Source organism: Brucella grignonensis, assembly GCF_002252505.1.
Taxonomy (GTDB): domain Bacteria; phylum Pseudomonadota; class Alphaproteobacteria; order Rhizobiales; family Rhizobiaceae; genus Brucella; species Brucella grignonensis.
On sequence record NZ_NNRL01000169.1, the window covers coordinates 115,344 to 173,014 of the forward strand.

Consider the following 57,671-nt stretch of genomic DNA (forward strand, 5'->3'; position numbering starts at 1 on the left):
CCGAATTTACGGAAATCGACGACGACGAAAAGAAAGCGAACTAAGTCGCAATCTGGACTTCCGAGTGGAACTCAAAATCTGAGTTCCACTCGGAATAAGTATGGTCAAGTAATGTTGTTGCAATTGCCGGAGTAAGCTGTGAAAAATCCTTATGAAGTTCTTGGAGTTGCATCGACCGCGACGGCCGCGGAGATACAAAGTGCCTACCGCAAACTCGCCAAAAAGCTTCACCCAGACCTTAATCCAGGCGACAAAAATGCCGAAGACAAGTTCAAGGAAGTCGCCGCCGCTTACGATCTGTTGAGCGATGCTGACAAACGAAAGCGTTTCGATAGCGGCGAAATTGATGCCTCCGGCATGGAGCGCCCTCAACATCAGTATTATCGTGATTTTGCCAACACAGATCAGGCAGATCACTATGCTGAGATGGGCGGCTTTGCCGATTTCATGGACCAGGATGCATTCGCCGAGTTGCTCAGGCGCGGTCAACGAGGACGGGCCAATCGCAGAGGCGAAGACATGTATTATCGACTCCCGATCGATTTCGTTGAATCGATCGCCGGTGCAAATAAGCGTCTGACATTGCCAGACGGCAGTGCTCTCAATGTCAAGATACCGGCCGGGCTTATAGATGGTCAGACGATCCGGCTAAAAGGAAAGGGTGCCCCCGGTATCGGCAAAGGCGAGCCAGGCGATGCGATGATCGAAGTCACCGTCTTACCCGATGACAGATATTCTCGAAAGGGCGATGATATTATCATCGAACTACCAATATCGCTTTCCGAAGCCGTTCTTGGTGGTAGAATCCGGGTGCCTACGCCGACGGGGGACGTCACAATGACAATACCCAAAGGTGCCAATACCGGAACGACTCTCAGGTTAAGAGGAAAAGGCGCTCCAACAAAAACAGGTGGACATGGTGATGAACTGGTTAAGCTGAAGGTTGTGTTGCCGAAGTCATCTGATCCCGAGCTTGAGGAATTCGTATCGAAGTGGAGCCACGCAAACGACTTCAACCCACGGCAAGATGAGGCATAGCCAAGATGAACATGATGACGAAGAGTGAATTTCTTGCAGTTTCTGGTTTGAAGAGTCGAACTCTTGAAGTTTGGCTTCAGCAGGAATGGATCATTCCGCAAAAATCATCGGAGGGCACTATCGCGTTCTCAGATGCTGATACGGCGCGTGCTCGGCTCATTGTCGAACTGAAAAAGGATTTTGGAGCGAACGATGCCGGTATCGATGTCATTCTTCATTTACTGGATCAAATACATGGAATGCGGCGATCACTCGAAATTCTAAACGGCGGCTTTGTTCACCATGGAACAAACAATGCAGAATAACGATTATATAGGTTCCAAATCGCTTCTGTTCATCTTTGGTACGAGGCTTTGCTCAATATCGCAGATCGCTAATATAATCGTGTGAGTATCGCCTTTCATTATCTGCTTGGCGGTTATCCTGTTCGATGAGATCGAGAAAGCACATCCTGATGTATTCAATGTGTTGCTCCAGGTTCTGGATGATGGCCGGTTGACGGACGGGCAGGGGCGCACTGTTGATTTCCATAGTGCACTCATAATCATAACCTCAAACCTTGGTGCTGAATATTTGGTCAATCAGGCGGAGGGTGAGAAAACCAGCATTGTTAGAGAAGAAGTCATGGTGGTTGTGCGGGCGTATTTTCGACCCGAGTGTCTCAATCGTGTCGACGCAATCATTCTTTTCCAGCGGTTGCAAAAAAATGAGATAGGACGCATTGTCGAGATACAATTCCAATGACTGAGCAGACTTCTTGATGACCGCAAGATTGATCTTCTATTGGATGAAAAAGGGAGGGCTGGCTGGTGGACAAGGGATGGGACCCCACTATGGCGCGAGACCTTTGAAGCGCGGCATCAAACGATATGTTCAGGATCCGTTGGCCGAGATGTTGCTGAACGGTGAAATTCACGACGGCGCATCCGTCAAGATTTCTGCAAACAAGACTGGACTTACGTTCAACGGCAAGAATGTAAAAATTCTCGATGATGAGGATGAAGAGTAAAAAACTGCAATGGGAATGCGAGGGCGCATCCCGAAAAGCGTGAAACGGTTTTCGGGATGCGCGTTAAAACAAATAGTTAGCACACCGATCTGATTCAATCAGATCGAAACACGCTCTAGCAGGGAAATTACCTGAGTTTCAATAACTGGACCATTATCATAAGCTCGAGGAGAGAAGTCATGAGCGACAATATTCGAGAGAATATGGAAGTGATCGGCGCGGACGGGGTACATGTCGGTACAGTCGATAAAGTGGTGGGCAAGAGGATCAAGTTGAAGCTTAGCGACGGCTTTGGTGAACACCGCGGCCATCATCATTACATTGAACTTGGATTTGTTGCAGGCGTTGAAGGTGATAAAGTCCGCCTGTCTGCAAATGCTGATATTGCGATCACTTTGGAAGAAGAGCCGTCAGGAAAACCAGTGGACTTGTAGTCTTGTCGTACGGGATCACCGGATCGGGTGAAGGAGCCCATTCTGACCCAGATGAATGTGATTGCTCATCGGCATTTTGACCGACCTTGGCCGAGTTGAAACGGAAAGGGCACCAACAGCAATGCCAGAATATGATCTGTACTTGAATATCAAGAAGCCCGCCATTGGCCTTTACGTCCGTCACGGTGCGGGATTACCGGATCTGGCAGACAAGAACGACTGGGATTTCGATGGCACCGAAGTGGAAAGCTTGCTGCCGAATGACCTCGTCAAGGAAATCACGGAAAACGGTCACGCATTTCGTGATATGGAATAGTTTTACTGTCGAGTAGATGCTGTCTGGCTGGAGAATTGTCATTTGGGCGAGACGGCAGTTCTCTCGTGACTATTTCGTATGTTTCCAGTTGAAATGGAATAAACATGGCCACAGACGATATTTCTGCACTCCCCGTTTCGCAATCAGTTGTTGGAAAATTGACAAGGGCTGCGATTTTTCTTGTTGTAACAATCAACAAGGGAAGCGAAGCAGAACAGGCAGTGCGTGGTTTGTGCGCTGATCTTTCTAGCCTGGTGCGTGGTGTTGGTTTTCGGCGGTTGAATGGACAACTCTCCTGCGTAACCGGTTTCGGATCAGAGGCGTGGGATCGCCTCTTCGGTGCACCGAGGCCGAAGGAGCTGCACACATTCCGTGAGATACGAGGTGTTCACACTGCTGTATCGACGCCCGGCGACATTCTGTTCCATATCCGGGCAGACAGCATGGACCAGTGTTTCGAACTGGCAACCCATATCATGTCGCGGCTTGCTGGTTATGTTTCCGTTGCGGATGAGGTGCACGGCTTCAAGTTCTTCGACGACCGCGATCTCCTCGGCTTTGTCGACGGTACGGAAAACCCGGTCGAACAGGCCGCTCTCTCAGCCACTCTTATTGGAAATGAAGATCCGGAATTCTCCGGTTGCAGTTATGTGATCGTCCAGAAATATCTCCATGATCTCGATAGATGGAACATGGTCTCAGTCGAGGAACAGGAAAATATAATAGGTCGGCACAAGCTCTCAGACATTGAACAGCTCGATGCGCAGAAGAAGCCATATGCTCATAACGTATTGACCAATATTGAAGATAATGGGGAACAGCTCCAGATTGTGCGTGACAACATGCCTTTCGGCGAGGTCGGCAAAGGAGAGTTTGGGACTTATTTTATCGGCTTTGCTCGTTCGCCGTCGCGTATCGAAAAAATGCTGGAGAATATGTTCGTCGGCAATCCACCCGGCACTTACGATCACATTCTCGATTTCAGCCGCGCCGTAACGGGTTGCCTGTTCTTTGTTCCAACAGTGACATTCCTCGATGACGTCAGCTCCGACATGATTCCGGTTGCATAGAGTTAAAAGCCTTCCACAATGGTTGCAGCCCACACAGGAACTTCTGAACGACTTGCATCGCAACGAAACGACTTGGTTAAAGCTGTCATTAGTGCTTGGTGCCTTTGTATCGGCCCGTTTAAGATCGCGCATTATTGGTTGGAAATAGTCACATTTCTAGGTCTGGTTTACGATTTTCGTTATGCCGAACCATCGTTTCCGCAAGCGTTGGGTCGGCAATATTCAAAGCATCAATTGCCGCTCTGGTGTCATAAAGCCGTTCGTCCTGCCCCATTTTGAACTTTGCTTCAATGCGAGCGGTGGGTATTTCAAAACCGATAATGTTGGGTAGTCTGCGCTGCATGCCGCCGGGGCCCAGTTCACGCATATGCCAGCGATCTTCCCTTCCGCCTTCCAGAACATCGACCAGTTCCAGCAGATGACGTGCGGTTGCATGTTCATCAATCTGTACCGGGCGGCCATGACAATGCACGACAGCAAAGTTCCACGTTGGTGCGCTGTCACGCACAGGTTTTTCGGGATACCATGACGATGAGATGTATCCGTGTGGTCCGTTGAATATCACAACGGTTTCACGGCCCTCAGCAATCAATTGGCTATGTGGGTTAGCACGCGCCAGATGCGATTCTAACCTGGTGTCTCCAGCTTCTGATCGCTTGAGCACGAATGGCAGATGGGAGACGACAAGACCAGCGTCGCCCGGTGTAACGACGGTTGCGAAGACCGTCGCCTTAATCAGATCAAACACTTCATTTTCGGAAAGTGGTGCAAATTCTGGCTTTGTGTACATCAGCTTCTCTGTACGCGCATGGCTGGGATCAATCCGTTTGGACGAATGAGCAGAATGATGATCACGCCGGAGAGCACCATAGCATCACGATAGGGGGCCAGTTCGGCTGGAAGTGTTGCTTGCAGCAACACTTCGATGAAGCCGAGAAGAAAGCCACCGGCGACTGCACCCGAGAGACTACCAAGGCCGCCGACAACTGCTGCGATGAAAGCTTTGAGAACCGGTGTGAATCCCATCAGCGGGTCCACAGAGGCACGCTGGGCAATCCACAGCATGGACGCGAGGCCAGCCAGCAGGCCCGAAAGCAGGAAGGCTGTCGCAATGATACGGCCAGCCGGAATGCCCATCAGACGCACGACGTTGAAATCCTCTGCGGCTGCACGCATTGCTGTTCCTGTGACAGTACGTCTGAGGAACAATTCCAGCGCGATCAATGCAAGAATGGAAACCGAGATCGAGATTGCCGGGCCTACGCCAATCGTCATGTCCCCGACCTGGAAAGCGCCGGTCATCCAGCTTGGCATAGGCACCGGTTGCGCACGCGCAGAGACTCCATTTTGAAAGAAGACTTTCAAGAGACTGGATACGGCGAAACTCGTTAAAAGCAGACTTGTGACACTCGCACCGCGCATGGGTCTAAATGCTATGCGCTCCATAAGCACGGCGGCAATCGCGCCGATGCAAAGAGCTATCGCGACGGCCAGTGCAAACGGAACACCCATAAACAAGGCTGCAAGCAACGCGTAACCTGAGATGGTCATCAGCTCGCCATGCGCAAAGTTGATCAGGCCCACAATAGAAAAGACAATTGCCAATCCCAGTGCCAGCAGCGCGTAGACGCCGCCAAGACTGATGGCATTGATGATCTGTTGCATAATCATCGTATTTACGCTCCAAGATAGGCTTGGCGGACAAGATCGGAATCTGCGAGTTCTTTAGCCGTTCCAGAAAGAACAGCTTCGCCGTTGGCCAGCACGGTTGCCTTGTCGGCGATCTCCAGTGCCAGAGCGACATTCTGCTCGATCAACAGGACTGTGAGGCCTTGTTCGCGCAAACTCGCGATGAGGTCGAAGACTGTATCAATGATCTGCGGTGCAAGCCCCAGCGATGGTTCATCGAGAAGGATCAGCTTGGGCTTTGACATCAGCGCCCGGCCAATGGCCAGCATTTGTTGCTCACCGCCGGAGAGATTGCCGCCCTTGATACGGTAATAGCGGCGCAGGATTGGAAACAGCTCCAGAATTTCTTCTTCGCGTGTTTTCGCTTCCACACTGGAAAGATGTACTGCGCCGCCAAGGCGTAGATTATCTGCAACCGTAAGGCTCGCGAAAATCCTGCGACCTTCTGGAACCAGCGCTATGCCGAGCCGGGAAATAGCTTCGGAGGCAAGGCCTTTCAGCTCCTTGCCTTCGAAAGTGATCTTGCCGGACGCAGCTGGTACCAGGCCAGCAATGGCGCCAAGGGTGGAGCTTTTTCCTGCACCGTTGGCACCTACGAGCGCGACGATTTCACCGCGCCCCACATTGAGATCAACGCCACGTACGGCCTCAACCTCGCCATATCGAATTCTAAGAGCGTCCAGGGTCAGCATTGCAATATCCCGATTGTGAAAGCCTTCAGTGACGTGGTTGCTCACGGAGCAGGAACGTCTTCAGCTGCCGGGATTTCTGTCTTCACATATTGTGGCACGCCGCCTTCATAGCGCATCAGGACGACGGGACGCAGCGGCATGCCCGTTGTGCCAGCATAGGTAATTTTGCCCGTGACACCGTCAAAGTCCTTTATCGCGGCGATGGCATCACGAATGGCACGCGGATCATCGGAGCCTGCTGTTTTCACCGCAGCATCGAGGATGAGTCCGATTTCGTAACCGTTTACTTCATAGGTCGATTCCGGCGCGTGTCCGGTGGTCTTGGCAAAAGATTTGTCGAAAGCCTCGAGCTTGCTGCCCGGTTCTGCATAGCCTGCGGCGGTGAAGATCACGCCATCCACCAGCTTGCCAAGGCCTTTGATGGTTGGTGTGTTGAGCGCATCGGCACCATAGACGGGTGTATCGACGCCAGCTGCACGCAACTGTTGGATGAAGGCCGGGAAATCCGGTTCGTAAGCCGCAGTCATGATGAGATCAGGTTTTTCGGCCAGATTTTTGATCTTGGTTACTTCGGCAGAAAAGTCGGGCTGGTTCATTGTGAAGGTGCCACGGCCAATCACCTTGCCGCCCTTTTTCTCAAAAACCTTGCCAAAATATTCCGGCAGATTGGCGACATAGGTCGTATCTGGAGAGGTCAGGAGGTAGACGGATTTTTTGCCTTCTGAAAGCGCGAAATCTGCAACCGCAGTGGCCTGCACATTGTCGGCCGGATAGGTGCCAAACATCACATCGCCGACAGCGACGCTGAGGATAGGTGCCGTGCCGCAGAACGTAAGTGTGGGAATGTTTAGAGGCTGAGTTAACTGGCCTGCGGCGATGGATGCATCGGCATCGCAAGGCGTGATCATGACTTTTGCGCCCGCATCGATCAGTTCTTGCGCAACAGTTGCCGTCTGAGCGGTGTCGGTGCGGGTATCCTTGATGATCAGTTTTGCCTGATACTTTCCACCCAGGCCACCCTTGGCGTTGATTTCGTCAATGGCCATGCGGAAACCAGCCAGTGAAGGCTGATCATAGGGAGCAAGGCCGCCGGTCTGGGCGGTGGCAACGCCTATGATTATCTCTTCAGCTTTAGCCGTTGATGCTGTGGCTATTGCGAGTGCACAGACTGATGCTGCGAGCATGGAGCGCTGAATATAGTTGTGTTTAGACATCTTGTTTTTCCCCTTTGTTATGATCTTAGTTTTCGCTTTGGGTGTGTCGGGTGCGAGCGCTGCGGCTACCGAGATAAGCGGCAATGACATCCGGGTTTTTCTGAACTTCGGTTGGCAGGCCATCAGCAATTACCTTGCCATGGTCGATCACCACGATCCGCTCACACAGCCCCATTACCAGCCGCATGTCATGTTCGATGAGGATAATGCCGATCTGACGTTCTTTGCGAATTTCGGCCAGGATCGCGATCAGTTCAGCGGTTTCGACCGCGTTCATGCCTGCCGCCGGTTCATCGAGAAGCAGAAAACGTGGCTTTAGAACGAGGGCGCGGGCAATCTCCAGTCGGCGGCGCAATCCATAGGCAAGTCCGGCTGCCGTACGATCGGCTACATCGGCAAGTCCCATGCGCTGCAGTTCGCGCATTGCGGTGGCTTCGGCATGGACCAGATTAGGTTCGACTTGCCTTGCTGCGACCACTACATTTTCCATCACCGTCATACGCGGAAAAATACGGATATTCTGGAATGTGCGTGCGATGCCATGCCGGGCAAAACGAAAAGCGGTATGTGGTATAGGCTCGTTGCTGATGGAAACGTGACCGGAACTGGGAACCACGTCACCGGAAATCATGTTGATGAATGTGGTCTTGCCAGCGCCGTTGGGACCTATGATACCGGTAATCATATTGGTGTGGAATTCAAGCGAGGCATCGTCCACGGCAACGACCCCCGCATATCGACGCGTCAGATGGTTTGTGATGATAGGCGTGTTATCTGGATTTCGATGCGGCTCGGCGGCGGCAGTTACTTTCGGGGATAATCCGAAGCGGCGGAGCAAATTGAGCTCCCCTTTGCCGAAAAGCCCTTCAGGACGTCGCCAGATAATGAGGATCATCGCCAGTGCCAGTGCGCCCTGCGTCAGGCCGAATACTGGCGGAATATGGAAGCCCAGAATGTCGCCGCCACCCTCAAACCGCCTTACGACCTCGATAACAATGGTGGTGGCAACAACACCGGAAAAGGCTCCTAGTGCGGAGTGCATCCCACCGACAATCAACATTGCAAGGATGGTGAAACCGAGATCGAAATAGAAGTCGCGCGGTGAGAATGCCCCAAGGAACTGTGCCAGCATGGCGCCCGCTGCCATCGCCACGACGATGCTGAGTACCCATGAAAACAACCATGCGGCACGATGATTAACACCAACGGCAGCAGCACCGCGTTCGTCATCAGATGCGGCGCGTGCGGCAAGCCCGAAGGGGGTGTCGCGGAAAATGCGTGCTACAGTCAGTGCTGCGGCAGCCACAAGCACTGTGGTCCAAAGGCCGACATCACGCGGCACTCCATAGAATGGCTGGCTGCCGCGGGTGATTTCGCGCGCTGCCACGAGAACAGTGTAAATAATGATGAGCAACGCAAGTGTCGCAATTGGTGCGCTTGATCCGGACAAGCGCAGAAGCGGTATGCCGGTGATCAGACCTACGACTACGGCTGCCACCACCACCACGAGCAGGGCTCCCAGAAAAGGTAGCTGATAGCCAGCCAGGAAAGATGGCAGATCGCGTAAGGTTGTGGCCTGCATCGCTGCCGGCATCGTCAGAATGCCGGTGAGATAAGCGCCGATGCCCATGAATCCAGCGTGACCAAACGAGACGATGCCAGTATTGCCAGAAAAAATCTGCAACCCCACAACCGCCGTCAGCATGATTGCGGCATAGGCGACCACCCGTTGTATGGCGGGCCCGCCAAAGATGAATGCGATGATTGCAACAGCAATTATCAACAAAATCATTGCGGTACTGTCGACCAGTGCACTTCGAAGCGCAGTCGAAAGAAAACCACGATGTATAACCGGTGTCGTCGTCCGTGTGCTGCGCTCGAGCGACGACGAATGCGTGCTTGTTGTCATGTTGTTCCCCGCAGAATTGGGTTCTGCTTTTCTTCAAACTAAGGCCAGTTTTTATTTTATGTCAATATCTCTTCACGATTGACGAGAATTAAAATTTCTGTAATTGAATCTGCATAACTTGCAGAACAGGCAAGATCGATTGGGGAAGGCAGAGGAAAAAATGGCGATACGGGACGTCCTGATGCGCGGCGATCTGGCGCTTACTCCATCGGAGGAGAAGATCGTCAAGCTGCTTCTGACTGACTATCCGACGTCCGGTCTCGGTACTGCCACGAGCCTGGCTCGAAGGGCGGGGGTCAGTGATCCGACAGTCATTCGTCTGGTTATGAAGCTGGGTTTTGACGGCTTTGCCGATTTTCAGGCCAGGCTTTTAGCGGAAATTGAATCCCGCCTTCACTCGCCACTGTTAATGATGGAAGCGAAGCGTGCCGATCAGGCCGCTACAAGTGCCAATCAGGCGGTGGTCATCACCTATATCCAGTCGGTTATCAATGCCCTCGACAAGGCGATGACGACCACTCCCGTTACCACCTATGATCGTGCTGCCAGAATTATCATGGAGGCCAAGGGGCAAGTCATGTTCCTGGGTGGACGTTTCAGCCGTCATGTGGCTGGAATGCTTGCCGGCTACATTTATCAGTTCCGGAGCGGTGTCGTCGATCTTGGAGCTTTGTCGGCCCAACAGTTTGATATCCTTGCCGATATGGGTAAGCGTGATGTCCTCGTTGTGTTCGATTATCGCCGTTATCAGCTCGATGTCGTCGCTTTTGCGAAACAGGCGGCGGCGCGTGGTGTGAAAATTGTGCTGTTCACCGATCCCTGGCTTTCACCTGTTTCGGAATATTCAGAGGCGAACATCGTCAGCCCGCAGGAAGTGACATCGCCTTACGATACTTTGGGGCCATCCATCGTGCAGATGGAAGCACTTGTTACCCACATTCTCTCCACGATTAGCGAGGCGACCCATAATCGTATCGAAGGGCTTGAGGAAGTGCGGCGGCAAAATGCCATTACGCTCGACAGCGTGAGGGATGATGGTCGCAACGGTTCGAATGAAGAACCGGAAATACGCGATTTTCCGGGGCCTAAATCACGATAGATCAGCCCCAACCACCACAGGTTCAAGAATAAACAGAGGGAACACCTGATATGGTACATCCAACTATAAGGCGCGACGCTCCATTCGTTGCCGGTGAAACTGCAATTCTGCTCGTCGATATGCAGCGTATATGGCTTGAGCCCGGCCTTGATCCATCGCATCCCGAACGTGATGCGGATCATTATTTCATCAAGCAGACATCTAGCGTTACGATCCCGAATAATGAAAAGTTGCTGGCTGCGGCACGCGCCAATGGTGTGGAAGTGTTGCACACGATCATCCAAAGTCTCACCGAAGATGGTCGCGATTGTTCGCTCGATCATAAGATGACGCCCATCCATGTTGCGCCAAGCCGCCCGGAAGGACTGCCTGTGCCATCATTGATGCCGGTACGCGACGAAATCATGCTGCCGAAAACATCTTCCGGCGTCTTTAATTCCACCAATATCGACTACGTTCTCAAGAACCTGAATGTCCGCTATCTCATCATTACCGGCATTATGACAGACCAGTGTGTGGACATGGCCGTTCGTGATGCTGCTGATCGCGGCTATCTGGTAACCTGTGTCAGCGATGCCTGTGCGTCTGCGACGCCTGAGCGCCACGAGGGTGCATTGAAGGCTTTCGGTGGCTATTGTTGGCAGGCCGATACCCAGACTGTTGTTGAACGCTTCAACCAGATGGGACAAAAGTAATGACAACAGCTTTTGAACCATTGGTAGCCATCGTAACGACCGATCTTTCAGGTATCACCCGTGGCCGCTCCATTACACAAAGCCGCCTCGAAAAGCAGGCGGTCACTGGAATTGGCTGGTTGCAGGCTAATCTTTCTCTGACCCCATTTAATTCCATCGTTGCCGAGAACCCATGGGGATCGTCTGGCGATCTTCGCATTTTGCCCGATCTGAACGCGCGTTATCGTACCGGGTTAACGGGCGCTACAACACCATTTGATATGGTCGCTGGTGACATCGTTGATCTTGATGGCAATCCTTGGCTCGGTTGCACACGTTCCATGCTGCGTAAAGCGCTTGCTGATCTGAAAGCGTTGACTGGTTTGTCGCTGATGTCGACATTCGAACAGGAATTTCAGATTTTCGGAGGGGATTTTCCAAAAGCCCATTCGCTATCAATGGAAGCCTTGCGTCGTACCGATCCATTCGCACCACAATTGATGGCGGCGCTGGAAGAGGCGGGCGTTGCGCCGGAAGTGATCATTGCCGAGTTTGGTGATGAGCAGTTTGAGGTCACGCATGCACCGACCGATGGCGTCAGTGCAGCTGACCGGGCTGTGGCGATCCGCGAAATTACACGTGAAGTTGCGCGTAATCTTGGATGGAAGGCAAGCTTTGCACCAAAAACCGCACCCAATGCGGTTGGCAATGGTGTGCATATTCATTTCAGCTTTGTTGATGAAAATGGTGAGCCTGCTACTTACGATCCCAAGAGGCCGGGCCGTTTGTCGAAGGCGGCTGGTGCATTTTGCGCCGGTGTTTTACGTCACTTGCCTGCAATCACGGTATTGACTGCTTCCAATCCATCTTCTTTCTTCCGGCTTAAACCCCATAGCTGGAGTTCTTCTTATACTTGGCTTGCGGACAAGGAGCGCGAGGCAAGTCTTCGCATTTGTCCGACCGTTACCATCGGTGGACGTGATCCCGCAAAACAGTTCAATATCGAATATCGCGCGGCGGATGCCACTGCCAATCCTTATCTGTCTTTAGCGGCTATCGTATGGGCAGGTCTGGAAGGTCTTAAGGCCGAACTTGATACTCCTTCGCTGGTGGCTGGTGATCCGACCTTGATGAGCGATCAGGAGCGTGCAGACCGTGGTCTTGTGCGATTGCCGGAAACGCTGACCCAGGCACTTGATGCGCTTCAAGAAGATAAAACCGTTTGTGGCTGGTTTGATCCTGCTTTTATCGAAACCTTTGTCGGCATCAAGCAGGCGGAGCTTGCCCGTGTTGCAGACCTCGATGCAGACGAAACCTGTGCTCTTTACCGGACGCTATATTGATGTCAGATCATGTCCTTGAACGTCGGTCCACCGATTGGCCGGATCCTGTCGAAATATACAATGAAGATGGCAGTTCCGATATCGTGTTGTTGTGCGAGCACGCTTCGCACCATATGCCTTCCGAATATGGCGATCTGGGTCTTTCCAGTGTTGACCGGCTGCGCCATATCGCATGGGATATCGGCGCAGCCGAAATAACACGTGGTCTGGTTAAGCGTTTGAATGCGCCTGCCTTTCTGTCGACTTACTCGCGGTTGTTGATTGATCTCAATCGCCCCCTTGATGCGGCCTCGAGTATTCCTCAGCTTTCAGAAAGCACGAATATTCCGGGTAATATCGATATCGGTGAGGAAGAAAAAGTGCGCCGCGCCGCGCGCATTTTCACTCCGTTTCATGATCGCGTTGCTGACCATATTACGGCCCGTGAAAAAGCCGGGCGTAAGGTGAAGATCGTCACGATCCACTCCTTTACTCCGGTCTTCAAAGGATATGCGCGACCATGGCACGCGGGTATTCTCTATGATCACTCACATGATTTCGCGCAAACGGTAATCGACGAACTGCGTCGCGATCCTGCGCTGAATGTCGATGGAAACGTCCCTTATACCGTGAGCCGCGAAGACGATTATGCCATTCCTGTCCATGGTCAGGATCGGGGGCACGATGCCATTCTTATTGAAATTCGTCAGGACCTTGTATCGACCCCGCAGGGCATAGCTGAATGGACAGATCGTCTGGAAAAGGCTCTACTTGCGCTGTCACATCAGGAGCAAGGATGATGCAGGCTTCGCTCTCATTAGCTGAACGCGACGCGCGGGCAATCGCAGAAATCGGGCGTTTGCGTTTTTCGCCGCTAAGCCTGATCGGTGGCAAGGGTAACAGGCTGATTGAGGAGGGCGGGCGTTCGGTACTTGATCTGTCGGGCTCCGCCGGACCGGCGGCTTTGGGCTATGGGCATCCGGCAATTGTCGAAGCTGTCGAAAAATCGGTTCGCGACATGGCGGGCGCAAGTCTTCTGCTTTATCCGAATGAGCCAGCTGTTTCGCTTGCCGAAGACTTACTGCGCATTATTCCCGGTAGCGCTGAGCGGCGCGTCTGGTTTGGTCATTCGGGTTCGGACGCCAATGATTGCGCGGTGCGTGTGTTGACTGCCGCCACCAAACGCTCACGTATCATATCCTTCATCGGCTCCTACCACGGCAATCTTACAGGTTCGATGGGGATCAGCGGTCATACGGCGATGACACATACGCTGCCGCGCCCCGGTGTACTGCTGTTGCCCTATCCCGATCCGTTCAGACCCCGTTTTTCTGCGGAGGCGGTGCTGGAACTTCTCGATTATCATTTCGCGACGAGCTGTCCACCTGAGCAGGTGGCAGCTATTTTTATCGAGCCGATCCTGTCCGATGGTGGTCTAATTGTACCACCACCGGGCTTTCTCAAAGCGCTGCAAGATCGTTGCCGCAAGCATGGGATTTTGGTGGTTGTCGACGAGGTGAAAGTCGGGCTTGGTCGTACGGGGCTGATGCACTGTTTCCAGCATGAGGGGCTTGAGCCCGATGTGGTGGTTTTCGGAAAAGGTCTGGGCGGAGGATTGCCGCTCTCCGCTGTTGTCGGACCGCAATGGGTCATGGATCATGCGCCGGCCTTTGTGCTGCAAACCACGGCGGGAAATCCTGTGGCGACCGCTGCCGGACGCGCCGTGCTTAAAACCATAGATGAAGAAGGACTTGTCGCACGTTCTGAACGAGTTGGGCATCTTTTCGCGGATGGTTTGCGCCGGTTGAGTAACAGGCATTCCATTATTGGCGATGTACGTGGCAGGGGGCTGGCAATCGGTGTTGATCTTGTCGAAGATCGCACCAAACGCGAGCCTGTTCCGGCAACGACGACCGCCAAAATTATATATCGCGGTTATCAGCTTGGCGCAGCTTTCACCTATGTCGGTCTCAATGCCAACGTTCTGGAGTTCATGCCACCATTGACGTTGACCGAAACGGAAATAGACGAAGCCATCGGTATCGTTGATCAAGCGATTGTAGATGTTATGGACGGCAAGGTGGCGGATAGCGACGTTGCACGCTTTATGATGTGGTAGCTGAACGGAAAGCGGAAATACAACTCTTCACTGCTTCCGCAACGATCTCGGATAGAAAGCGACGCTGATGGTGAAGTGAGATACGAGGTTCGTTTGTACCTCGCTATCTTTGCAGATGCCTACGCCAGAGTTAGTGCAACCGTCCCGGCAGATACTTTATAATCGCATACGATCCTGCCTTTCTGCATATGGCAAAAGCTTACTTTTGCCATATGCAGAAAGATACGCGAGATGCTTAGCCGCTGATCAGCTTCACTTCGAGGAAATCTTCAAGCCCCCAGCGGCCACCCTCCCGGCCGTTTCCCGATTGTTTATAGCCACCAAAAGGGGTTCCCGGAGCGCGGGAAGTCCCGTTGATCTGTATCATACCTGCGCGCAGTTTTCGGGATACCCGCTTGGCACGTTCCGCATCTCCTGTTTGAACATATGCCGCCAATCCATAAGGCGTGTCATTGGCGATGCTGATAGCGTCTTCTTCGGTGTCAAATGGTATCATAACGAGCACTGGCCCGAATATTTCTTCTCGGGCGATCGTCATGTTGTTGTCGACGTTGGCAAAGACTGTTGGTTTAACAAAGCTGCCAACCGAAAAGCCATCAGGCCGACCTGATCCGCCGACAATGAGCTTTGCTCCTTCAGAGATACCTGCTTCAATCATCTGCTGAACTTTGTCAAACTGCATGGATGACGCAAGGGGGCCGATATGATCGCCATCCTGAGATGGTAGGCCCACTTTTGTATTTTCGGCTGCGGTGTGAGCCAAAGTTACCGCTTGATCGTAAACTGATCGTTCGACCAGCATGCGGGTGGGTGCGTTACAGGATTGTCCGGTATTCTCAAAGCAATGAACCACACCGCGAGTGATAGCCTTTTCCAGATCACTGTCTGCAAATACGATATTGGGAGACTTTCCTCCAAGTTCCAACGAAACGCGTTTGATTGTCCCTGCTGCTGCACGGGAAACTGCAATGCCAGCACGGGTTGAACCTGTAAACGACATCATGTCGACTTGTGGATGATTGGACAGCGCTTCGCCAGTTGTAATGCCATCGCCGTTCACGAGATTGAAAACGCCTTTTGGAAAGCCTGCTTTGTCGACAAATTCTGCAAACAACAGCGCAGACATGGGGGCGATTTCAGATGGCTTTAGAACAACCGTGCAGCCGACAATAAGTGCAGGAATTACCTTGAGGGCAATCTGGTTTATCGGCCAGTTCCATGGGGTGATCAGTCCGCAAACGCCAATCGGCTCATGAACGATGTGCTGGTCTGATAGTTGAGAACTGACCAGTTCCTCAAAAGAATAGTGCTCAACAGCGTTGAGAAATGCTTTGATATGGTAAAGGCCTGCCGCTGCCTGTGCGTCTTTCGCCAGCCGGATGGGGGCTCCCATTTCATCAGAGATGACTTTGGCCATATCGTCAGCTTGCTCTTCGTAAATGGCTACAAGCTTTTTGATAAGGTCTAAACGCTGGCTGAGCGGTGTATCGCTCCATGACGGAAATGCACGGCGCGCAGCCTGAACTGCCTTATCAATATCCGCTGCCGATCCTGCGGCAATCACCGCATAGGCCATATCTGTTGCGGGGTTGACGACTTCAATAACCGCTTCACTCTCTGCGAGCTGCCATACACCATCGATATAGAACTTAGTTTTCTTAACCAAATTTCCCGCTTGCATTGCTGTTCCCTGTTTATTGCTGTGTAAGACGCTTCAGGAGTGCCTGTGCTGTGAAGAGGTCGAGATGGCCACCACCAGCATTTTTGAAGAGTGTTATCTGTTCTGCTGATAAGCGTCCGCTGACATTGCCGCTGCAGAGGTCAAACAGATCTCCTTGCAGGTCACTCCAGTTCATGGCGCCAGATTCAACGGCTTGTGTGAAATCACCACATTCGAGTGAAAATGTACGACTGTCCGTGAATAGTTTAGCGGCCCTTATCGTGTCATCGTCGCATTCGCGCATGTCTGGCCGCCAACCACCGATTAAATCGACATGTGCGCCAGATTTCAGCAGTCGACCTTTGACAAGTGGCTTGTTTGCCATAGTGGCGCAACTGATGATGTCTGCCTGAGCGATAGCATCATCAAGATCAGTGACCGCAACGATTTCTATCGACGTGTTTAGTTCGTTGAAACAGGATGCCTGATTAAGATGCTTCGCAAGTTCGAGCGCTTTATGGTGCGTTCGATTCCAGATCATGATGCGTTTCAGGGACGGACGAACGGAATATATCGCTTGCGCGACATAGGGTGCTAATCCGCCTGCGCCGATCAGGAGCAGGTTCCTGCAATCTTCTCGCGCAAGCAAACGTACACCCAGCGCGCTGTCTGCGGCAGTCTTGCGAAGGGTGAGGGCTGTACCGTCAATCAGAAGTGAAGGGGTTCCGTTGTTCCCGTCAAAAAGCACATATAATCCCTGATTGGATGGGCGTTGCGGCTCTGCGTGCGGATTGTCAGGAAAAACGGTAACAAGCTTGATGCCGATCTTCTGCCCTGCAGACCAGGCAGGCAAAGCAATGAAACTGCGTGCCTGATCCCCGCCTGGTTCCGTCATGACGATCTCATCGACCGCGGGCATGGGATCAAGATGCGCCCGCTGCAATGCTTCCACAAGATAACGAAAATCCAACAGTCGGTGCGTCTGTTCTGCATCAAGCATTTGCATACGGCTTAATCCCGAAATTGGATGTTATCGTTGTATGATAGAGTTTTACCTCAGCCTCGATGTCAGTTTTGGTCCAACCCATAATATCAGCAATCTGCTCGGCAATGGATTGCACAACATCGCGTGCCATATTGCTGGACCAGCCAAGTCGCGTTCGCCGGAACAGCAGGTCATCAAGGTGCATCACTTTTTCATCGCGCGCATGGATAAGCAGTTGCGATATTGCGATTTGTTCGCCACCTGTATCTATCCAGCCAAGATCATATTCCTGGCAATAATCCTGCGGCGCGTGACAAAGCGGTTTGGGTCGTGCAGATGGTTGAATATAGCGAGCGATTGTCCGTGTTATGTCTCGCCCCGCATTGCGATGCGTCATGATGATGCCGCCCGTATAGACAAAGTACCTTGGAGCGTATTTGCTGCTCATATCGTGCAGCAACACAGCTTCCGATCCGTCGGGCATTCCCGCACGCGCTGTTCGTGGACGAACACCAGCCCAGCTATACAATACATCTTGTCGGGTGAGAGGCAGCGCAGGAAAAACCGTTGCAAAATCAGCCAACAATTTGTCCATCGTCTTCTCATCAACGCGAAAGCCTTCAGCATCCGGCTCATGGGGTTCGTCGCTTGGGCCGAAGTAATGAATGTCTCCCCAGGGGATGAGGTAAAACGGATTTCCATCGGGCAGGCTGGTTTCGATCGCCAAGTTCTTAAATTCAGGCGGCAATCGTACAGCGAGATTACTTCCCTTAAGCCCCTGATTAAGCCTTGGAATATCACTGCGCTCGACGGGATGTAGCCCATCAACCCATGCGCCTGCCGCATTGACGATAGAGCGCGTGGTGACTTGCTGTGGCAAACCTGATCGGAGATCGGTCGTATAAACGGTCCATAAGTCATTCTGATCGCGGGCGATTTTGTCCACGCGCGTGTAATTGCAGGCAACGGCACCATTTTTCTCGGCATTGATGATGGCGTCGATGCAAATACGTTCGGGCCAGTCGAACTGATATTCTGTAAACCGCAGAACGCCGCATAATTGGGTGTGATCGCGTAAATGGTGAAGTGCTGGTATTGCGGCAATTTCGGCAGGTGTCAGCAACTGATCGTCAAGCGGGACGCCGTCGCGGTCCATGGCTTCCAGCAATCGACAGGCAAGTCTGATTTTCCACGGCGCAATACCATCTTTGCGATAGAGTGGAATATGAAATGCAACCGGTCTTACACGTTCGGGGGTTTCGCGAATGAAGCGGCTGCGATCACGCATTGCCCGGCGAGCCAGTTCGAAATGCTCAAGCGCCATCCGTGGTGAACGCAGGAAGTTCAGAAGAGAGCGGCCCGGAGAAAAATAGGTCAAGCCGCAATGTTGCAAACGGCTTGACCGGCTGGTGGTGCCGCTTGCAAAATCGCCTTGCTCGGCAAGAAAGACAGAGAAGCCGGCAGCGGAGAGATGATTGGCAGCGCTCGCTCCGATTATGCCTCCACCAATTATGCAGACGTCATAAATCATGGCCGACACTCAGAATGTTATACAAAGACGCATCGCGTCGTAGATTGCGGCATGCACATTCCGGCTTGCGACGGCATCGCCGATACGATGTAATTGAAAGCTGCCGTTGCTGTTTCCCTCTGGTTGCGCTCGCTCTTCGAGCAGAGCGCTGAGATCAGTGACACCATTGTTTTTGGATAGATCACGAAGTTCTGTGAATACTTCATCCAGTGGGTAGGTGCCTTGCTCAACCACAAAACGATCTGCTTCGATCTCAAGAATATCGCCAGTTAATTCGTGGCGAAACGTACCAATGATGCGATTGTTCTTGCGCAGCGATATAAGACGATACTCCGTCGTGAAAGCAATGTTCTGTTCTTTGAAAGCCTTGCGATATATAGCGCGGGTTGAATACTCGACCTCTTGCGACAGGCTGTCATCGGGTGTCACATAGCGCACTGTTGCTCCTTGACCGGCAAGATGGAGCGCAGTCGATGGTGCATCATGACGACCAGTGCCGTCATAAACGAGAATATCGCCGGTCTGGGTGGTTGTTGCGCCAAGGATATCCCACGGCGTTTCGCAATACTGGGCGCCTTCAAGCCATTCGGTATCCGGCATGCCGCCGGTCGCCACAATGACGACGTCAGGTTGCTCAGCCAGAACCTCTTCACTTCCGGCGTAAATTCCGCAACGAAGATCTACGCCCAATATTGCGAGTTCCGCCACCCGCCAGTCAATGATGGCAATGAGATCGCGGCGCCATATGGCACGTGTTGCAAGTAATAATTGCCCACCCGGCTTGTCGCCCGCTTCAAAAACAACCACTTTGTGGCCGCGCTCTGCACATACGCGTGCAGCTTCCAGCCCCGCAGGGCCTGCGCCCACGATGACGATTTTCTTTTGTTTGTCATTTGATGCTTGGATGACTTGTGGTAGCAGCGTTTCACGGCCTGAGGCCGGATTGTGAATACAATTGACCTTTTTGAGCATGCAATAGGAAGCGCCAACGCAAGGCCGGATGCGGTCTTCTTCTCCGCGCTTGAGTTTATTGACCAGCTGCGGATCTGCCATATGCGCCCGTGTCATGGCAACCATATCAAGCAAGCCGTCACGGATAGCGTGGCGGGCCGTTGCAATGTCGGCAATGCGGGCTGCGTGGAAAACCGGCAATCGCGTATGGGCGCGGAAGGCACCAACTTTTGCGAGGAATGGTGCAATAGGCGATGACATCCCCGGCATGTTTTGTTCAGCGAGCGCAATGACTGTGTCCATGCGGCCAAAGATGCAGTTGAAGACGTCAATCAGGCCTTCCCGCTCGAAGATCGCTGCGATTTCAAGACAGTCTTCAAATGAAAGTCCTTCATCGCTGGCTTCGTCGATCACAAAGCGCATGCTGACAATCAGGTCGTCGCCAATCTGGCGGCGAATCTCTTCATGAACCATCAGGCCGAAACGCACGCGATTTTCGACTGATCCACCAAAGCGGTCCGAGCGGAAATTTGTGCGTGGAGAAAAGAACTGTCCGATCAGGTGTCCGCCGGTTAGTGTTTCAACACCATCCAACCCACCTTCGCGACATCGGCGAGCTGCTTCGCCGTAGGCTTTCACCACCCGGCGAATATCATGCGCATCCATCTCGCGCGAAAAAGCGCGATGTTGGGTTTCTCGTGAGCGCGAAGGGGCAATTGCCGGCAACCAGTTGAGCGTTGTGGCATCAGCGCGTCTGCCCAGATGGGAAATCTGGCACATGGTGGCAGCGCCCTGCGCGTGAATACGTGTTGAAAGCGCTTGCAGATGCGGAATGATCTCGTCGGTTGCCATATTAAGCTGACCGCCGCCGCCCCAGCTTGAATCAACATCGACCATCGACGAGCCGCCAAACATGGTCAGTGCCAAACCACCTTTGGCTTTCTCTTCATGATAACGCTGGTAGCGTTCGAGCGGCAAACCGCCATCATCCAGAAAAGATGAATGGCTCGTGCTCATGATGCGGTTGCGTAACACCAAATTCTTGATGGTGAGAGGCTGCAGGAGCGGGTCTCTGGAGACTGTCTGATCTTCAGGCAGAGACCGCTCGGAGATGGTTGGTAAAACCATATACGTTCTCCACTACAGGTGGCGCTGTGACCACCTGTATGACAGTGTAATCGGAGTTGTTTGTTCGTATCAGGCGCTGAGACGGCTTTCGGCTTTCAGCTCTTCCTGAACTTTCACAATGCTTGAGCGCAGTATTTCCATCATGTCATCGATCTGATCACGCGTGATGATGAGCGCAGGCGACAGAACGCACATGCTACCGATCGGGCGGACGATCAGTCCGGACTGATAGCAATATCGGTCAATGCGCAGTGCAACTTGTGTGTCAAAAGGCGTCGCAGCAGAGGTGTCAGGACTGGTCTGGCATTCAACACAACCCAAGAGGCCAACGCCACGGGCGCTGCCAATCAGTGGCAGTTCACCGAGTTCGCGGATTTTCTCCTGGAAATAAGGCGATATTTCTCGCACATGCTCCAGAATGTCATTCTTTTCAATGATATCAATATTGGCGAGGGCTGCCGCGCAACTCACAGGATGGCCGCTATAGGTATAACCATTGGTGTAATAGCTGCCTTTGGCGTTCTCACCGGAAACGCGATTGAGAACCGCGTCCGATATGACGAAGCCGCCAAGCGGTACATAGCCGGAGGTCACGCCTTTTGCGAACGTGATAATATCTGGAACAATATCAAACACATCTTCAGATGCGAACCAGTGTCCGCAACGGCCAAAGCCCGTGACGACCTCATCCGAAATGTAGAGAATGTCGTGCTGACGGCAAATTTCGAGAATGCGGCGATGGTAGCCTTTGGGCGGAATAAGTATGCCGCCCGATGCCAGAACTGGTTCTGCCAGAAATGCACCCACATTGTCCGGGCCAAGCGTTTCAACGCGTTCGCGGAATTCATCGACAAGAAATTCAAGAAAGTCTGCTTCACTCATGCCGGCAGGGCGACGGAAAACATTTGGCGCTGAAATGAACGAGACGTTATCAAGTTCAAGATCGAAATTAGGGCGATTACCTGCACGCCCCGAACAGGCGGCGGTAAGGTGTGTGCTGCCATGATAGCCGTCGATGCGGCAGATAATGGCCTTTTTGTTCGGTCGTCCCAGCACGTTGTTGTAGAACTGCATGAAACGCAGTGCGGAATCCACCGCCGACGAGCCGCCGGTCGTAAAGAATGTATGGTTCAGATCGCCCGGTGCGAGTTCAGAAATGCGTTTTGCAAGAGCTGACGCAGGTCCATTGATCGAATACCATGGTGAGTTGTAGCAAAGGCGCAGCGCTTGTGCGGAAATGGCGTCGGCGATTTCCTTCGAGTTGTAGCCAACTTGCGTACACCACATGCCACCGGGGCCATCGATCAGACGTTTACCTTCACTGTCCCAGATGTAAATGCCATCAGCGCCGGTAAAGAGAGGGCGTCCCCCGCTGGTGCCAAGGCGAGCCATTTCCTCGGCGGGGCTGATCAAATGGCCATGTGCTGCCTGTTCGAGATTGGATTCATTCCATTCGCGCTGAATGTCGACGTACATTGTAACCTCCATTTGCTATCGTCGGCTTCCCCTGTTGGACCGATCTTTGACAGCGTTTCTGTGTTGCTCGTGCCTGCTTTTATGCGCAGGCACATGTGTTTGTGTTATGCAACCGCACCCGCTTCATCACCAGGCGGTGATGCCACTGGCACTGAAAAATCCTTCGGAAAGAATGCGGACAAATATGTGTGACAAAGCCTGCGCGAGCGCTCGCGATGCGCAGGGCTTGTTTCGCCGCTGACATGCGCGAAAAGCCAGCATCCGTCTGTCAACGCATAAAGCCCGCGTGCGACCGCTTCCGCATCGATTGTCATTGATCTGCTCTCAGCAAGCTGTGAAACCAGATCAATGATCGTTGCAAGTGATCGTGTTTTAAGTTCAAGGCACCGCTTGCGGTAGGCCGGAACGCGTGAAGCCTCTGCCCAGAATGCCATCCATACCGCCAGATAGCGGGTTTTTGCGACGCGTGGATCAAAGTCAACATCAACGAGAAGCTGCAGACGGCGCGCCGGATCTTCCGGAGCGTTACGGATCGTTTCTCGCCAAAGATCTTCATAGTGGCTGGCCAAAAAATTGAGAGCCTCGAGGAGAAGTCTTTCTTTGGTTTTAAAATGAAATGCGATCACACCATAACTGCATCCGGCCTCGTCAGCGATGTCATTGACGGTAATTCCCGACAGGCCGCGACGCGCCACAACAGTCAAGGCTGCCGCAAGCAATTGTTGCTGGCGAGCCTGACTATGGTTTGATAATTCTACATTTTTTTTTGCCATACAAAATTTGATAATCTCAGAACATATTGTAGTCAATGGACTTTCCAGAAATATTTTTTGATTGATCAATCAGAATCTTATTGACCGATCAATCTAATGATCCAATACTGCAATGGCTTTATCCCGACACGCCAGCAAAAAAAGCGGCGGGAATATCAGTCGATCATCGGGAGTTGATCAGGCAGGTGCCTCGCTGAGAGGTTTGAAGCCGAACTAGGCTTTCTCGCGCAATTGAGTGCCTGAGAGCTGAAAGCGAGCGGCCACGAATGGTCGCCGGGTAATAAGGGGAACATTGATGGCATCGGATAAAAATACAACCAAGGCACCACCATGCGTTGTTGAGCTTGAGGCGAGCGCTTCAGGTTTTGGTGCAAATGCAGTTAGCCGGCGACACTTCCTTATGGGAGCGGCATCTCTGGCTTTGATCGCAAAATTGGGTTTTTCAAGTGATGCATTTGCCGCATCTGCACCAGCCCAGGGTGGTGCCGCCCGCTTCGCTATCAATGACGGTGCGCAAACCGACAGTCTGGATCCGGCAAGCTGGCAGAGCTCGTTCACACAGGTGGTTTTTGGTGGCACACTTTGTAACGCTTTAACAGAACTGGCTACTGACGGCTCGGCCGCTCCTGATATTGCCGAAAGCTATTCAAGCTCTGATGATCTCATAGTCTGGACATTCAAACTCCGCGATGGGCTGAAGTTCCACGACGGTCGCAATGTCACAGCAAATGATGTCGTTGAATCCTATCGTCATCACATGGGGCCATCCTCTGTTTCTGCCGCGAAGGCTCTCGTTGAAACTATCAGCGACGTAAAAGCAGACGGTGATAAAACGGTCATATTCACGCTTTCAGGCGGAAATGCAGACTTTCCTTATCTTGTTTCTGATTGTCATCTGGCAATCTTCCCAGCAAAAGATGGCGGAGGAATTGACTGGGAAAGCGGTGTAGCAACTGGCCCTTATATTATGGAGGACCTTCAACCGGGCATATCGGCCTCGATGAAGCGTAATCCCAACTATCATAAGCCGGGACAGCCTTACTTCGACACGATTGAGTTCCTCAATATTGTTGATGTTGCAGCTCGCACAAATGCGCTGCTGACTGGCGAAATCGATTATATGGTCGATGCCGATATAAAAACGCTATCGATGCTCGAAGGCAAGGACGGTATCAACATATCTAAAGTCAGTGGCCTTCGCCATTTCAGCTTTGATATGAATGTTTCTGATGCCCCGTTCGACAATCCTGATGTGCGCATGGCTATCAAATATGCCATTGATCGCGATGACATCGTCAATAAGGCATTTCTTGGAAATGCGAAGGTCGCAAATGACAACCCTCTGGCACAGCAAATTCCTTTTGCGATCAATCCAGAACCAATTCACAGTTATAACATCGATAAAGCCAAGGAGCATCTGGCGAAAGCGGGGCTTGATAGCCTCAAAGTAGAGCTTTCTGTCGCTGAAACGGCTTTCCCAAATGCGATCGAAGCGGCGTTATTGTTTAAAGAGCATGCGGCAAAGGCAGGCATCGAGATTGAAGTTATCCGTGAAGCGGATGACGGATACTGGGATAATGTCTGGCAGAAAAAGCCTTTTGTGGGCGTTGACTGGCTTGGAAAGCCGACATTGGATTCATTGTTCACGACGACCTATGCAAGCGATGCACCATGGAACGATACTGCCTGGAAAAATGCACGCTTTGATGAACTGCTCATCAAAGGACGCGCAGAAAAAGACAAGGCCAAGCGTCAGGAAATCTATTCCGAAATGCAGCAATTGCTGCATGACGATGGCGGCACCATCGTGATCGCTCACGCACTCTTCATCGATGCCATGTCCAACAAAATTGCGCATGGTGAGATTGGGAATCTGTTGCAATGCGATAACTTTCGCATGGCTGAAAGATGGTGGCGCGCAGACCTCGCTTGATCGCTCACCCTGATCACTGTTCCGACAATTCCATTGTCGGAACCTCGCGGAAGTTAGAGCTTTGCCCAAGAATTTCGTTCATAAACAGCTTCTCAATATGATTGTGACCCGTCTGGGGACGGGGCTCATCACATTGTTTGCCGTATCAATTATCATTTTTGCATCCATCGCAACTCTGCCGGGCGATTTTGCGAAGACGACTCTTGGCCGGTCTGCGACGCCGGAAACGGTTGCTGCGTTCCAGCAAGCGCTTGGTTTGGATAAATCAGCACCGGTGCGTTACGTTCACTGGATTACCGGGGCTCTTCAGGGTGATCTGGGGTTGTCGTTCTCGTCGGGGCGCGGGAAACCACGCACTGTATCCAGTATTATAGAGCCGCGTTTGAAGAATACACTGTTTCTTGCAGGTATAACGGCTCTTATCGCTATCCCAGTTGCGCTGGTACTTGGCATCGTGGCGGCAGTGCGGCGTAAAAGCTGGCTCGATCGTAATCTTAACGCGTTTACGCTTGCCAGCATTTCGTTTCCCGAGTTTTTTGTAGCTTATGTGTTGATGCTGCTCTTTGCAGTAAAGTTCCCCATTTTCTATTCGTTGGCACGAATTACACCAACTATGGGCACTTTGGAAGTTATTGAACGTCTCGCGCTACCAGTGCTGACACTGAGTTTTGGTGTTATTGCCCATATGATGCGCATGAGCCGTGCGGCGATAATCAATCTGATGTCGCACGCTTATATTGAAATGGCCAACCTCAAAGGGGCGTCGCCCTGGCGTGTCGTACTGCGCCATGCACTGCCCAATGCATGGGGGCCGATTGTCACCGTTATCGCCTTCAATCTTGCCTATCTGATTGTCGGTGTTGTGGTTGTCGAAGTTGTCTTTGTTTATCCGGGAATAGGGCAGGCAATGGTTGATGCTGTCCGAACACGCGATATCCCCGTTGTTCAGGCCTGCGCGCTCATTTTTGCCGCCACTTACATCATGCTCAATCTCGTTGCTGATGTAATTGCGATGGTCACTAACCCGAGATTGGCGCATCCAAAATGAGCAAGCCTTCTCTTCAAAAGAGTCCGTACCCATTGAACGTAACAGATAGCTTCTGGCTGCTAGCCAAACAAAATTTTGCACGATTGTTAAGAAGTGCATCGTTGAGCACACGGATCGCGATGCTGTTTATTCTTCTTGTCACAGTTACCGCCTTGTTCGCGCCTGTTATCGCCCCTTATGGTGAAGCGGAGATCGTATCTTCGCAGCCATTTGCGCCCTGGAGCATCGGTTTTCCACTCGGGACGGATCAGATTGGCCGCGATGTTCTTTCACGGATGATCTATGGTGCTCGTAATTCTGTTGGCATCGCTTTTCTGACAACGTCAATCGCCTTTGTCATTGGTGCGGGGCTGGGTATTCTAGCTTCGGTGTCACCGCGCTTTCTTGATTACGTATTATGCGCCTGTGCTGATACATTGATGGCAATTCCCCAACTCATTTTTGCGCTGATACTGCTGGTGCTTTTTGGTTCGTCCATTCCAAGCCTCATTCTCATCGTTGCAGCTTTGAACGCTACACAGATTTTTCGTCTGGCTCGCTCGGCTGCGCGCAACGTTGCTGTGATGGATTATATAGAAATGGCACGTTTGCGTGGTGAGCGGACATTCTGGATCGTCAGTCGCGAAGTTTTGCCAAACATTCTGCCGACGCTTGTCGCAGAATTCGGGCTACGCTTCTGCTTCGTCTTTCTCACAGTGTCAGCGCTTTCGTTTCTGGGGCTGGGTATCCAACCACCTTCTGCTGACTGGGGCACGATGGTGCGTGAAGGCGCAACTTTCATCAGTTACGGCAATATCACACCTCTGGTTCCAGCACTGGCCATCGCGCTTCTCACGATCAGTGTCAACTTCGTTGTCGACTGGTTCCTTGAGCTAAATAGTGAGGCGGATGATGCGCGCTGACAGAAAAGACGTACCGCTTCTTGATGTGAAAAATTTGAACATTGAAGTCACGTCAAATGGGCACACTATCCCCATCGTGCAGAATATCAGTCTCACGCTGAAAAGAGGCGAGGTACTCGGTATCATCGGCGAGTCCGGAGCCGGAAAATCCACCCTTGGTCTGGCGGCTATAGGCTTCCTGAAGCCGGGATTTCGCGTTTCATCTGGTAATGTCCTTTTCAGGGGAGAGGATCTCCTGAAGAAGAGTGATAAAGAGCGGCGAAGCCTGTGGGGCGCGCAGCTTTCTTATGTTGCACAAAGTGCGACGGCTGCTTTCAATCCTGCGCACAGGCTCATGCAGCAGACAATTGAGCCATCACTGATCCATGGGATGGCGCATGATAAAAATTCCGAGATTGAACGTGCCGAAGATCTTTTCGGGCAAATGCGATTGCCTGATCCGCAGCACTTCGGAGATCGCTATCCGCATCAGGCATCCGGCGGCCAGTTACAGCGGGCCATGACTGCAATGGCAATGATGTGCCGCCCGGATATCATCGTCTTCGACGAGCCGACGACAGCTCTTGATGTTACAACACAGGTTGAGGTTCTCGCATCCATTCGACGGCTTGTGGAGGAAAATGGTACCGCCGCTCTGTATATCTCCCATGATCTTGCCGTGGTCTCACAAATGGCGCACCGCATCATGGTCATGCGACATGGGCGTCTGATCGAGGAAGCGAACACCAGTCAGATCGTATCCCAACCCGAAGAGGCTTACACACGCTCTCTATGGTCAGTCCGTTCGCTGGAAAAGGCGGAGGAACCACCGGCGCCATCACAGCTCTCGGTCCAAAATGTCAGCGTACATTTTGGCGAGTTAAAAGTTCTGGATGACATAAAACTTGATCTCCCAATCGGACGAACGGTTGCTCTGGTTGGGGAATCAGGTTCCGGAAAGTCGACACTTGCGCGCACTATTACTGGATTGTTGAAACCATCTTCGGGCCAAATCAAACTGAACGACAAAGTGTTGGAGTCGGATTTTCGCAAACGCAGCCTTGAAGATCTGCGACGCGTACAGATGGTCTATCAGTCCGCGGATACAGCACTTAACCCCCGGCTGAAAGTCATAGATCTGATTGGGCGTCCGATGTCTTTCTATTTTGGCATTAAGGGGCGTGATCTTGAGAGGCGTGTTGCTGATATTCTTGACATGGTTGAGATGTCTCGTAAGTATTTGTTTGTCCGCCCGGGTGCTCTGTCAGGAGGACAGAAACAGCGCGTCGCCATTGCGCGTGCGATCGCCGCTGATCCTGATATTTTCATCTGCGATGAAATTACTTCTGCACTTGATCAGCTGGTTCAAGAGCAGCTTATCAAGCTGCTGCTCCGGCTTCAGAAAGAGCTGAACAAGACTTATCTTTTCATCAGTCATGACATCGCCACAGTCAATGCAGTGGCTGATTTTGTCGCGGTCATGCACCGGGGAAAGATTGTTCAGCGAGGTCCTCGAAGTGACGTTCTAAGCTCTCCGGGACATCCCTATACGCAAAGACTGCTGGAATCCGTTCCACAGATCGATCCCGGCTGGCTGGATCAACTTATTGCGCAGCGCAAGGATCAGGAATTTCAGTTTTCTGCATAAACACAAACAAGCAAAAAGGGTGAACAACATGCACGCAACATATGTAAAATGGCTTTCTCTATGCGCTGGAATTGTGCTGATGGGGGGCGTTGCCAATGCCGCTGAGGAACTGAAAATTGCGACAGAAGGCGCTTACCCTCCCTTCAACTTTATGGATGCTTCCGGAAAGCTTCAAGGACTTGATGTAGATGTAGCAAATGCCGTTTGTGCAAAGATGAACGTTAAATGCACGATCGTGGCACAGGATTGGGATGGTATTATTCCGGGTCTGCAAAGTGGCAAATATGATGCTATTGTTGCTTCCATGTCGATCACGCCTGAACGCGAAAAGGAAATTGCGTTCAGCGATAAATATTACAGCTCCAAGCTTTCCATTCTAACAAAGAGTGACAGCGGAATTTCCGATGCCAGTGATAAAAGTCTGACGGGCAAGGTAATCGGCGCCCAATCGTCCACCCCTCAAGCAGATCTTGCCGAAAAGCTCTATGGTCAACATGGTGCGAGCATAAAACTTTATCCATCGCAGGACGAAGCAGATATGGATCTGTCGAACGGGCGTATCGATGCGGTTATTGCAGATAAGTTCTATCTTGCATCATGGATCAAGGACACCGGCAAAGGCTGCTGCAAGATTGCTGGCGATCTGCAGGAGGGACAGACAGAAATTGCGGTTGGTTTGCGCAAGAATGATGCTGAACTGAAGCAGAAAATCAACAAGGCGCTTGGCGAGATTATGAAAGATGGAACATATAATAAGATTGTTTCAAAATACTTTGAATTCGAAATCTACTGAAGCATTATAGTTTAAGAGTGTCATCGCTCGCATGATAGGTATAGTACGTATCGTGCGAGCGGTAGCGTTTCGGGTAGATCCAACTTCTAAGTCCCATTAATTTGAGGGATTGGCGGTGTCATCGGGACAAAGCTCATATCTGGTCGGGAAATTGTTAGGTCATAGTCGGTCTCAGGTAACGCGGCGATATGCGTATCTGGCACCAGATCCGATCCGCGATGCTCCCGGCGTCGTGTCAAATATCATCAGTGGCAACTTAAGCCGAACAAAGACTGCTCGACGCATTCAGGGAGAAAATTTGCCACGTCCTAAAGGGATATGGTGAAAATGGCCCAGCTTCGCATCGCAAAATCTCGATGAAGAACCACTCCACCTTCGGCTTTGCTCCTAAACCTGTGCTATTTTCATCCATACCACGCTTCAAAACGAATTCCCAACAGACGCTAAGTCAGAAGAAGCTCCAGAAACGAATTAGCGTAGAGCTTCTCTGCCCTTGCACTTTGTAGACTGCCTACAGGCAAACTGGGTTAGGGAGGCCAGCTTTTTTGTTTGAGGCCTGTGCAAATGGCGGTTTGTTGATTTAGATCGTAACCCTTTGTAACTTTGTCTGGTCGTCCAGAAATGGATGCCCACGCAAACAATATGATGACCTGACGCCAAAGAGCGTTCTTTCCGGCGCGCCCCAACATGCGGAAAAATCTTGCTTTTCTTGCCACATGAACTCTGATGCCTTTCCGTTAAAAAGCCAGTTTGTTGCGGTTAGTTTAAATGCTACCAAGGTCTATTTTGGCTATTAACAAATTTGTTGGGTGTTGACATCTCAGTTTAAATATCCCAATCGGATTGCGTAATTTCTGTAATGCTGATGTCTTTTGAATATGCGGCAGATTTTGTTTTAGTATTTGCTGATATTTAAAAGATTACTTGTTTCGTGATTTTAATGCTCAACTGAATACCATGTGCTGACGAGGATTTTTCTCTGAATGCTATGAGTAGTGCCTCAGGGGATTGGGGCCTTTTGAGCAGGGGGCTTTGGAATGCAATTTGTCAGGAAGATGGTGCCGTTAGGCCTCATCTCTGCAGTATCACTATTGAATGCAAGTTTTGCGCAGTCAGAAGAAACTGCCGTTCAATCGATCCGTTTTGACGACTGGTATTATCGATGCGCTGAGGTCAAAGCTGCTGACGGCAAAACCGTTTCGCAGTGCGAGGTTGCACAGATTGCCCAGGTTAAACAGGGCGAAGAGAACGTCAACGTTCTCACGCTGGCCATTGCAAAGACAGCGCCCGAAGCTGGCAAAAAGCCTTCCGGCAATGAGCTGTTATTGACCGCTCTTGTGCCGCTGAATGTTGTGCTGCCAATTGGCCTTGGTTTGGCTGCTGACAGCAGAGATGTTGTTACGATCCCTTACCGCAATTGTAATCAAGCTGGATGCTGGGCACAGCAGAAGCTCGATCAAAAAATGCTGGCCGCTTTGCAAAAAGGGTCTGCAGGAGAAGCCCGTTTGCGCCTGATGAACGGGCAGAATATCAATCTGAAGTTTTCATTGAAAGGGCTCACCAAGGCTCTCGCAGAACTACAAAAACCAACTAAAGCCTGACGGATAAGATTATGATGTATTCTGTTCGTTTGGGCAGGCGTTGGCTTGCGCTCAGTGCTGCGCTGCTTGCTTCAACAACTTCTGGTTTTACCCAGCAGCCACCCAATGTGATACCAAATGCGGCAGCATCTCCTGCCGATGATTTCATGCGGCGTCAGGCCGAACAGGATTTGGAACAGCGACTGCGTGCTTTGGGTGATGCAACACCGCGTGAAGTCGCGCCAAATGCACCCGAGCAAGTAGGTCCGACGACGGACGCTGCAAAGGGACCATGCTTTGCAATCACCCGTGTCGAGGTGGAAGGCGTCACTCTGCTTTCAAGTCAAACACTTGCACCTCAGCTGGCTTCTTATCAGAACAAGTGCATCGGCCTTGCCGACATCAATGTTCTTTTGAAGGACATCACCAGTCTTTACATGGATGCAGGCTATATCACGTCGCGCGTGTATGTACCGGAGCAGGATATCGCAAAGACCAAGGTCTTGCGCCTTGTGGCAGCGGAAGGTTCGCTTTCAGACATTTATCTCAATGGAAAGCCTGCTGAATATCCAGGATTGATTGCAACAGCTTTTCCGGGTCTGAAGGGAAAACCTGTCAATATCCGCGATGTTGAACAAGGGCTTGATCAGGTCAATCGCCTGTCTTCTAACAATGCCAAGACCTCGATGTTGCCGGGCAAGGAGCCCGGGGCATCTATTCTCAATGTCGAGAATGAGCCGGGTCTGCCGTGGCATTTTTCCGTCGCGAACAACAATTTAGGCCAGAAATCGACGGGCTATTCGCGGTCTTCAGTTTCATTCCGCATGGATAATCTGGTCAATCTGAACGATCTCGTTTCGCTCAGTTACGAGCATAGCGGGCCGGATTATCCGTGGCCCAATGACGGTGTTGGACAGAGCAACAGCATTTCAGGCTCGATCAGTGTGCCTTATGGCTATTGGAGCTTCACGCTCAACGGTTCCTATTACAAATATCGCAGTTCCGTTCCCGGCCAATATTCGGACATCGACACGTCTGGAAAATCAAAACAACTGGGATTTAACGTTGATAGGGTCATCCTGCGAGATAAGGATTCGATCACGACGATCAATGCAGGTATCGCATATAAGGCTACCGACAATTTCCTGATGGGCAATCTGATCGAAGTTGGCAGTCGCGAATATTCAGTAGCCAATCTTGGCATCTCGCATTCCCGCCGGATGCTGGGCGGCTTATGGGTTTTCGATCTTGGTTACACGCAGGGACTTAGCGCGTTCGGTGCAACGAAACGCGGTGAACCGGGTGCTGGTGACGCCGAGCCAGAGTTTGCCAAATTCACAGGCACGATCAACGTCACCAAACCTTTCCAGTTAGCAAACCAGAACCTGCAATTCTCGACGCTGATCAACGGACAGTATTCGCCGGACAATCTATACGGGGCAGAGCAAATATCGCTTGGCGGCTATTCTAATGTGCGCGGCACCCGCGACAGCATTCTGTTCGGCAATAATGGCTTGTTCACCCGCAATGAGATTACGTGGCGTACTTTGCCGTGGAAAGATAGCGAGCTTCTGACAAAACGTCTGGGTGAGTTCCGGCCCTATGCGGCAATCGATTACGGACACGTGTTCGGTCAGGACCGTTTTGGCATCGAAGGTGGCGATGTTTCCGGCTGGACAGTCGGGGCGCGTCTGGCTGGCGGCAATATCGCCGCTGATATCGGCTATTCGCGCATCATCAAGAGCACGACCGAGACCAACGGCAAGGATTTGTTTTTCGTCAGCACATCGCTGCAATGGTGATGTGCAAGCAGGGGGTAATTATGTTTTCTAAACTGGGTTTGAAGGGACAGGGATTGATCAAGGCAGTCCTGATCATCGTTGCAGGTGTCTTTGTTTTGTCGGGTTGCGCCAGCCGTGACCCACGTCTTTTGGAAGCCTTGAAAGGCACTAGGGTTGCTGAAGTCAGGGTCGAAGCAACACCCGACGTCGGCACAGGCCTTCCAATGATTAATGGCAAAACGCCCGAACAACAGGTTGCCATCGTAACCACAGCATTGCGTCAAGTCGCATCCCGCGATCTCATGGGCTATCCGGGCGGTTCCACCCCGGCACGTCTCGTCATCACGCTACAGCAAGCCGATCTCGCGTCGGAACAGGGACGTGTGATCTTGAGTAGCGACAGCTGGATCAGGGGTACGGTTCGTCTGGAGGACATCAAGACGGGACGTTTGATCGCCCAAAATCCACGCATCGTGGGCCAGAACCGGGGCGTGAAGGGTGATGGTTTGGGCATCGTTGTCGCCATGGCCATAAATGCTGCAATGACAAAGAGCCAGGAACACCTGGCAGAAAAGCTCGCTGCGGATTTAACCGCCAACACGAAGAAGTGGCTGACTCCAAAATGAGTTTTCTCAAAGGGCTAATCAGGCCGTCGCCGGAGGGTGAGAGTATTTATGTTTGTGGGGACAAAACCATTATGAACAAGATGAATTTTGTAGCTGCCGTTGTCGGTATCAGCATTGCCCTCGCAGGTTGTGGCGGTCGTGAAGCAAAACCTATTGCAATAACCAATCCGACCGATAGCGCATTTGATTGTGCGGGGATTTCACGTGAGTTCGCTGCAAATGAGCGGCAGATAACGGTTACACTGAAAGAACGCAGTCAGGCGCAGGGCAAGAATATCGTTCTGGGAGCCGCAGGCGTACTCTTCCTTCCGGCACTGTTTTTCATGGACCCGAAGTCGCCTGAGAAGGTGGAGATCGATGCGCTGCGCAATCGCAACAAGGTTCTGGAAGATATTGCCCGCACCAAGAAGTGCCCAGCACCAAAGTCACAACTGACCGAAGTTTACAAAAAACTCGACAATCCCGGCAGCGGACAGTCTGTAAAATCCCGAGATTAAGGGCTTTTGCGGCTTACAGGCCGCATGATTTTCGATTCATATTTTAAGGCAGGATCGGCCATGAAGAATTTTGCATATCGTGATTATTTCTCGCGCGTATCCGGTTTCTCCAAGGGAACCAGGCGGACACACCGCTGGTTCGATCCGGCCACATTTGCTCGTAAAGGCGTTGCCAGTCTCCTAAGCGGGCTTCTGGTGTTCCAGCCTGTATTATTGCAAGCACAGCAGCTAACGCCTGATGTGAATGCGCCGATTGGCAATCAGCCGGGTATAGGTGCCGCACCCAATGGTGTTCCACTTGTTGATATCGTGACGCCCAACGGACAGGGGCTGTCTCATAATAAATATGGCGACTTCAATGTCGGCACACCTGGTTTGATCCTCAACAACCACAATGGCGAGCTGGGAACTTCCAAACTCGGTGGTGTGACACCGGGTAATGCCAATCTGAAGAACAGCGGGCCTGCGAGTGTTATTCTGAATGAAGTCACAAGCGGCAGCCGGAGTTCACTGCTTGGGCCGACAGAAGTCTTTGGTGGTCGGGCTGATGTCATTATCGCCAACCCGAATGGTATCACCTGTGATGGCTGCGGCTTTATCAATACGCCACGCGCCACGTTGACCACAGGTAAGCCGGATATTGACGGTACGGGACGGCTTTCCGGTTTTACCGTTCAAGGTGGTGATGTCACCTTTGGATCGAAAGGCGGCAATTTTGCTTCCGGCGATGGTGCAGTTGATCTGTTCGATATTGTGTCGCGACGCGTTCAGATTGACGGTCCGATCAATGGCAAAAACCTCCGGCTAACAGCTGGTCGACAAAAGTTCGACTACACCACGGGTGAAGCCACGGCTTTGAGCGGAACTGAGGATGCGGGCGAGTTCGCCATTGATGGCTCAGCCCTTGGCGCAATGCAGGCGGATCGCATCAAGATCGTTGTCACCGATAAAGGTGCTGGCGTGCGTATGCGCAATGATATGGCGGCCAATGCGGGCGAGCTGACGCTTACTGCGGATGGCAAAATATCGCTCGGTAATGCTTCTGGTCGTGACGGCGTTTCCGTACAATCGAAAAGCAGACAGGTCGAAGCAAAGAAGATCACCTCGAAGAAGAAGGTGGTCGTCAAGGCAGCCAAAGGCATCACAGTGGAAGCGGTTTCCGCCGACGAAGATGTCATTCTGGGGAATGGCGGTGGCTTGCTTTCTGTCGTAGGGAACGTTGCATCCCTTGGAAATATAGAGCTGACCTCGTCCGGTACGATTACGACTGGCAATGTTGCGGCTGGCAAGAACGTGAAGCTGCAGGCGGGACAGGGTATTGCGGCTGGTCAGGTGATAGCCGACGGTGCGGCGAACCTGACCACAACATCTGGTAATATCGCGCTCTCCGGCACTGCCAAAGCGGGCGGCGGCGCGCTGAATATCACTGCCACCTCGGGCGCGATCAGCGCTGCCTCTCTCGTCAGTTTCAACAATATGGCGCTGACCGCTGGAACCGACATTACGAGCGGTGACATTCTGTCAGGCGGTGACCTTGTTGCTTCCGCGCACTCTCTGAAAGCCGGTAACGTTGTCTCGGGCGTCGATTTTTCCGCAACGAACGCCGCTGCGAGTGGTGCGATCACCCTTGGAACGTCAGGCGATATGCGCCTTGAAACGACAGGCGGTGTTGATATTGCCTCGCTGCTTTCTGCCGGAAACCTGAATATTTCAGCGGCTTCGCTTGTAGCGCAAAACGTGACCAGCCACGGGACGGTTGCGATTTCTGGCGACACGAAAGTCTCGGGCCAGATTCTGGGGCGCGGTGACATTAGCGTCATGGGTACGAACATCAAGGCGGGTGCGATCATTTCCGGCGTTGATTTCGCTGCCAGCAAGTCGTCGAATGGAGCCATCGCCGTTGGCAACGGGGGCGATATTGCACTTACTGCTGCCGCCGGAACGATTGATGTTGCAACACTTTTGTCGGCAGGCAATCTTCTTGGCGATGCCGCCACATTCAAAGCCGCCAATGTCACCAGCTATGGTGCGGCCAATATTTCCGGTACAACGACGATCAGTGGCCAGCTTTTGGCTGGCTCAGACATCACTGTTAACGGCTCAGACATTTCTATCGGTGCTGCTGTTGCTGGTGTCGATCTCAATGCATTGCGCCAAGGCAATATCGTTCTGGGTAATGGCGCACACACGCTTAACCTCGTCGCAACAGCTGGTGATCTGAAAGCAGATCGATTGCTTTCTTCCGGAAACACAACTGCTTCTGCATCAGCAAATCTGTTCGCCAATATCCTCACGCATGGCGATTTGCATCTCACTGCAGGTGGCACTCTTACCCTTTCGGGTCAGTCGCTTTCCGGTGGCAATGCAACTCTCACAGCAGGTTCGATGAATATCGGAACGCTTGTTTCCGGTGTTGATTTTGTAGCAACTGAACAATCAGGCGGATCGCTCACATTAAAGTCTAACAATACTCAATCCGGCTACACGACATTAACGACGAATGGCACGATTGATGCCGGAACCTTGTTGTCCGCACAGGCTTTGACGGTCAATGCGGGCTCGTTCAATGCCACAAACGTCACCAGCAACACCACAGCCAATATCACGGGCGCGACAACGATCAGTGGCCAGCTTTTGGCGGGTTCTGATCTTTCCGTTACGGGGGCTGCAATCAACATCGCGACAGCTGTCGCTGGCATTGATCTGGTCGCTTTGGCCAAAGGAACAATAGCAACAAGCAATGTTGCAAGTGGCCTCAGCCTGATTGCTACGGCTGGTGATCTGATCGTCAATCGTCTTCTTTCTTCTGGCAACACAGTCGCCTCTGCCACTGGAAACTTATCCGCGAATGTCGTTTCGCGTGGCGATCTGAATCTGACAGCAGGGGGCGCAGTTACGCTTTCAGGCCAGTCTCTGGCAGGTGGCAATGCAACGATTAACGGAGCATCGCTGAATATTGGCGCACTTGTTTCTGGTGTTGATTTTGCTTCGACCGAGCAATCGGGCGGTTCGCTTATCCTCAAAACAGGAGTGGCAACCGTCGGTCAGATGACGCTTACGGCTGCCAGTGGTTCACTCACTGCCGATCAGCTGCTGAGTGGTGGCGACCTGAAGGCCAAAGCGCAACAGAATATCTCCTATAACAGCCTGCAAAGTTTTGCTTCTGCCGATCTGAATTCGGTTCTCGGGGCGATCAGCGTTGATAAGAATACGGTCGCAAAGGGCAATATCGCACTCACATTGCAAAGCCTTGATTTGAGCAATAATCGTTCCAGGCTTGCGACTGCCGGAAACCTTATCGTCAACGCGGCGTATGCCAATCTTTCGAACGCGACGCTCACTTTTGGCGGTATTGCTCTGAACCTCACAGGTTCTGCTGACGCATCAAATTCGAAAATCCGCGCGGTTACGACCGACGGCGGCAGCGGTAACATTGTAATCAATGCCCAGACAATATCGACGACGTCTGCGACAGCGCTCCTTGCTGCAAACGATCTGACGCTGACGCTGGCCTCCCTGACCAATCCGGGTCAGCTTGCCGCCAACAACAATCTGACCTTCAATATTGCAGGCAATTTCACCAATACGTCGTCCGGTCTTGTTTATGCCGGGCAGGATGGTCGCCTTTATGTTGCAGGCGATCTTCTCAACGATCAGGGTGCGATCCTTGTCGGACAGGATTTGACCATTGCCGCGAATGCAAATGGCGGACGCAATCAATCGATCACCAATGTCTCTGGTCTTATTAAGGCTGGGCGTGATGCCAATATTACAACGGCAAATTTGACCAATAAGCGCAGTTCGGTTCCGACCTGGTCGACAGTTGTTGTGAGCAATGACGATATTACAAAGTTTGAGCTCAACCCAGAGATTTGGGGTAAGCCGCTTGGACACATCTTCGTCAATTCAAATACCAATGCACCGCTCAATCTTTATCCCGGTGAAGATTATGCCGGGCTTGAGTGGATGGCGCAGCTTTACGGTGTCATCACCTTTGCCGATGGAACTTCCTATCGCACGCGCAGTCTGCAGTCCTACGAGGAAAATACGCCCTGGAAATGGGGCGACAGCCTCAAAAGCGTTCCGGCAATGCAGAACTGGCTGCTGTCGCGTTATCTGGGCGACGGAAAAGGCAACATTCTTCTGACACCTGATTTGCAGAGCAAATCGGTCATTATTGTCAACAAGAGCGATCCGTTTGCCTGGACGTTTACCTGGGATGAAGCGACGCAGATGCGTCAGTCGATTGAGGAACAGCGGTTTGATGGTGATCTGTCGCCAGAAGCGCTCATCCAGACAGGCCGCAATCTGAACATTGATGCGACGATCCTCAACAATGCGTATAGCTCGATTGAAGCGGGTGGAAATGCGAAACTAACGGGTTCGGTTCTGAACAATGAAGGTGTTGCACTCTATCGCACTGTGACTTCCAAGTGTGAGGCGACAGGTGGTTGTGAGGCTTACGATGCCAATGGCAATCGTGATGGTGTCAATGATCTCGACAAGGGTAATTCTCGGGTAACAGGCCAAACGATTGTTGGAGGCGCATTCGGTAACATCAAAGCGGCTGGCAATATGGATATCAGCGGCTTTGCGAGCGTCAACAACACCTCGACACCGGGGTCAATTGCTGGCGGCGCACAGTTATCTTCAGCACCAGTTACCAATGATCCGACTGCAGCCTTGAATGGTCTGACAGCAGCGGGTGCATTGTTCTCACCAAATCCTGCAATAGCAAATCTGTTGGCTGAAAAGGGTATTTCGATTTCCGGAAATAGCCTGCAAGCAGGCGGACTGCCATTATCACCAGCAGAAATTATTGCGGCTTTGGGTTCGAGCGCGCCCAAACCAGACTCTGGTGGTTTTGGTGGCACAATTCCCGGACAAGTCTTTCTCTATGAAACCCGTGCTGAGTTTCTCGACGTAAGCAAGTTCTACGGTTCGGGCTATTTCATCAATCGAATTGGTTATAACCCTGACCGTTCTATCCCGTTTATGGGGGATGCCTATTTCGAGAACCAGCTGGTCGATCAACAATTGCGTCAGCTTATCAATCAGGGGCTTGATAAGGGTTCGTTCATACCGGGAAGTGACGCCATTGAGCAGATGAAGGTTTTGCTTGATCGTGGTGCGGACTTCGCGAGTGCCAATGGTCTGACAATCGGCGAAAAACTTTCACCGGAACTTATCGCTAATCTGACCGAAACAATGGTCTGGTATGAGAAGAAGACGGTCAACGGCATCGAGGTTCTGGTTCCTACCGTCTACATCGCCAATGCCGATAAGGCGAACTTGACGGTTGCGGGCGCAATCATCGCTGGCGATACCGTCAACCTGAATGTCGGTGATGTCACTAACTCTGGCATCATCTCCGCAAAGACTGACCTCAAGCTTGATGCAGCCAACATCGTTGCGACGGGTGGCAGCTTTGCGGCTGGAAACAATGTGTCGCTTTCTGCATCGCAGAACCTGACAATTACTGCATCCGACATGCAGATCGGCGGCGAGACTTTCGTCAAATCCGGCAGTGGTGTGACGGCAGGTGGCAATGCCAGCCTTGCAGCTGGCAATGACCTCACCTTGCGTGGTGCAGAGGTCAAAGCAGGTAATGACGTCGATCTCACGGGACAAACTGTGACCCTCGACACGGCAAAAGCGACCAATAATGGTTCCGACAATGTCATCGGCACAAATGTCCAATCGGGCGGCGATACGACGATCACCGCCAAACAGGATGTGAATGTTATTGGTTCCAATGTTGCAGCTGGCGGCAATCTCGGCATTGAGGCTGAACAAGGTTCGGTCAATGTTGTCGCGGCGGGTGTTGATAAGAAAGTCAACGGCGTTGCTGGCACACGCATGTCGCAGACCGACTCCACCTTTGCGCAAACGTCAAACCTGTCGTCGGGAGGTGACACCTCAATCAAATCAGGCGACGATATTCTGATATCGGGTTCAAAGGTGAAGGCAGGCGGAGACGTCTCGCTAGAAGCCAAGGACGATATTAATATCACGGTGGCCCAACAGCGCACCGAAACAATCGGCTCGGAAGTCAAGCAGGGCTCCGAGACTCATATCGGTTCGGAAATCAGCGCAGGCGGTTCGGTCACCGTTGCAGCAGGGGATAAGACCGATGTCGACAATCCGCATGATCTCAACATTATCGGCTCGAAGATTGACGCCAAGGGCAAGGTTGATCTCAGCGCTACCGACAATGTCACCATCGCAGAAGCACGAGATACAGGCTATTCGCAGCTTGATACGAGTTCAAAGGGCATTTTCAGCAAGAAGGAAAGCCATAGTCGCACGGATACGGAGACCGCTGTTGGATCATCGATTAGTGGTGGTAGCGGTGTCGATATCAGCTCCGGCAAGGATACGGTCATTTCTGCCTCGAACATTCAGGCGGGAACGGCCGATAACAAGGCTGATCTGAATATCGATGCAGGTGGTGATCTGATCATAGCTTCAGGCAAGAACACCTCTGAAACTGATGCCTCCAAATCAAAATCAGGACTTCTGTCGAAGAAGAGCGACAAGGGACACACTTACGATGAAACGACGGTTGCATCCGAGCTTGGCGCGTCCGGCAATGTGAACCTCAATGCTGGCGACAATGTCGTGATCGCAGGCTCCAAGGTCACGGCTGGTGAAGATATTGGCATCGAAGGCGACAGCGTTTCGATCATCGGTGCGCAGGAACAGCATGACAGCGCATCATCTTCCAAAAAGTCGGGTCTAGGTGCAGGCTCCGGCGACGGCTTTTATTCGGTCTGGGGCAAGGAAGAAAAAAGCAGCAAGGAAAACATTGTTGCGAACGTTGGTTCTGAGCTTTCGGCAGGAAATGATGTTTCCATCAAAGCCCGTGAGAGCGATGTTAATATTGTCGGCAGCCAAGTCGAAGCGGGCAACGATATTGCGCTGGATGCGGCGCGCGACGTGAATATTCTGCCAGGTGCGGAAAGTTACGCATCTGAGGACAAGGAAAAGCGATCAGGCTTCGGTGTCCAGGTGAAGTCCAGCGAAGGCAGTGCTTCCATCGGAATCGGATTTGGTTCGTCGAAAGACGAAACAAAGCAGGGTGCTGAGACAAATGCTGTCTCAAGTCTTCAGGCTGGCAATAACGTCACCATCAATGCTGGTCGTGATGCCAATCTGCAAGCGGCCACGGTTGAAGCAGATAACGATGTAGTCATCACAGCGGAGCGCGACGTCAATCTTCTCGCCGCACAGGACAAGACCAATTATGAATATATGCATGAGGAACTGTTTGCGGGCATCACCGCGAGTGTTTCCACAGGTCTGGTCAGTTCGGCAAAAAGCATTGCTGATGCGGCGGGCAAGGTTGCCAATGTGTCAGACGGTTATTCCGCAGCCAATGCAGGCTTTGCAGGTCTGAAAGCCTATGATGCGATCAACAATCTCTCATCTATGGTGATGCCAGATGCCAACGGCAACTATGGCAATATTGCCTCCGCTTCAGTTGGCATCGGTTTTGAATATTCCAAGTCGAAGGAGAATGCTGAAAGCTCGATACCGGTTGTCACAGGTATTCGCGGCGGCAACAGTGTTTCCATAGAAGCTAAATCAGGCGACATCAACAGCCATGGCGCACAGATCGTGGCTGGCTACGACGAAAACGGTCTGCTGTCCGGCGGTGCAGGTGATATCAACCTGAAAGCGGGCAATGATATCAATCTGGAAAGTGCGCAGGCAACCAACAGTTCATCGTCGTCTAGCAAATCTGCTGGTGCAAGCGTTGGTTATTCTGTCGGTGTTGGTCTGGGTGGCGCGGCGGGTGGCTGGACCGGAAGTGCGAATGGCAGTTCGGGCAAGTCGAACAGCAATGGCACGACGCAGGTTAACACCCACGTCACCGGTACAGGCAACATCAATATTGAATCCGGTCGTGACACCAATCTGAAGGGTGCGGTTGTCGAAGGCGAGACGATCACCGCCAATGTCGGGCGTGATCTCAACATCATCTCTGTTCCTGATACGGGTGAAAGCTCCAACAGTTCGACTTCGTTCGGCATCAGCGGTTCTCTGACTGGTGGAGTGCCGAAGGTCACGGGTGTGTCGCCGGGTTATGGTACAGGATCAGGTGAAACCAACTGGATCGGCGAGCAGTCCGGTCTCGTATCGAAAGGCGAGATGGATGTTCGCGTCGAGGGCAACACGCATCTTGGCGCAGGCAAGATTGTTTCCGAAAGCGGTGATCTGAAGCTCGATACTGGTACGCTGACTCATGAGGATTTCTCCGGCTCGAAGAAATATGAAGGCTTCGACATTCAGGCCAATATTGACCTGACGCCTAAGGATGCAGACGGCAACAAACAGCAGCAGCCAGATCAGACGTCGCAGCCAAAGACCACCGCAGAAGGTACTTACCAACTTGATGATACGCGTCAGGAAGTGCGCGCCACCGTCGGGCCGGGTGAGATCATTATTCGCGACAAGGACAAGCAGGCCGAACTTGAAGCCAGCGGCCAGACCGAAGACGTCGCTGCGCTTAACCGCGATCCCGACAAGGCGTATGAGATCACCAAGGATAAGCATGTCGAGATCGAATACTATCTGTCGGAAACCAGCCTGAATGCCGTCGCATCGAGCATCGGAAAGGCAATGGAACCGGGCAGCTTCGTGGATCGCTATCTGCTCGGGAAAAACCTGACACCTGAAGAGCGTTCAAACATTCGCGAAGGACTGGACGCGATTAATAACGGTGGCAGCTTCGGTGGTTGTGGCGGACAGCGCCAAGGCTTTAACAGATACAATCCGTTAGGATGGATCGTGGCATCTGCTTATGCTTACGATCTTAGCTGCACTATCATCAAGGCTGACGGTACTCGTATCAAACTGGGTGTACAGACCTACGAAAACTGTAAAGACTCGATTCAAGCTTACCTCAATTCGCTTCCGTACGATGAGCGCATTACTCTTATCAGGTCTGTCGGAGCAGCGTCTGGTAGCGGTCTAATTGCTGCGAATTTTGAGGATATGACGTTAGCTGGTTGGTTCCTTGACGCTGTCTATAAACTCGACCAGTCCAGCTCTGGTCCAAATACTCAAGTCTACCTTCAGGCAAAGTCTGAAGCTCAACAAATGGTGATTAACCTAGGGCCTACTCTATATCAAATCTGGCACGACCCTTCGCTCAATACCGAGCAAAAATTTGCGGAGATGGCGGCAAACGGTATCGATGTCGGCCAACTAATGGCCTCAGCAATGCTGGGTGTTGCTGTCGGTGGACTAAAGCTTCCGACCAGAATCGACCAGAAAGCCGCTACTCATATCTTAGACGGGGAGAGTCCAACTTCGGGTGGACACCGTAGTGGGACAGGGAGCTCAGGCAAGTCCGAATTCCCATCAACTTGGAGTGATCAGAAAATCCTCAATTCCGTATCCAATATTGCTGCTGATCCGAACACGAAATGGTCTCGCCCGGACGCGCGTGGATATGTTACGACAACCGGGACTAGAGATGGTATAGAAATAAAAGTCGTTCTTGATAGTAGGAACAATCGTATTGTTACCGGATACCCGTTAAATACTCCAAGGAATCCTTGATGACCTCCGCAATTGTTGAGAAAAACCTAAAATTTATAGCAGGCGAATTAATAAACAAGGGCGAATATTACGAACCATTATATGATAACGAAATGCCTTATGAAGAGCAGATTATTTCGATTTTTGAGTATATTGATCATGGGGAGTATGGTGTTGCATATGAAAATTTGATCTGCCTTCTGGAGAGATCAAAGACTTGCGTTTCAGCAAAAGCAACTGTGAAAATAATAGAGGTTTCGTTACTTTTCGGTTTCAAGACAGAAAGGCTAGAAGATCGTATATTTGATCGCCGCTTGATCGGTTAGGCGACTTGGATGAACGTGCTGCTTTTGGCGATGGGGGATTTCGTGAAGGTAACGTATTGAATCCGGTCGTGACACCAATCTGAAGAGTGCGGTTGTCGAAGGCGAGAGCATCACGGCCAATGTCGGGCGTGATCTCAACATCATCTCTGTTCCTGATACGGGTGAAAGCTCCAACAAGTCGTCTTCGTTCGGCGTCAGCGGCTCATTGAGCGGAGGAACGCCGAAAGTTACCGGTGTGTCACCGGGCTTCGGAACTGGCTCCGGTGAAACCAACTGGATCGGCGAGCAGTCCGGTCTCGTATCGAAAGGCGAGATGGATGTTCGCGTCGAGGGCAACACGCATCTTGGCGCAGGCAAGATCGTTTCCGAAAGCGGCGATCTGAAGCTTGATACTGGTACGCTGACCCATGAAGACTTCTCTGGCTCGAAGAAATATGAAGGCTTCGACATTCAGGCTAATATCGACCTGACGCCGAAGGATGCAGACGGCAACAAGCAGCAGCAGCCGGATCAGACCTCTCAGCCAAAAAACTCAGCTGAAGGCACCTATCAGCTAGACGACACGCGTCAGGAAGTCCGTGCCACCGTCGGGCCGGGTGAGATCATCATCCGTGACAAGGACAAACAGGCGGAACTCGAAACCAGCGGCCAAACCGAAGACCTCGCCGCGCTCAACCGTGATCCTGACAAAGCCTATGAGATCACCAAGGATAAGCATGTCGAGATCGACTATTATCTGTCAGATACTTCAGTAAAGGCGGCGATTGAGGGTGGGGCCGGAGTTGCCAAAATTGTTGGTGGATTGCTAGACCGGATTAGTGAACCAGCACTAGCTTCCGCACTACGTAATGAAGATATCGATCCTGCCGAAGCTCTTCGGCAACTCCAGTCCGGCGCGTGTTTTGAACAACGCGGCGATGTATTTAATTTATGGGATTGGATTGTACCTTCTGCTTATGCCGCAGGATGTCAACTGGAGACCTTGTCGGGTAAGGTGATCACGATCCATGACCGTGATAGCTGTATAGAAGCGCTCGGAAAAGCACTTTACGCTCAGGCTATTGGAGTCTGGAGCAACCGGGATAGCCTCCGTGAGGGGCTTTGGGAAGGATTAAAGGATCAGGGGAACGAATTCGTCGATCTCGTTTCCGACCCTTACGGCTTGGCCAAGTCCATAGGCAATGTCGCTTTGGAAATTGTTGCCGACCCCGTCGCAGCTGGCTTCAAATATGGATATGATGCTGCCGACAGCATCTATGAAAAGTCGCTGCTCTACACTCAAGCCTTAGCCAACGAAAACTACGAAGCAGCTGGCAGACACTTGGCAAGTTTGACAATCGATCTAGCCATGAAGGCTGCGGGCGGCGTCGGTGCGGGTTATACCGCCGTCAAATCTGCAGACAAAATCGCTGCGCTTAAGAATATTGAGAGGATTGAGAAGGCCGCCCCGATAAAAATATCCACAGCCATACAGCCTGTGGTGGGAGACCCGAAATTACAAAATTTGATGGATAATATTTATAAGGGAACACGCAATCCCAATAGGGTCGGCGATGGAACGCTTGCAGATGCGGTGAGGTATGAGCGAGCTACTGGAGGAACTGTCGGTGGACGAACTCATACTATCAAAGCTGAGGAAACTATAGTGGGCTTGCAGAATTGGTTGGATAGAAATCCTCATGCTCTTCAGGTGGACAGGCAAGAGGCGATAACCCAAATTCAAAGTCTAAAAAATGCACTTGGGAAATGAGTATGAGTAAAAAATCGGAAATTTTTGTTTCGAGTCTCGCCAAGATGTTTCCACTTCTAGCGGGAGCCTTTGAGGAACACTTAAAAGACAATGATCGAATTCTGCCTCATATTCTTATGGCTGATTATTGCCGTGTTGTTCTGAATGCTGATAAAAATGACACTTGGATTGTAAGCTTTTTAGAGGAGTTGGAGAAATCCTTTTCGTTGAGTTCGGATGATCCGGTGAGTAATTTGATCGCTGTGTCGTTTGTTGAGAATTTGCCTTACACGAATGAAGGGCATTGGATCGTAGATCGTCTGGGACATAAGTTGCGTAAACAGTATGCACGTTTTTTTTCTTATTAATAAACTGGCAGGATGCTGAAGGTACTTGGGCGTTATTATTTTTTAAGGCTAAATGAGTTGGTGAAGTTCCGACACGCAGGCTGGACTCCGAAGGATGCGGACGGCAACAAGCAGCAGCAGCCGGATCAGACCTCACAGCCGCGAACAACTGCGGAAGGCACGTATCAGCTCGACGATACGCGGCAGGAAGTGCGTGCCACCGTCGGACCGGGTGAATCATTATTCGTGACAAGGACAAGCAGGCTGAACTGGTGACGTTGCCCCCAAGTTTTATCCAGTTTTGAGTTCGCTCCAGCGGTTTTGGGTTGCTGTATTCGGGGCGGTAGCGGCGGGTTGCGGTGCGGAGCCGTTCCGGCTGCGCAGCACCGCATCACGTCGCGGGTTGATTGTCTGAGCGAACTCGGCAGGCGTCATCCAGCCACCGCAAATCACGTAAGTTAAAACGCGCAATCGTATCCACGGGCACTATGACGTTCGACACTTCGGTTGTGTAAAAAAATATGGCGAAAACGTGATTTTGCCATACGTCACGAAGCTGTCTTCTATTGCTCAAACGATTTAGCGGTAGCTTGGCGTTTAATTCTTCCGTATGGTTAACATCAGTCGTTGTCCTGATAGCTGCTGCTTCACTTCGGTCGTGAATACAGTGGAGAGGGAGCATTGTGCGGTATATATCTGGCAACGTATCACGGCATGGTTTTAATACATTGTTTTAAAATTCTTTAAACAACTTCGGCAGGATATATTTGTAAACAAGCAATCCGTTTCTCGCCTCACCTCCAAAGGGCATTCTTGTATGCGATAACACGCATAAATTTAGCCAATCACCTAAAATGCTATCGCGGAATACCGCTGATATTGATAGTGTATAATGAGAACTTTGGGGGAATCATGCAGACTGCTATCGATCTCTATTCCGGCTGCGGCGGAATGTCGGCCGGTGCTGCCATCGCGATCCCCGATCTCGACGTGAAGTGGGCGCTGGATATCGACACTAACGCTGCCACGACGTTCAAGAAAGCTCACCCGCAAACCCTAGTTGATTGCTGCGACGTCTCGCTGGTATCGGCTACTGACGTGATTGAGCGGGCGGGAATAGAGAAAATCGACTGGTTCTTCGCAGGCCCGACTTGTCAGGCCGTCAGTACGATGGGCGTGTTTCACCTTGATGATCCGCGAAACGCGCTATTCGTACATTTCATCCGCTTACTCGACGGTTTCACCGCAGCTGGACGGCGTCCGCACCGTGTTATCATGGAAAACGTTCCTGGCGTCGTCTATGGTAAGAACCTTGTCATCGTGAAAGAGCTATTTAAGCTCTTCGAGGATCGCGGTTACCACGTCTTCGCTGACGTCGTGAACATGGCTGATTATGGTCTTCCGCAACTCCGCAACAGGTTTATCCTCATAGCGTCGCTGAACCCGACCCCGTCTACATTTCCAAAGCCGACTCATAGTGTTGATGGCAGTCGTGGCCTACCTTCATATGTTACGGTTTTGGAAGCCATTGGCGATTTCGTGCACCCGCCTTCCAGGGACGGGAAAGCCTTCACCAACCTGCCGCCTTCGCCGACTGCGTTTCAACGCTTTGTCGCGAATTCTAATGGTGAGGTTGCCAACCACTGGTGCAACATTCTCACCGACCTCAACCGAAAGCGGATCTCGAAGGTACCGCAGGGTGGTTCGTGGAAAGACATCCCGCCGGAGCTGCTGCCCGATCGTTTCCGCCGCGTGCGCCTAACCGATTATGCGACGCTCTATGGACGGCTGCACGATGCATCACCCGCTTATACGATCTCAGCAGGGTTCGGGAACGTGACCTCTGGGTGCTTCACTCACCCAACCGAGGACAGGCCGTTGTCAGTGCGAGAAGGTGCGCGACTTCAGGGGTTCCCCGATAGCTTTGAGTTTACTGGACCCCGCGGACAACAGTATAGACAGGTGGGTAACGCTGTCCCGCCATTCTTTATGATGCAGCTCGTCCGCCATCTTCTGGCCGGGGCTGTGGAGGGTGTCCCCGCCAGGATTACCTCTGAGGTGATCGCCAGCGACCGCAAGCTTCCCCCTATGGTGAAGCGCTACATGAACAAAAAGAACGATTCCGAACGGTCGGGCAACGGATACGGCAGTGGCACCTACTGGCCTGCAGGATGGGGCGAGCCGATCCCCGTAGACGCGGTGGCCGCGAATGGATACCGCTTGAGCAACACGAAACTTCGGTATCGTCGACGGGACGAGTGGCGTGTCTCTCGCGATAAGTTCACCGACCAGGATCTGGTCGCTGTGTATGAGGAGCAACAGCACCGTGGCATCGGCCCTGAAAGCATGATCGCCCTGCCTCTGACGCGGGAAGACGAGGTCGATGCTATCGACCGGGCCATCGTCCAACTTCTTGCTATCGTCGGTTCGAAGCCTTGGCAGTTCGAACTCGACATCCCGGTACGCTATCTCCGTGCGCGCTTGAAGCTTCTGCACGACCAGCTTTCCGAAAGACGAGTCTCAAATCTTCCACCTCTAGCAATGACTGAGGATGGTACGACGGTTCTCCTCGGTAGCCGCATGGGAACGCTTCTTCTCGCACGGCTGACCTTCGAGGACACGGACATGTCGGTCAGCGAGTCACTCAAGACACCGCATCTTGTGCTCCACCCCGAGCCGCCGCGCCGGAACGGCAGGAGCCAATCCGAGGATTTTTGCTACCGATAGGGGGGCGGCACTGCCTTTCGGTTGGGGATGTGAGGGGGAGGCGAAGAAAGATTGGGAAATTTCGAGGCGGAATGCATCCAAAGATATTTTCTGGCTCCGGGCAGCACCGGTCCGATCGGCAGTGTCTACGTCGCCGATGACGATCTCCTCGACATCTTCTCCACCGACAATCTTGCGGTCGCCCGGCAGGCGATGCTCAAATCCCTGCCGCACGCCTCGGTTCTCAGGGCATGGTTCTCCGGAGAGTTCCAGCCGAGGGCAGGCAGAAAGCCGGAGTATGTCCGCATCCTGATGTTCCTTTGCTGGATGCAGACGACCACGACCAGGATCGGTGGAGAACGTGACTTCCGTGAGCTTCTGGAAAAGCAGCTCAACGACCGCTTCCAGGACATGAACGGCCTCAACCCGATGTGGGAGCACCTGCGTGACTTCCTCGCACAGGAGCATGGCATCGATCTCGTCCTGCCGGGCATCCATCCGCACAGGCAGATCGGCCGCACGTTGCGCATCGCGTTTCCGACATGGCGCGACCGCGACACCATGCGCAAGGTCAAGAACGCCATTTCCGACGACTATTTGCTCGATCCCCTAACGGTCTCCAACCGCATACACACCTCGCGGCACCTGTTCAGCGATGCCATGCAGTCATTAGACTACAATTTCCGGAAGTTCGATCTCGCAATGAAGCGGGGCGGACGCGAATACATGGAGACTCCATTCTGGCAGGCCTGGTATTCGATCGTGGCGGAACAGGCCGCAATGGAGGAGATCGTGGTTGCAGAGGGAGATTTCGGAGAGCACGAACTTTTCCGCGTCTCGCCGCTTGGCGAACGGATAGCGATCATGAGCCCCGAAGACGCCCTCGCTCTTGTCCCCAAAGCTCTCGGGAAGCTCATTCGAAACGGGATCGTATTCCTCGAGAACGTTGGCTTCGGAAAATACCGGGCTATAACGTCGCCGTCTAACACCCTCCTGATGAAACGTTCGAAGCTGGCCGAATGTTGTTCCGAGGCAATCCGCTCGGTGGCTGGACTGAATGCAGGTTGGGTCGTGGCCAATTTTCGGAATCGCATCGAGGGAGGAGTCCTGACGGAACGCACCCCGAGGGAGTTCGGCTGGCGCGACGGCATCAGGGTTGGCGGAGCTTACCTTGGGCGCACGCCGCTGGCCCCGTCCATCACTGGTCCCATGCCGGCAGCAATCAAGGTCGAAAAGAGCAGCAAGGCGGTTGAAATGGTGCCGAACGGCGAGGGACTGTCATTTCCCGACGGAGTTCATTCGGGTACCTTCACCGCCCGCAGCCTGCGGGAAACCCGCGAGATACTTCTTATCCCTCGCGCAAACGAGGTCAGCGACATCCGCCGTCTGGCTTTCGATTTCTCAAAGGAGATATCGGAGGACGAGTTCCACCACGACACTGTGCCATCCCTTGCCTCCAGCATCGAGGAATGGAACGGTATGCGCACTCCTCCATGCGATGCCCTGGTGACGATCGGGGAAGCCCTGTACGAGCGGACTGCCCGGGGACTTTCATTCTCCGAGGCGATCGAGATCGTCTTGAGAGGCATGCCCGAGGACGACCGCCCCTCCGAATGGGATCTGCTTCGATCCTTCTCCGATGCCGGTTGGCTGGAGATGACGCTGCTCCGCCATTTCCCTGTGCGCCGGATATTGCAAAACCCGCTGACGGCCGAATGTGTCGGCGATGATCTTGTCAGGATCAGCGGTCCGACTCCGATCGCGGTGGTGGAACGCCTCCATGCTGCGGCAGGGGCCGTTGGAGCAAAGATCGAAACATGGAACGGACTGTCGAAGTGGGCGCTGCCCCGTCATGCCGTCAGGTGTCCGAACGAGCGTATCCGCGAGGATTTCCTCGGAAGAATGGCTCTCACGGAAAAGCCCGCATCCAGACGGGCGCAGGCCGATATCGCCGACACGACCGGAGTCCACGCATACCAAGTGATAGGCAAGTTCGATGAGGAGCGCGGCCTCTTCGTGGTCCGCTACGACGAAAAGGTTGCCGACGGCCTCTATAGGCTCGAGCGGAAAGAATCCCGTAACCCCTTCCTGTACCGCTCGGTGGTCGCAGGAAAACCTGCGCAGAACTACGTATCGCCCTCGGTGGCGATCCTCTCGCATTACCTGCGCGGCAAAGGCCCGCTGTTTCTCCATTACGGAGGCACGATGCAGCCGCACCGCCCGCGTGTTCTCCTGCCTTCAAGCTGGGCGCGATGGGCGTCCGACAGAGTGCTCTGCAACGCCGCTCCCGGGTTGTCCGCGGGATCGTGGCGATACCAGTACGCCGTCGGTGCCTCAACCCTTGCCGCCATATCCCGGCTCCTCCCGGTGAAGGAGCATGCAGCCAGAACAACCACGGAATGGATTGGCAGGTTCATCGCATCGGCCTCCAGCCGGGGACGGGCGATCCATGACAGCACATCACAGGCGACGCGGATTGCCCGCGGCACGCCGGGAAAGAGATAGCGGATGTCAGTATCAGGCAAGACGGTTTACAGAGTAAAGCAGGTTGTCGCACACGATGTCGCGATCATCGCCGAGGTCAAGGATGTAGACGGCGGCGAGGTCAAGGAGACCCGCGACAGCAGGATCGCCCTCGGCGGCATAGACTCGTTCTGGCTGGTCGGCGGAGAGAAGAAGGAGAAGAAGCTCGCTCTTCACAAGAAGGACACGCCTGTCCCCGCCCTAGCGGTGACCATTTCGCCGTTGGCGACGAGAATTCGTGGAAGAAGCCCAATCTTCGATCTCCCAAAGATCGCCAACGACATCGCCGTTCCCGGGAAGTTCGATGCCGTTTCGTTTGCCTCGGCCACAAGGCTCAATGTCGGCTACAGCCCTCAGGGGGGTGACCCCGATGAACGGCTTTCCGCGCTCATGGAGGGAACGCTACACATTCCCCTCGAGGCTGCTGTCTCATCGATCGAGGTCAGGCCTGGCCGATGGCTGACATCGGGCTTCGATGTCCTGCCAGCGGGACGCTACGGACTGCAACGTCAGTCCTTGCGCTCGGTCGCCACGGTCTCGCTCGAAAACCGGCCCGACATGATCAGGTTGGCACATGGCTTAGTCGTGTTCGTCTCCCAGCCTAAATGGTCGGAACCGAGGAACGTCGATCTTCGATCTGAGGAAGAGATATTGCAGTCCGCGGAGCGTTGGCTATCCCGCTCGACCGCTGTCGTCAGCCTTCCGGCCGACGTACGGTCCATGGCTCCCGCGGAGTTGCTACGCCTGCTTGCCGACAGGGCCGTCAACGAGGACGAGAAGGCTGATCTTGCGGCCGTTGCGGGACTTCTGTCGACGCGCAGCGAGCTTGCCGACATCCTGCCCGACATACTGAGACGGGATCCAGCATTCAAGGAAATGCTCGCCAGCTTTGAGGAATCCGAGATGGCGTGGATTCGAACCCAACTGGACGCGCAGATCCGCAGCGAGACGGAGGCGAGCAGTGCACGGCTGGCTGCGCTCCGAGGCGAGATCGCAGCCGCGGAAGCCATGCTCGAAACGTTCTCCCACCGGGAGGCACTCCTCAGGAGCGAGACCGAGAAGCACGAGGAGACGCTGCGCAGCAGGATCGCCAGCGCAGCGGAAGTAATTAGAAGCGAATCATCACGCGAAACCGCAGCCATCCGCGACGAAGTCGCCCTTTTGTGGGACGAGATCGCACAGATCACCACCGCTCCAGTCGCTCCGGTGGTGGCCGTGTCGGAACAGTCCGAGATCCCGCTCCCGGCTTCTTCGCTGCCGCCCATGGCTTCGGACGAGCAGAGGCAGAAGACCCTCCGTGAGATGGCTGTCGCGGTGGGTCTTTCGGCTTCGGAGATCGCTACCGTCATTGCGACGAGCACTGACAGTGTTCCGGTTCTCATCGGTGCCGACGCCATGGCCGCCGCGGTTGCCATCGTCACGGCGCTAGCCGGAGAGGAAGCCGCCATCGTCTTCTGCGATCCCACAAAGGTTTCGCTAGAGGATATCCTGAACGATGAACATTCCGGCCTCCTTGCCGCAATCAACAAGGCGAAGGAGCGGCCTGAGGCGCTCGCCGCCGCAGCATTTTGCAGCATTACCAACGCTCCTTGCGAATACTGGCTGCCGCAGATCGTTGAAATGAGAAAGGTAGGCCGACTTCCCCGCAACCTTGCGATCATCGCGAGCGCGGGCACGGATGGCATGCGCATCTCCATCCCCGATTCCGCACTCCGACATCTCTTCCCGTTGGCTACCTCGAAGTTGGCGCGACCCGGTGCCGTGAAGTTCGAAGGCCTCTGGCCATCGGCGAAGGCGGATCAGGAGCGGAGCCGCGAGGCTGTTGATCTCCTCATCGACCGTGGACTGGAAGGTACGGTCCTGCAGAGCATGTCGAAGGCACTCGCGTGTACGCCGTCCTGGTTGAAGGTCTCCGATCTCGCTGACGTCTTCCTGCGGCAGGCAAAATGGCTCGCGGCGAGTTCCGCGGGCGACGAGCACGAACACGATAAATACTTCAAAAACCTAGAGAGCTGAACATGTTTGATCCGATAGGCGGTTTCAACCGGATGATCGACCAATTCCTCGCTTATCTGGACACGGCGTATCGGATCGATGATCCGCGCGTGTCGGCGATGAGACGGAAGCTTCTGACCACGCCCGGACAGCTCGCGCTCGACCCGATCTTCGAGACAGTTCCACGCTACGAACCCATCGGATACGGACTCGAGGGGTTAATCGATGACTCCGAAGGTCGGCTCCCCCATTTTTCACGGATAGAGCGGCAGGCCTTCGTGGAACTTGCACTTTCCGGCCTCTTCGACCGGGACAGGTCAAGCCGGGCGATCAAGGGAGCCTACGCACCCTACCTCCATCAGGTCGAGATGCTGGAAAAGGGTTCACGCGACGGAACGCCCGGCATCGTCACCTCGGGCACGGGTTCCGGCAAGACGGAATCCTTCATGCTGCCAATCCTCGCTCAGCTTGCACGAGAAGCCACGTCTTGGCCCGCACCCCTGCAGGGTCTTGATGACGACTGGCTCAAAGAAGGTGCCAGATTCCAATACCACCGCAGGAATGAGCACCCCGACAGGCCCAAGGCGGTCCGCGCGCTCGTCCTCTATCCGCTCAACGCACTCGTTGAGGATCAGATGGTGCGCTTGCGCAAGGCGCTCGATTCCGACGATGCACAGGATGTCATGGCGCGCCACTTCAACGGAAACCGTATCTTCTTCGGCCGATACACGGGCAAATCCCCGGCCAAGGGGTTTCTGCGCCATCCGCGCAAGAGCAAGGACAAGGCATGGAAGAAGCGAAAGGAGCGCGCACGCAAGGAGCTGAAGACCGAGCTGCAGCGCTACCAGTCCATCCAGCAGAGGCTCGCTGCCGAGGGTGATCCCGATCTGCGTTATATCTTCCCCACGACCGGCGGCGCCGAACTGATCTCGCGCTGGGACATGCAGGCAACCCCGCCGGACATCCTTGTCACCAACCAGTCGATCCTGAATGCGATGCTGGTGCGTGAGGTTGATGACCCGATTCTGTCGCAGACCCGTGCATGGCTTATGGAGAATGAGGACGCGCGCTTCTTCCTCGTGCTTGACGAGTTGCACCTTATCCGCGGATCCGCGGGTGCTGAAATGGCCGGATTGCTCAAGGTGCTTCTCGAGCGGCTCGGCCTGACCGACCCAGCCCACGCCCACAAACTGCGCATTCTTGCCTCGTCAGCGTCGCTGCCGATGGACGAGGAGAACGCTCCTGCCAGCATCGACTACCTGAAGAACATGTTCGGCGACGCTGGAATGGCCCGGGCGCACGACATCGATGAGGCCTGGAGAAAGAGCGTCGTCACAGGCCGCCCGATCGAAGTCCAGCGTCCCAAGGCAATGCCCTCGCGCGAAACCCTCGCCAATCTCGCACGCGCGTTGGAAGAGCTGGATCATCGCAGAAACCCCCGCGAACTCTTCGACTGCTTCCTCGCAGCGGCCGCGAGCATCCCCGGCGTTGCCGGAAAGACCCCGGCCACTATGCTGGAGGAAGCCACGGCGACTGCGGCTGCGATGCTCGACTTCGCGCTTCAGAACCCCGAAAGGCCTGGAGCCAAGCTCCCTCGCACTATCTCAGACATCGGCAATGCCCTGTTCCACGCCGACGACAGGCTGGCCGTCCGCGGTCTGCTAGCGCTTCGCGCCATCCCTGACCTTCCTGCAACCGTACTGCCAGCCGAACTCGCTCTGAAGCGTGCAACCGTCGCGGCGCTGCCCGGCTTCAGGATGCACTGCTTCGTCCGCAATATCGAAGGCCTGTTCGCGTCCATCCGCTGGGACGATGACGGTGCCGTAGTCTGGGGCGCACCCAGCATCGAGCGTGGCCAGAATTATGATGGGGAAAGCGACCAGGAAGGCCGCAAGCGGCTTTTCGAGATGCTCTACTGCGAGGCGTGTGGCGATCTCTATCTGGGCGGGAAACGCGGGGAGACGGATCCCGGCTCGTCAAGCAGGGTCTCGCTTCTCCCGGCTCCGCAGGAACTCGAAAAGCTTCCCGAAAGCGCGTCCTCCATACGATTCGAGGATGCCAGCTTCCGCGAATTCGCCCTCTTCTGGCCAAGCCAAGTGCAGCCCGAAGTCGAGATTCGCACTGGCAGGACACCGTATCGCTGGACACTGGGATATCTCAATCCGCGAACGGGTGTCGTGAGCGACAAGGAAGAGAAGGGTGACGTGCCCGGCCATCTGCTTCGCTGGTCAGGCACTGACGGGTTCCAAAGCCGCACGGTCGAAGAAGGCGGCACTGCGGTGCCGTTCTGCTGCGCCAAATGCGGAACCGACTATTCCGGGCGTTTTCGCCAGGCGAACTCCAAGAGACGGGAAGGTCGCCTGTCGCCCATCCGAAGCTTCAGAACTGGTTTCGGCAAGACCTCCCAGCTTCTCGCTACCGAACTGGTCGCCTCTCTGAAGGCGCAGGACGGCGACGGCAAGCTCGTCGCATTCTCCGACAGCCGCGAGGATGCGGCAAACCTGGCTCTGGAGGTCGAGGTTCAGCACCAGCGCGACCTGCGCCGCGAAATCCTCATCTCTGCGGCGACCCGCATTGCGCGCGACCACACCTACGGTGCCGAAGACGAGGCCGAGTACCAGCGTCTCAAGGACGAGATCTTTGCGCTGATGTCCGAAGACAAGGATGCCGACCATCTCCAGCCACGCCTCAAGGCCCTCAGGAAGAGCAAGGAGGCAGCCGGCCATCCTCCGAGCATCCCGTTGAAAGAACTCTTCGAGTTCGAGCGCGACAAGGTCGGCAACCTGACGCGTCCGATCCTGACGGAACTCATGAAGCTTGGCTCCACCCCAGTCGAGGGCGCAGACACGGAGCTCAACCGCATAAACAAGCGCCACGCCTGGTACGAGTTTTTCGAAAGGGATGGAAACGATCAGATATCGTGGAAGCACGATGTTCCCGAGGAGCAGCTCAAGCTGATCCGGAAGGCGCGCGAAAAGGTCCAGGACGATCAGCCGCTGGACGCGACAGACCTCCTGTTCAGCAAGACATACTTTGCGCTCGAGGAGACCGGGCTTGGATGGCCGAGCTTCTATGGCTCCGAGGAATACACGCCCGAGAAATCGCGCGACGATGCGATGCTGCGCATTTTCGCAGACGCATACCGGATAACGCCCAACCAGTTCCAGGACGTGACTCGCAATGCCTGGAGGAACGCGTTCGACATGCTCGGAAGGGGCGACAACAAGTTCCGCCGCCTGATGGAGAAGATCCTCCAGCATCCGGAGCAGGAGTGCAAAGATTTCCTCGACAAGCTCCGCACCACGCTCGGACAGAACCGAGGCGATGGATCGATCGACATCAGTAAGCTGTTCTTCCGCGCTGCCGATCCGGCCGGAGCCGCCTGGCGGTGCAAGCGCTGCGGCCGCGTTCATCTCCACTCCGGGTTCGGACGCTGCACGAGATGCGGAGAAACCCTCACCCGTCCCGAGGATCTGACGGCCTCGAAGATATCTGGAGAGAACTTCCTCGGCCGCAGGGTGATGCGCGCGATCTCGAGCGACGAGCCGCACTTCAGGCTCAAATGCGAGGAGCTTACAGGCCAGACAAGCGATCCGGCCGAGCGGCTGCAGCAGTTCAAGGGCGTGTTTGTCAAGGAGGACAACGAGAATGACGAGGACTTCCGCTGGCGGAGGCTCTTCGACACGGCTGATCTGCTTTCCGTCACGACGACCATGGAAGTGGGCGTCGACATCGGATCCCTGCAGGCTGTCTATCAGGCCAACATGCCCCCGCAGCGGTTCAACTACCAGCAGCGCGTGGGTCGTGCCGGCCGCCGGGGGCAGGCCTTCTCGACGGTTTTGACCGTCTGTCGCAGCAAGAGCCATGACATTCACTACTTCCATAACCCGATCGAGATCACAGGATCGGCTCCGCCGCCGCCGTTCATCACGACGGGACTGACGGACATTCCGTCCCGCCTGCTCCGCAAGTTCTGGCTGGTCGAAGCCTTCCGCATCCTGCGCGAGGAATCCGGCGGGACATGGGCTGGCGACGATGTGGTTCCCGGCGACATCCACGGCGAGTTTCTCTACTGCAGGGAATACTTCAGAGATGACATGAACTGGCGGGATCGGTTGGCTGACGCACTGGAGCGGACCAATCATCGGGGTATCCGTCTCGCGACGATCCTAGCCGCGGTGTCCGGCTGCGATCTGAAGACGATCATCGAGAAGGTCTCGGCAGACGCCGTTCTTGCCCAGATTGACGGTCTCAAGGAGGAATTCAGGCAGCAGGAGGTGGGCATCGCTGCGGCGCTTGCCGAACGCGGGCTGCTGCCGCTATACGGCATGCCAACGCGGTCGCGGAACCTCTACGTGGAGCTGAAGAAAGCGAACGGGAAGGGGAACTTCGAGGCCGAGTGGGACACCATCGACCGCGACCAGGACATGGCGATCTTCGATTTCGCGCCCGGAAGCGTGCGCACACGGGAGAAGCTTCGCCACCGCTGCATCGGGTTCACAGGCGTGCTGCTCGATCCTGATCAGCATGCAACGAGCTTCGATGTCCCGGTGGAACCGATCTCCGACTGGAGGAAAGACAACTTCCACCTCCGCTTCTGCAGCCAGTGCGGCGCGTGGA

General features: G+C 53.4%; 40 protein-coding genes and 3 pseudogenes (2 of these 43 cut by a window edge). 31 read left to right on the plus strand and 12 right to left on the minus strand.

Translation table 11 applies throughout. The features are described 5' to 3' along the window. The 7 genes and pseudogenes from dnaK to CEV33_RS23170 all read left to right on the plus strand — a co-directional run. On the plus strand, window positions 1-44 hold the end of the coding sequence (gene dnaK / locus CEV33_RS23140) for a molecular chaperone DnaK (protein WP_094542764.1). Its footprint begins 1,864 nt before the window's first position; only the last 44 of its 1,908 coding nucleotides appear in the window; its start codon lies beyond the left edge, outside the window; it ends in the stop codon at window positions 42-44. 94 nt (window positions 45-138) lie between these two features. Further along, entirely contained in the window at window positions 139-1,038 is a 900-nt protein-coding gene (locus CEV33_RS23145; RefSeq protein WP_094542696.1) for a DnaJ C-terminal domain-containing protein, read from the plus strand. Window positions 1,039-1,043: 5 nt separating this feature from the next. Next, complete coding sequence (locus CEV33_RS23150; protein WP_328588608.1) at window positions 1,044-1,343, plus strand: chaperone modulator CbpM; 300 nt, start codon at window positions 1,044-1,046, stop codon at window positions 1,341-1,343. Between the two features lie 112 nt (window positions 1,344-1,455). Beyond that, a pseudogene (locus tag CEV33_RS23155) lies at window positions 1,456-2,047 on the plus strand (AAA family ATPase); the annotation flags it as partial. Window positions 2,048-2,226: 179 nt separating this feature from the next. Then, a complete protein-coding gene (locus CEV33_RS23160; protein ID WP_094542697.1) occupies window positions 2,227-2,481 on the plus strand; it encodes a DUF2171 domain-containing protein in 255 nt (84 codons plus the stop codon). Window positions 2,482-2,602: 121 nt separating this feature from the next. Continuing rightward, window positions 2,603-2,797: a hypothetical protein gene (locus CEV33_RS23165; RefSeq protein ID WP_094542766.1), complete on the plus strand. Its 195-nt coding sequence runs from the start codon at window positions 2,603-2,605 to the stop codon at window positions 2,795-2,797. Window positions 2,798-2,901: 104 nt separating this feature from the next. Next, window positions 2,902-3,867: a Dyp-type peroxidase gene (locus tag CEV33_RS23170; RefSeq protein ID WP_094542698.1), complete on the plus strand. Its 966-nt coding sequence runs from the start codon at window positions 2,902-2,904 to the stop codon at window positions 3,865-3,867. Window positions 3,868-4,015: 148 nt separating this feature from the next. Here CEV33_RS23170 and CEV33_RS23175 read toward each other — a convergent pair whose 3' ends face one another. The 5 genes from CEV33_RS23175 to CEV33_RS23195 are packed head-to-tail and all read right to left on the minus strand — an operon-like array spanning window position 4,016 to window position 9,371. After that, window positions 4,016-4,657 carry an FMN-binding negative transcriptional regulator gene (locus tag CEV33_RS23175; protein ID WP_094542699.1) on the minus strand — a complete coding sequence of 214 codons (642 nt, stop codon included), beginning with the start codon at window positions 4,655-4,657 and terminating at the stop codon, window positions 4,016-4,018. Beyond that, the gene (locus CEV33_RS23180; protein WP_094542700.1) at window positions 4,657-5,538 is read right to left on the minus strand and encodes a branched-chain amino acid ABC transporter permease; all 882 of its coding nucleotides are present in this window, start codon (window positions 5,536-5,538) and stop codon (window positions 4,657-4,659) included. The genes CEV33_RS23175 and CEV33_RS23180 overlap by 1 nt, the downstream gene beginning before the upstream one ends. Window positions 5,539-5,543: 5 nt before the next feature. Then, complete coding sequence (locus CEV33_RS23185; RefSeq protein WP_094542767.1) at window positions 5,544-6,248, minus strand: ABC transporter ATP-binding protein; 705 nt, start codon at window positions 6,246-6,248, stop codon at window positions 5,544-5,546. 41 nt (window positions 6,249-6,289) lie between these two features. Continuing rightward, complete coding sequence (locus tag CEV33_RS23190) at window positions 6,290-7,462, minus strand: ABC transporter substrate-binding protein (RefSeq protein ID WP_094542701.1); 1,173 nt, start codon at window positions 7,460-7,462, stop codon at window positions 6,290-6,292. 25 nt (window positions 7,463-7,487) lie between these two features. Further along, entirely contained in the window at window positions 7,488-9,371 is a 1,884-nt protein-coding gene (locus tag CEV33_RS23195; protein WP_094542702.1) for a branched-chain amino acid ABC transporter ATP-binding protein/permease, read from the minus strand. A 160-nt stretch (window positions 9,372-9,531) separates the two neighbouring features. On the opposite strand from CEV33_RS23195, the gene CEV33_RS23200 reads away from it, so the two are divergent. Genes CEV33_RS23200 through CEV33_RS23220 form a run of 5 tightly spaced genes read left to right on the plus strand, consistent with a single transcriptional unit; the run spans window position 9,532 to window position 14,585 of the window. Next, the gene (locus tag CEV33_RS23200) at window positions 9,532-10,470 is read left to right on the plus strand and encodes a MurR/RpiR family transcriptional regulator (protein ID WP_094542703.1); all 939 of its coding nucleotides are present in this window, start codon (window positions 9,532-9,534) and stop codon (window positions 10,468-10,470) included. A gap of 50 nt (window positions 10,471-10,520) precedes the next feature. After that, window positions 10,521-11,165: a cysteine hydrolase family protein gene (locus CEV33_RS23205; protein WP_094542704.1), complete on the plus strand. Its 645-nt coding sequence runs from the start codon at window positions 10,521-10,523 to the stop codon at window positions 11,163-11,165. Further along, entirely contained in the window at window positions 11,165-12,487 is a 1,323-nt protein-coding gene (locus CEV33_RS23210) for a type I glutamate--ammonia ligase (RefSeq protein WP_094542705.1), read from the plus strand. The genes CEV33_RS23205 and CEV33_RS23210 overlap by 1 nt, the downstream gene beginning before the upstream one ends. Beyond that, a complete protein-coding gene (locus CEV33_RS23215) occupies window positions 12,487-13,266 on the plus strand; it encodes an N-formylglutamate amidohydrolase (protein WP_094542706.1) in 780 nt (259 codons plus the stop codon). Before CEV33_RS23210 ends, CEV33_RS23215 begins: the two co-directional genes overlap by 1 nt. Next, window positions 13,263-14,585 (plus strand): aspartate aminotransferase family protein, encoded by a 1,323-nt coding sequence (locus CEV33_RS23220; RefSeq protein ID WP_235818515.1) that lies wholly within the window; start codon window positions 13,263-13,265, stop codon window positions 14,583-14,585. Before CEV33_RS23215 ends, CEV33_RS23220 begins: the two co-directional genes overlap by 4 nt. 235 nt (window positions 14,586-14,820) lie before the next feature. Here the strand turns inward: CEV33_RS23220 and CEV33_RS23225 are convergent, their stop codons facing one another. The 6 genes from CEV33_RS23225 to CEV33_RS23250 all read right to left on the minus strand — a co-directional run bounded on the left by CEV33_RS23225 (window position 14,821) and on the right by CEV33_RS23250 (window position 23,089). Next, the gene (locus CEV33_RS23225) at window positions 14,821-16,266 is read right to left on the minus strand and encodes an aldehyde dehydrogenase family protein (protein ID WP_094542707.1); all 1,446 of its coding nucleotides are present in this window, start codon (window positions 16,264-16,266) and stop codon (window positions 14,821-14,823) included. A 13-nt stretch (window positions 16,267-16,279) separates the two neighbouring features. Then, a complete protein-coding gene (locus CEV33_RS23230; protein ID WP_094542708.1) occupies window positions 16,280-17,251 on the minus strand; it encodes an ornithine cyclodeaminase family protein in 972 nt (323 codons plus the stop codon). Beyond that, on the minus strand, window positions 17,238-18,761 hold the full coding sequence (locus CEV33_RS23235) for an FAD-dependent oxidoreductase (protein WP_094542709.1): 1,524 nt from the start codon (window positions 18,759-18,761) through the stop codon (window positions 17,238-17,240). Before CEV33_RS23235 ends, CEV33_RS23230 begins: the two co-directional genes overlap by 14 nt. A 9-nt stretch (window positions 18,762-18,770) precedes the next feature. Further along, a complete protein-coding gene (locus CEV33_RS23240) occupies window positions 18,771-20,840 on the minus strand; it encodes an NADH:flavin oxidoreductase (protein WP_094542710.1) in 2,070 nt (689 codons plus the stop codon). A 69-nt stretch (window positions 20,841-20,909) separates the two neighbouring features. Further along, the gene (locus tag CEV33_RS23245) at window positions 20,910-22,316 is read right to left on the minus strand and encodes an aminotransferase (RefSeq protein ID WP_094542711.1); all 1,407 of its coding nucleotides are present in this window, start codon (window positions 22,314-22,316) and stop codon (window positions 20,910-20,912) included. A 104-nt stretch (window positions 22,317-22,420) separates the two neighbouring features. Continuing rightward, complete coding sequence (locus CEV33_RS23250; RefSeq protein ID WP_094542712.1) at window positions 22,421-23,089, minus strand: TetR family transcriptional regulator C-terminal domain-containing protein; 669 nt, start codon at window positions 23,087-23,089, stop codon at window positions 22,421-22,423. Between the two features lie 295 nt (window positions 23,090-23,384). Here CEV33_RS23250 and CEV33_RS23255 point away from each other — a divergent pair, with 295 nt between their 5' ends. The 15 genes and pseudogenes from CEV33_RS23255 (at window position 23,385) to CEV33_RS23325 (ending at window position 46,103) form a co-directional block, all read left to right on the plus strand. Then, window positions 23,385-25,022, plus strand: coding sequence for an ABC transporter substrate-binding protein (locus CEV33_RS23255; RefSeq protein WP_094542713.1), 1,638 nt, complete (start codon window positions 23,385-23,387; stop codon window positions 25,020-25,022). A 97-nt stretch (window positions 25,023-25,119) separates the two neighbouring features. Continuing rightward, window positions 25,120-26,070, plus strand: a complete 951-nt coding sequence (locus CEV33_RS23260) for an ABC transporter permease (RefSeq protein ID WP_094542769.1) — start codon at window positions 25,120-25,122, stop codon at window positions 26,068-26,070. Between the two features lie 101 nt (window positions 26,071-26,171). After that, the gene (locus tag CEV33_RS23265) at window positions 26,172-26,972 is read left to right on the plus strand and encodes an ABC transporter permease (protein WP_328588609.1); all 801 of its coding nucleotides are present in this window, start codon (window positions 26,172-26,174) and stop codon (window positions 26,970-26,972) included. After that, window positions 26,962-28,599 carry an ABC transporter ATP-binding protein gene (locus CEV33_RS23270; RefSeq protein ID WP_328588610.1) on the plus strand — a complete coding sequence of 546 codons (1,638 nt, stop codon included), beginning with the start codon at window positions 26,962-26,964 and terminating at the stop codon, window positions 28,597-28,599. Before CEV33_RS23265 ends, CEV33_RS23270 begins: the two co-directional genes overlap by 11 nt. Window positions 28,600-28,627: 28 nt before the next feature. Next, window positions 28,628-29,392: a transporter substrate-binding domain-containing protein gene (locus CEV33_RS23275; RefSeq protein ID WP_094542716.1), complete on the plus strand. Its 765-nt coding sequence runs from the start codon at window positions 28,628-28,630 to the stop codon at window positions 29,390-29,392. Window positions 29,393-30,429: 1,037 nt separating this feature from the next. Further along, on the plus strand, window positions 30,430-30,993 hold the full coding sequence (locus CEV33_RS23280) for an invasion associated locus B family protein (RefSeq protein ID WP_235818517.1): 564 nt from the start codon (window positions 30,430-30,432) through the stop codon (window positions 30,991-30,993). Between the two features lie 11 nt (window positions 30,994-31,004). Further along, complete coding sequence (locus CEV33_RS23285; RefSeq protein ID WP_374817636.1) at window positions 31,005-32,774, plus strand: ShlB/FhaC/HecB family hemolysin secretion/activation protein; 1,770 nt, start codon at window positions 31,005-31,007, stop codon at window positions 32,772-32,774. Window positions 32,775-32,794: 20 nt separating this feature from the next. Next, entirely contained in the window at window positions 32,795-33,379 is a 585-nt protein-coding gene (locus tag CEV33_RS23290; protein ID WP_094542719.1) for a hypothetical protein, read from the plus strand. Window positions 33,380-33,450: 71 nt separating this feature from the next. Then, window positions 33,451-33,876 (plus strand): hypothetical protein, encoded by a 426-nt coding sequence (locus CEV33_RS23295; protein ID WP_094542720.1) that lies wholly within the window; start codon window positions 33,451-33,453, stop codon window positions 33,874-33,876. A 60-nt stretch (window positions 33,877-33,936) separates the two neighbouring features. Next, window positions 33,937-43,446 carry a hemagglutinin repeat-containing protein gene (locus CEV33_RS24305; protein ID WP_141211624.1) on the plus strand — a complete coding sequence of 3,170 codons (9,510 nt, stop codon included), beginning with the start codon at window positions 33,937-33,939 and terminating at the stop codon, window positions 43,444-43,446. Then, on the plus strand, window positions 43,446-43,751 hold the full coding sequence (locus tag CEV33_RS23305) for a hypothetical protein (RefSeq protein ID WP_094542722.1): 306 nt from the start codon (window positions 43,446-43,448) through the stop codon (window positions 43,749-43,751). The genes CEV33_RS24305 and CEV33_RS23305 overlap by 1 nt, the downstream gene beginning before the upstream one ends. A 55-nt stretch (window positions 43,752-43,806) precedes the next feature. Then, window positions 43,807-43,923: pseudogene (locus CEV33_RS24630) on the plus strand (hemagglutinin repeat-containing protein); the annotation flags it as partial. A gap of 63 nt (window positions 43,924-43,986) precedes the next feature. Then, entirely contained in the window at window positions 43,987-45,501 is a 1,515-nt protein-coding gene (locus tag CEV33_RS24310) for a hypothetical protein (protein WP_235818518.1), read from the plus strand. A gap of 2 nt (window positions 45,502-45,503) precedes the next feature. After that, the gene (locus CEV33_RS23320) at window positions 45,504-45,848 is read left to right on the plus strand and encodes a DUF7674 family protein (protein WP_094542723.1); all 345 of its coding nucleotides are present in this window, start codon (window positions 45,504-45,506) and stop codon (window positions 45,846-45,848) included. Between the two features lie 60 nt (window positions 45,849-45,908). Beyond that, window positions 45,909-46,103 carry a hypothetical protein gene (locus CEV33_RS23325; protein ID WP_141211625.1) on the plus strand — a complete coding sequence of 65 codons (195 nt, stop codon included), beginning with the start codon at window positions 45,909-45,911 and terminating at the stop codon, window positions 46,101-46,103. Between the two features lie 15 nt (window positions 46,104-46,118). Here CEV33_RS23325 and CEV33_RS23330 read toward each other — a convergent pair. After that, a pseudogene (locus tag CEV33_RS23330) lies at window positions 46,119-46,268 on the minus strand (IS3 family transposase); the annotation flags it as partial. Between the two features lie 471 nt (window positions 46,269-46,739). Between CEV33_RS23330 and CEV33_RS23335 the strand changes: the two are divergent. The 4 genes in view from CEV33_RS23335 to CEV33_RS23350 are tightly spaced (at most 51 nt apart) and all read left to right on the plus strand, a layout consistent with a single transcriptional unit that may run on beyond the window. Further along, window positions 46,740-48,554 carry a DNA cytosine methyltransferase gene (locus tag CEV33_RS23335; RefSeq protein ID WP_235818519.1) on the plus strand — a complete coding sequence of 605 codons (1,815 nt, stop codon included), beginning with the start codon at window positions 46,740-46,742 and terminating at the stop codon, window positions 48,552-48,554. Between the two features lie 51 nt (window positions 48,555-48,605). Further along, on the plus strand, window positions 48,606-51,038 hold the full coding sequence (locus tag CEV33_RS23340; protein ID WP_094542725.1) for a hypothetical protein: 2,433 nt from the start codon (window positions 48,606-48,608) through the stop codon (window positions 51,036-51,038). Window positions 51,039-51,041: 3 nt separating this feature from the next. After that, entirely contained in the window at window positions 51,042-53,072 is a 2,031-nt protein-coding gene (locus CEV33_RS23345; RefSeq protein ID WP_094542726.1) for a hypothetical protein, read from the plus strand. A 2-nt stretch (window positions 53,073-53,074) separates the two neighbouring features. After that, window positions 53,075-57,671 carry the 5' portion of a DEAD/DEAH box helicase gene (locus CEV33_RS23350; RefSeq protein ID WP_094542727.1) on the plus strand. Its footprint extends 1,277 nt past the window's final position, so 4,597 of the gene's 5,874 nt are visible here — the first part of the coding sequence; its start codon is at window positions 53,075-53,077; its stop codon lies off the right edge, out of view.

What these genes read in the sequence shown, in the direction of transcription:
- CEV33_RS23240 (WP_094542710.1), bottom strand. Translation starts at nt 20,840, where the DNA reads ATGGTTTTACCAACCATCTCCGAGCGGTCTCTGCCTGAAGATCAGACA.
- CEV33_RS23295 (WP_094542720.1), top strand. Translation starts at nt 33,451, where the DNA reads ATGAACAAGATGAATTTTGTAGCTGCCGTTGTCGGTATCAGCATTGCC.
- CEV33_RS23305 (WP_094542722.1), top strand. Translation starts at nt 43,446, where the DNA reads ATGACCTCCGCAATTGTTGAGAAAAACCTAAAATTTATAGCAGGCGAA.
- CEV33_RS23280 (WP_235818517.1), top strand. Translation starts at nt 30,430, where the DNA reads ATGCAATTTGTCAGGAAGATGGTGCCGTTAGGCCTCATCTCTGCAGTA.
- CEV33_RS23245 (WP_094542711.1), bottom strand. Translation starts at nt 22,316, where the DNA reads ATGTACGTCGACATTCAGCGCGAATGGAATGAATCCAATCTCGAACAG.
- CEV33_RS23320 (WP_094542723.1), top strand. Translation starts at nt 45,504, where the DNA reads ATGAGTAAAAAATCGGAAATTTTTGTTTCGAGTCTCGCCAAGATGTTT.
- CEV33_RS23190 (WP_094542701.1), bottom strand. Translation starts at nt 7,462, where the DNA reads ATGTCTAAACACAACTATATTCAGCGCTCCATGCTCGCAGCATCAGTC.
- CEV33_RS23230 (WP_094542708.1), bottom strand. Translation starts at nt 17,251, where the DNA reads ATGCAAATGCTTGATGCAGAACAGACGCACCGACTGTTGGATTTTCGT.
- CEV33_RS23150 (WP_328588608.1), top strand. Translation starts at nt 1,044, where the DNA reads ATGAACATGATGACGAAGAGTGAATTTCTTGCAGTTTCTGGTTTGAAG.
- CEV33_RS23165 (WP_094542766.1), top strand. Translation starts at nt 2,603, where the DNA reads ATGCCAGAATATGATCTGTACTTGAATATCAAGAAGCCCGCCATTGGC.
- CEV33_RS23205 (WP_094542704.1), top strand. Translation starts at nt 10,521, where the DNA reads ATGGTACATCCAACTATAAGGCGCGACGCTCCATTCGTTGCCGGTGAA.
- CEV33_RS23200 (WP_094542703.1), top strand. Translation starts at nt 9,532, where the DNA reads ATGGCGATACGGGACGTCCTGATGCGCGGCGATCTGGCGCTTACTCCA.
- CEV33_RS23250 (WP_094542712.1), bottom strand. Translation starts at nt 23,089, where the DNA reads ATGGCAAAAAAAAATGTAGAATTATCAAACCATAGTCAGGCTCGCCAG.
- CEV33_RS23210 (WP_094542705.1), top strand. Translation starts at nt 11,165, where the DNA reads ATGACAACAGCTTTTGAACCATTGGTAGCCATCGTAACGACCGATCTT.
- CEV33_RS23345 (WP_094542726.1), top strand. Translation starts at nt 51,042, where the DNA reads ATGTCAGTATCAGGCAAGACGGTTTACAGAGTAAAGCAGGTTGTCGCA.
- CEV33_RS23215 (WP_094542706.1), top strand. Translation starts at nt 12,487, where the DNA reads ATGTCAGATCATGTCCTTGAACGTCGGTCCACCGATTGGCCGGATCCT.
- CEV33_RS23335 (WP_235818519.1), top strand. Translation starts at nt 46,740, where the DNA reads ATGCAGACTGCTATCGATCTCTATTCCGGCTGCGGCGGAATGTCGGCC.
- CEV33_RS24305 (WP_141211624.1), top strand. Translation starts at nt 33,937, where the DNA reads ATGAAGAATTTTGCATATCGTGATTATTTCTCGCGCGTATCCGGTTTC.
- CEV33_RS23290 (WP_094542719.1), top strand. Translation starts at nt 32,795, where the DNA reads ATGTTTTCTAAACTGGGTTTGAAGGGACAGGGATTGATCAAGGCAGTC.
- CEV33_RS23225 (WP_094542707.1), bottom strand. Translation starts at nt 16,266, where the DNA reads ATGCAAGCGGGAAATTTGGTTAAGAAAACTAAGTTCTATATCGATGGT.
- CEV33_RS23185 (WP_094542767.1), bottom strand. Translation starts at nt 6,248, where the DNA reads ATGCTGACCCTGGACGCTCTTAGAATTCGATATGGCGAGGTTGAGGCC.
- CEV33_RS23170 (WP_094542698.1), top strand. Translation starts at nt 2,902, where the DNA reads ATGGCCACAGACGATATTTCTGCACTCCCCGTTTCGCAATCAGTTGTT.
- CEV33_RS23275 (WP_094542716.1), top strand. Translation starts at nt 28,628, where the DNA reads ATGCACGCAACATATGTAAAATGGCTTTCTCTATGCGCTGGAATTGTG.
- CEV33_RS23175 (WP_094542699.1), bottom strand. Translation starts at nt 4,657, where the DNA reads ATGTACACAAAGCCAGAATTTGCACCACTTTCCGAAAATGAAGTGTTT.
- CEV33_RS23160 (WP_094542697.1), top strand. Translation starts at nt 2,227, where the DNA reads ATGAGCGACAATATTCGAGAGAATATGGAAGTGATCGGCGCGGACGGG.
- CEV33_RS23235 (WP_094542709.1), bottom strand. Translation starts at nt 18,761, where the DNA reads ATGATTTATGACGTCTGCATAATTGGTGGAGGCATAATCGGAGCGAGC.
- CEV33_RS23220 (WP_235818515.1), top strand. Translation starts at nt 13,263, where the DNA reads ATGATGCAGGCTTCGCTCTCATTAGCTGAACGCGACGCGCGGGCAATC.
- CEV33_RS23270 (WP_328588610.1), top strand. Translation starts at nt 26,962, where the DNA reads ATGCGCGCTGACAGAAAAGACGTACCGCTTCTTGATGTGAAAAATTTG.
- CEV33_RS23180 (WP_094542700.1), bottom strand. Translation starts at nt 5,538, where the DNA reads ATGATTATGCAACAGATCATCAATGCCATCAGTCTTGGCGGCGTCTAC.
- CEV33_RS23285 (WP_374817636.1), top strand. Translation starts at nt 31,005, where the DNA reads ATGATGTATTCTGTTCGTTTGGGCAGGCGTTGGCTTGCGCTCAGTGCT.
- CEV33_RS23255 (WP_094542713.1), top strand. Translation starts at nt 23,385, where the DNA reads ATGGCATCGGATAAAAATACAACCAAGGCACCACCATGCGTTGTTGAG.
- CEV33_RS23260 (WP_094542769.1), top strand. Translation starts at nt 25,120, where the DNA reads ATGATTGTGACCCGTCTGGGGACGGGGCTCATCACATTGTTTGCCGTA.
- CEV33_RS23195 (WP_094542702.1), bottom strand. Translation starts at nt 9,371, where the DNA reads ATGACAACAAGCACGCATTCGTCGTCGCTCGAGCGCAGCACACGGACG.